This is a genomic window from Xenococcus sp. PCC 7305 (assembly GCF_000332055.1).
Lineage (GTDB): Bacteria > Cyanobacteriota > Cyanobacteriia > Cyanobacteriales > Xenococcaceae > Xenococcus.
In genome coordinates this window covers 1-42,346 of sequence record NZ_ALVZ01000182.1, presented here as the reverse complement: position 1 = coordinate 42,346, position 42,346 = coordinate 1, and the positions used below count along the sequence as shown (strand labels likewise).

The following is a 42,346-nucleotide window of genomic DNA, read 5'->3' as shown; positions in this document are numbered from 1 at the left end:
CAATGGTTTTGTTCTCAAAGGTATTACTGCGGATGATAATTCAGGCACGACCGTAAGTAACGCCGGGGATGTCAATGGGGATGGACTAGCTGACCTGATTATTGGGGCACCTGGAGGTAATGGTGGTACCGGAGAGAGCTATGTAGTATTCGGCAGTAGCAATCCCAGCTCGGCAATCGAATTATCCGCTCTCGATGGCAACAATGGTTTTGTCCTCAAAGGTATTACTGCGGATGATAATTCAGGCAGATCTGTAAGTAGCGCTGGGGATGTCAATGGGGATGGACTAGCTGACTTGATTATTGGGGCAAATAGAGCTAATGGTGGTACTGGAGAGAGCTATGTAGTATTCGGCAGTAGCAATCCCAGCTCGGCAATCGAATTATCTGCCCTCGATGGCAGCAATGGTTTTGTCCTTAACGGCATTGATCCTGATGATCGTTCAGGCAGATCTGTAAGTAACGCTGGGGATGTCAATGGGGATGGACTAGCTGACTTGATTATTGGGGCACCTGGAGGCAATGGTGGTACTGGAGAGAGCTATGTAGTATTCGGCAGTAGCAATCCCAGCTCGGCAATCGAATTATCCGCCCTCAATGGCAGCAATGGTTTTGTCCTTAATGGTATTGATATTGGTGATCAATCAGGCAATGTGGTAAGCAATTCCGGAGATCTCAATGGGGATGGACTAGCTGACCTGATTATTGGAGCAAATAGAGCTAATAGTGATGCCGGAGAGAGCTATGTGGTATTCGGCAGCAGCAATCCCAGCTCGGCAATCGAATTATCAGCTCTTGATGGCAGTAATGGTTTTGTTCTCAATGGCATTTCTGCGGGTGATCGTTCAGGCATTTCGGTAAGTAGCGCGTTCGATGTCAATGGGGATGGCACCGCTGATCTGATTATTGGCGCATCTGGAGCCAATAGTAATGCTGGAGAGAGCTATGTGGTGTTTGGCAGAGATTTCAACACTGATGAAGATACTCCCTTCAACACTAGCAGCGTCCTGTTTAACGATACTGATGCCGATGGAGATACCCTTTCTATTACTAGTATTGATACTAGTTCCACCCTCGGTCTGGTACTCAATAATGGGGATGGCACCTTTAACTACGACCCCGATGGCCGTTTTGATTCCCTAACTGATGGAGAAACTGCCACCGATACCTTTACCTATACCATCAGCGATGGCACTTCTACCGATACCGCCACAGTAACTATCACGATTAATGGCATTAATGATGCTCCCATTGCCACCGATGACAAATTCAGCACCGATGAAGATACTCCCTTCACGACCGATAATGTCCTTGCCAATGACAGTGACCCCGAAGATGATAGTTTCAGTTTAGAGAGCATAGATACCACATCAACTTTGGGATTGGTTACTGATAATGGCAATGGCACCTTTGACTATGATCCTAATGGTCAATTTGAATTCCTCGAACCAGGAGAATTTGCCACCGATAGCTTTGGCTACAAACTAGTTGATAGTAATGGTGAAATTGCTCATGGCACAGTCAAAATTGTCATTGATGGAGTGGATGATGATAACACCATAGATGATCTGTTCCTTGGTACCGCTAAGGATGATAGCATTTGGGGTTCAGATGGAGATGACACCATAACAGGACTCGATGGCAATGACACTCTCAACGGGGAAGCTGGTAACGACACTCTCGATGGGGGAAATGATGATGATAGTTTGATTGGTGGGCCTGGGGATGATGTGCTTCAAGGAAATTCTGGCCACGATGTCCTTCTTGGTCAAGGGGGCAATGACACTCTCGGGGGTAGTTCTGGTAATGATACTCTCAAAGGTGGAGAAGGCAACGATAGTTTGCGAGGTCTGAATGATAATGACAGTCTAGCTGGAGACAACGGCAATGATACTCTCAAAGGCGGAAATGGTAATGATATTATCGCAGGAGGCAATGATAATGACAGCTTACACGGCGATGCAGGCAGTGATACTCTCGAAGGTGGGGCTGGGAATGATACTCTGTTAGGTCAAGATGAAGCAGATCTCTTGTTTGGACAAGAGAATAATGACAGTCTCTTTGGTCAGGATGGTAATGATACTCTCTATGGGGGATCTGGTGATGATACGCTTTTGGGTCAAAACAATGATGATCTCTTGTTTGGTGGTCTTGGTTTTGATAGTTTAGCTGGGGGATTTGGTAATGATCGCTTTGCTTTAGTTTCTGGTGACACTGCTGACCAAGATATTATTACTGATTTCCAGGATGGTTTTGATCGCTTGCTGCTTACTGGTGGCTTAATCTTTGGCAATCTCACAATTAGCCAAAATGGCTCAGATACTGACATTATCGAAAATACTGCTAGTTCTGGTCCTCAAACTTTAGCTACTTTGACTGGAATAGATGCGATAGATATTGATGAAACCGATTTTGTCTAATCCTATTTTCAGTGAGTTAATTCACGATAATTCTATTAGATTCATCATGTTGAACAACATGTTAAAATTAAAAAACTTAATTGGAACGCTGACATGATATCCATTCCCATCACTCTAGATCAGCTTATTGTTACTGTGCAACAATTGCCCCCAGAAGAACGAGCGCAGGTTGCTAGAGCTTTGGTTCAAGTAGATTTGCGTTCAGATCTGGCAGCGTTAATTAAAGAAATGTATGCTCAACCCCCTGTGGATGACATTACGGAAGATGACATCATAGCTGAAATTAAGGCTGTACGTCAGCAATCCCTCAAGGCATGAGGTGTCGAGCTGTTATCGATACAAACATTTGGATTCGCATTTTGTTAAAAGGGCGAGTTACATTGCCTATTTTGGAAGCATTTAATGAGGAAAAATTCCAGTTGGTGGTGAGTCAACCCCTAATAGAAGAACTCCATCTAGTTTGGAATCGCCCTCGATTAAGAGCAAGAATCGAAGCCAGTCAAGCGATGCGTCTGGAAAAACAGTTACAGTATAGAGCAATATGGATTGATTTAGAAACAGTTCCGCCTAATTGTCTAGATCCCAAAGACTTACCCGTGCTCGCTATGGCAATTGATAGTAAGGCAGATGTGATTGTTTCTGGGGATGACGATCTACGGGCTGATGAGGCGTTAAGAACAGCGATGGAAGCTTTTGGGATAAGGTTGCTTGGCGTTAATTCTTTCTTGGAGTATTTGGCTAAAAAGTGTGAATAAGGTGAAATATTTGTCTTACTAAATTGAACTATTTCACCAAGAGCGATCGCATTTTGTAACGCATTTAAAAGCGATCGCGCCTACTTATTCATAACAAACATAAACTCTAGCTTGTTAATTTCCTGATAACTGATAACTGATAACTGATTTTTTCTTGACGCTTTTTAAATTTTTTTGAAGACTTAAATCTTAATGGAATGAAAAAGCTCTGGGGAAGAAAAGTTAGCGTTTGAGCGCTATTGCTGTTTGATCCCAGAATCCTCGTATCTTTAGGTCGGGGAGTATGTCAATTATGGTGCTTGCAACTGAATAAACTTATCCTCTGGAACATAACTGCGATACTTCCCATGATCGCCAAAGATAGCTAAAACTTCCAAAGAAGTATCCGGCTCTATGTGCAAATCTCCCCAGGGAACAGAAATTTCTAAGCATTTATCGTACATCACATCCGCTCGACAAGCTCGAATATGCCAACGGCATTCTGCTTCCGCTTCTTCTAGCCAAACAGATTCAGTAAGTAAGTTAATACAGAGATGATGATGGAAATAATAATCTAAAGGAGATTCTTGAGGAATCTCTCCCAAAGGAACTGGGCTATTGTACATTTGAATACCCGGATAGTACCAAAGCAAATGTAATTCCCCAGGAATATCGGTTCCCAACTCGGAACCAGCCTTGAAGTCTAAACGAAAATAAAAATTGAGATGATCCCAACCATAGAAAATCTTTTGCACCACACTGCTGCGATGCATGGTTCCCCTCGCGCCACCAATCTCGATCATGCCTGCGCGATCCCAATCCTGTTCATCCCCGATGCCATCGATAATGGGATGGATAAAACCCTGGGGAAAGCGATCGCCTTTTTTGTCATGTCGTTCAACGGCTTTTTCCAGTTCGGGGGGAATCGGCTCATTCAAAGCTTGATAAATGGCACAAAGATGTTCACGGAATAAACTGTCAAACATCTCATCATGACTGGAAGAATGACCTTCGCCGAACCACCAAAACCAATCGGAACCCTCAGCCGCATATAGGGCTTCCCAAACTTCAGGATTATTCTCCTCCGTTGCTTCAGGATGTCTGGCTACGGTTTCTCTCGCGGCTGACAACAAATCCCAAGCACGATTTTTCACCGAATCGCCAATCCAAGTGGTGAAATTGCCATCTACCCAAGAGCCGCTATGTAATTTTGCTGTAGGAATAGTTTCTTTGGGCGGAAACTTGGTAATAAATTCATCTACAGTAACTAATTGAATATCATCGTCTTTGCTCAGTTTTTGGTAGAGGGAATCCAAAAATGGCAGACCATCTTTTTGATAATATTCCCAACAGTTTTCCCCATCAAGGGCGATCGTTACTAGCCAAGGCTCTTCTAGAGAAGCATCGGGATTTGTTTGTTGATAGGCCAAGCTACGAGATATTGCTTCTAAATGTCCAATCAAATCAGCAGCAGCATGACGAGGATTCATATTGCCATAGGTAAAGCCGATCAAATCAGATAGGCGGTGATCTCGGAACACGATCGCCAAATCCCCATCAGGAGTTTCGAGCCGATAGGGACGATACATCAGTTCTGGTTCACAAACATTTCCCGCTTCATCACGATGGAAAAAATGTTGAAGGCTCCAACCCAATACAGCTTCATCAGAGCAGATCCATTTAAATCCTTGCTTTGAAATATAGGGCAAAATCTCAGGACTAACCGATTGTTCCGAAGGCCATAAACCCCTTGGCTCACAGTCAAAGCGATCGCGGTACATATCCCAAGCTTTTTCCAAATGGCGGGGAATATCTTCTTGCCATTGAAAACGGGTTTTCGGCAAGCTCATTTTCGGGACGGCGACTCTTCCGGCATTAGTATCATGGAGCAAGGGCAAAATTGGATGGGTATAGGGAGTGGTGGTAACTTCTAACTGCCCGGCTTTTTGCATCTTTTTATGTTGGGGAATGATGCGGGCAATAATCTCTCTTTGTTTCGCATAGATCTTTTCGCGATCGCCCAAGGTGAAATTCCGACCTCTTTCTAACCAACGCGCAATCTCAGGATCATCCCAGAATATAGGATCAATCCAAGCTAAATTATGCCAAGCGAGCAAATCACTATAATCCTGTCGCGACCAATTTGCTAAACACCAATTATGTCCTGATTCTTGTCTTTGTTGATATAACTCGTTGTAGCGAGGATGGGGTTCTACTAAAGTGTGATAATGACCATCAAAAAAATGCTTAATAATATATTGCTTTTGCTCTGAGGTTAAATTCCCTTCTGGAGTTAATGCCAATTCCAAATAGGGATCGATCGCCTTGCCTGCTGCATAATCTTCCAACTGCAACATCAGTGAGGGCACTAGATTCACTGTCTGGTGTAATTTGGGATAGCGTTCTAAGATTAAAATCAAATCCAAATAATCTTTTGTCCCATGAAGTCTTACCCAAGGCAGGCGATATTGCTCTAAAGAATCTGAGTTTGCTTGACGAGATTTGTATAGGGGCTGATGTTGATGCCAGATAAACGCGACATACAAAGGATGAGACATAAGTGGGTGTGCAGGTAGGTGTTAGGGGTTAGGTGTTAGGGGTTAGGTGTTAGGTGTTAGGTGTTAGGGAAAACCTAAACTGAAGAGACTGGTGATAAGGCAATCACATTATCAACACATTAGCAGCCTACTATTGGTGTTCATTGGTACAGATGCCAAGTTACAATTTGCAACTATTTTTATAATCAGTTAACAGTCTGATCAGTTATCAGTTATCAGTTGAAACCTCTTACCTACTACCTAATGAATTAATGCTACAAAAACTGTTTTCTCCAACGAAAAACTCGCAAGTATGGAATTTTTGGTTAAGTCTCAGTTTGGGTTTTACGCTTTTTTGTGGTTACTTGGCTCTTCGAGAAGGTTTTAGTAGTGCCTGGATTGTGCAAGACGATGCGCGACAGCATGTTTTTTGGATGTTGCGTTATCTAGATCCACAATTGTTTCCCAATGATTTGATTGCCGATTATTTTCAATCCGTAGCTCCTGTTGGCTATACCAGTCTCTATAAGCTAGCAGCCACAGTGGGAATTCATCCGCTGGTGTTCAATAAGCTGCTGCCACCAGTCATTGGTTTGATTGCTAGTTGGTACGGTTTCTTGTTCTGTAAACAGATTTTGCCCCTGCCCTTAGGCTGCTTTATTACTAGTGTCTTGCTCAATCAAGCTCTCTGGATGAAGGATGACATGATCTCTGGGACTCCTAGAGCTTTCGTTTATCCTTTTTTACTAGCCTTTCTCTATTATTTGGCTAAACGTTCTTTAATTCCCTGCGCGATCGCGATCGCCCTTCTCGGCTTGTTTTATCCCCAATGCGTCTTTTTGGCATCGGGAATGCTGGTTCTACAACTATTCACTTGGCAAGGAATGGGTCCCAGATTAATCCGCGATCGCCAGAACTACTATTTTTGTGGTGTTGGCTTAGCAGTCGCTTTTGTCGTGATGCTACCCTATGCGCTCCATGTCTCAGAATTTGGCCCCACAATCACCCGTGCCGAAGCTTTGGCATTACCAGATTTTTATGACAAAGGTCGAGCCAAATTTTTTAAGGCTCATTTCTGGGACTATATTTTCGGCGGCGGTCGAAGTGGCTTGTTCCCGCGTTCCTTGTACTCACCAGAAACTGTAAGGTTGGGATTTTTGTTCCCTATTCTGATGAATTTTCAGGGTAAATTTCCTGTGCTCAAGCAGCTAACCAAGCAAGTTAAGTTATTACTGCATTTGATTATTGTTTCAGTGGTCATGTTTGCCCTAGCTCATGCAGTACTTTTTAAGTTGCATCTTCCCAGTCGCTACACGGGATATAGTTTTCGCATTATTTTGGTGATCGCAGCAGGAATCGTTTTGACCGCAATTTTAGATGTTCTCTGGCGAGAATTGCAACGAGTAACACCTGGAAACGCCATGAATATTTGGATTATAGGCAAAAAGCTCCTTGTTGGTTTATTGGGTTTAGCGATCGCGATCGCGATTTTATTTTATCCCGGCTTAGAAGAGAATTTTCCCAACACCCAATATAGAACTGGCAGTGCCACGGCTTTATACGAATTTTTCCAGCAACAACCCAAGGATATTATGATTGCCTCACTTGTGCGAGAAGCCGATAACCTACCAACTTTTTCCCAGCGTTCGGTTTTAGTTAGTGGAGAATATGCAATTCCCTATCACATGGGTTATTATCGCCTCTTTCGTCAACGAGCAGTTGATTTAATCACAGCTCAGTATAGTAGTGATATCGAACTAGTCAGAGAATTTGTTCGCCAGTACAAGATCAGTTTTTGGCTATTAGAGTCGGCGAGTTTCAATCCCGATGCTGTTCATGGTAATAAATGGCTAAGGCAACATAAACCAGTTACTCAAAATGTAATCGCTAGTTTACGCCAGGGAAATATTCCTGCTTTGATTGCCTATCAAGATCGCTGTAGGGTTTTTTTTGATGGAAACTACACTGTAATTGACGCTAATTGTATATTAGAAGATCTTATGTGAATTACAATTGTCTTCATGCTATTTTAACTCTAAGCTTTCAGCTCCTAGCTTTAGGCTTTCAAACTAGCTATTAGCTAATCGAGAAGCAATCTTAAATTTTTTATGACTTACAATAATAACTCATGGTTATTCTCTCGACGAACAGCAATTAAATTTCTGGCTGGAGTTGCAGGGGGAATGATTTTACATGGCCAAAATCCAGTTGTTGCTCAATCCTCTTCTCAGATGAAAATGACCTTGGGAGGAGTAACTTGGATTGGTTTAACTCCTTTTTACATTGCCCAGGAAAAAGGCTTTTTTGCTGATGAAAATCTTGAGGTTAAGCTACAAATTTTTGGAGCCAATACTGATTATGTTTCAGCGTTTTTAGCAAATCGTATTGATGGTTGTATTTCTTGTGTCACATCAGAAGCTGTCGTCCTCGCAGATAAAGGGAAAGACTACAAAATTGTTTTGGTACAAGATAATTCAGCTGGGGGAGATGGTATTTTAGCTCGCAATAGTATTACTTCTCTGGCTGATTTTAAGGGTAAGAAAGTAGCGGCCGAACAGGGTGGAGTTGGTCATTTTTTCCTGCTGCAAGTGCTCAAAGAGGTGGGATTGACGGGTAATGATATTACTATTATTAATGCCGATGCTTCAACAGCAGCCGCAGCTTATCAAGCGGGCAATGTTGAGATTGCTAGCACCTATGCACCATTTTTGTCCCAAGCCAACGAAGCACAACCCGATGGCAGAATTATTTACGATTCCTCGAAAATGCCCACGGCAATCACCGATTTTTATACTTTTGATAGCAAGTATATTGACGCTAATCCCGAGGCGGTCACTGCATTTGTCAAGGCCATTGTGAAAGCTCTAGATTTTTTGGAAACTAATCGAGACGAAGCGATCGCGATCGCTGCTGGCAAGTTAGAGATTACACCCGAAGCTCTAGCTGCCGATTTGGAAGGTATTGAATTGCCCGATCTAGAGACTAATTTAGAAATGCTAGCAAATCCGAATAGCGATCTTTATATCCTGAAACCACTGAATGCCATGGCAGAATTTTTAGTTTCCCAAGGACAAATTAAAACAGTTCCTGATATGGCATCATTTATCGAGCCGAAATTTATAAGGTGAAGGCAGAGGGCAGAGGGCAGAGGGCAGAAGGCAGAAGGTTCTACGGTGAAATGGGTAATGGTTCAATACTTCTAGTTTAAAGATTGAATTTAAAAACTGAACAGGTTGGGACTTGGGGTTTTAGGGATTTGGGGGATTATAATAGCTAGTGCCGCTGCGCGGAAGTAATAAGTCTTGATACATTAGCTTTTTGCTCTTCGTTGATAAATAGCTTATTTACGCCAACCTCCACTAGATTTCCCTATTTCCCTATTTCCCTACATCCCTATTTCCCTAAGCGAAAATTAATGTTAAATGTTAAATATTAAATGATTAAACCCTCGGTTTTTTGGAGTATTCGTCAGGAATTTCCCGCTTGGCTAAAATTGTTACTTACCATCGTCGCCCTCATTATCCCGTTAACTATTTGGTCTCTACTTAGCTATAACGAATTAGTTAATCCCCAGTTTTTGCCAACTCCCACGGCAGTTTTGGCAGCAGGAATTGAGATGTTTAGAGCAGAAGAGCTGCTGCTTGATATTGTTGCCAGCTCTTCCCGAGTTTTAGCGGGTTTTTTAGTAGCTGCGATCGTGGGTATTCCTTTGGGCATCGCGATGGGGACTTTTGATAGTATGGAAAGTCTGTTCGGCTCTATTGTTGGCGTAGTGCGTTATATGCCGATCGCAGCTTTTATGCCACTAATTGTTCTCTGGGCTGGGTTAGGAGAACTATCCAAGATCTTGATTATTTTTCTGGGGATTGTTTTTTATAATGCGACCATGATTGCCGATGCGGTGAAATTTATTCCTAATGAAATGCTCAATACAGCCTATACTCTGGGAGCAAATCGGTTTCATTTGGTGTTTCGGGTAATTTTCCCTGCGGTTATTCCCAGTGTCATTGATACCCTCAGAGTTAATGTGGCGGCGGCTTGGAATTTTCTGGTAATTTCTGAATTAATTGCAGCTCAAAATGGACTAGGCTTTAAAATCATTTATTCACAGAGATTTTTGAATACAGATAAAGTGCTCTTCTGCATTGTAATTATCGGTCTTATCGGTTTGCTCTTAGATTACAGTTTTAAGCTATTCGCTAAGCTGGCCTTGCCCTGGGCAGAAGAATGATTTCCGTATTATTACCGTTGACAAATTCACAAAAAATAATTTTATTTACATATTTGTCGGATGCCGATTAATAATAAAATAGTTATAGTTACCGAAAAATTGATAGTTGATCACCATATAGTTGAGAATTACAATGAATTTTAATCTTGATTGCGATCGCACAGCCCTACTGATTATAGATTTTCAGGCCGATGTGTTCGATGGTGGAGCATTGCAGATAGTGGGCACCGAAGCAGTTTTACCCAAAGCTAAACAGGTGTTAGCGGCAGCACGAACGATCGGGTTACCAATTATCCATACTCAAGAAGTGCATCGCAAAGAAATGGTGGATTTTGGAAGAGAACTCGATGGTGTAGAACCAGTTCATTGTTTAGAAAACTGGGCAGGGACAGATTTTCATCCCGAACTATATCCCCGTGATGGGGAATATGCGATCGCAAAAAGACGCTACAGTAGCTTTTTTGGCACAGATTTAGAAATTTTGCTCAGAGGGTTAAAGGTAGACACTTTAATAATTATGGGCACCATGACTAATGTTTGTGTGCATTACACCGTTGCAGATGCTCACCAAAAAGATTACAACTTTTATGTCATTGAAGATTGTTGTGCTGGTTCAGATTGGGATGCTCATTGGGCAGCACTAAAAGCTATGAAATATCTACAGCGTAATTCTTTAATTAACAGTCAAATATTTCTGAATCAAACAGGCGTTACTCAGCAGATTGCAGCTGAGATCCAATCGATATCTAGAGCTCATTAAAGATGAAGCCTCCATGTAATAATGTTTATCCTGGTCAGATTATTAGAGAATCGGATTTTGTGCAGCCGAAATTAGAAGTTCTCAATCTTTCCAAAACTTTTGCCAATACTTTTATCAGCAAAAAGCAAGGGAATAAAACTCAGCCACTTTTAGTTTTAGATCGCATTAATCTCAATATTTATCCCAATGAATTTGCTTGTATTGTCGGAGCCTCGGGCTGCGGGAAATCCACTTTGCTCAATATTATTGCTGGTTTATTGCCTGCTTCTGAGGGTCAGGTCATGATCAATGGGCAGGAATTATTGGGCCCTGGTGCTGATCGCGGCATGGTATTTCAGAACTATACTCTGTTTCCCTGGTTAAGCGTTGCTGATAATATTGCCTTTGGCCTTAAGCTCAAAAAAATCCCCCGAGCCCAGCAGAAAGAAATTGTTCGCTATTATCTAGAAATTATTGGTTTAAGTCAATTTGCCCAGGTATATCCCAAACAGCTTTCTGGGGGAATGAAACAACGAGTTGCGATCGCGCGGGCGCTAGCCAATCAACCTGAAATATTGCTGTTGGACGAGCCCTTTGGTGCCTTAGATTCCCAAACAAAAGAGCAAATGCAAGAATTTCTACGCGATTTGTGGGATAAAACCCATATTACCTTGCTGATGATTACCCATGATGTGGAAGAGGCTATCTTTCTCTCTCAAAAAATTTATGTGATGTCAGCCCATCCAGGCAGGATTAAATCGGAAATCTCCATAGAGTTACCTGAGCAACGTCATCTTGATATTAAGCTCACCACAGAGTTTATTGACTATAAACGTCAGGTGATTCAGGCATTACGCTAATTTTAGAGGGTATCTTGCTATTTGAATAAACATCCAGAAGACAATGCATTATTAGAGGCTTGGGCAATTAACTCGACATTTCCCTGCTCATTGACAACCCAGGCAGTGGCCTCGGTGATTGACGAGGCAGGCTCCTCTTCTATTTTGGTGGTTTGAGGAATCTTCCTTGAATTAAGCTCCGCAACTGGTGCTTCCGAGTCTTCAACACCAAGATCTGCAATGACTGTTGTGGTCTCTAGAGGATCAAATGGGCCTTTCCTGATGCCTCCGCGACCAATATAACTAAACTTATTAGCTGAAAAATCTGTACCCAAACTACAGCCTGTGTAAATGGCTTCTTCTCCTGCGAGGGGCGATCGTCTTTGCTGCGTTGTCTCAAGTTTAGAGTTAGTGTCAGGTGTCTTTATTGTAACTATTCCTTCAAGACCCTTAACTTTGGAGCTAGCGGTGATTACATCTTCAGGATTATCTTGAGTCAACAAACTTTGCGTTGTAATTGTAATATTCCCGCCACTACCCAAATTAGCATTTGCACTAATAGTACTTTCATCAAACAAGACTATGTTATCTGCTGTGATATTTATATTTCCTCCATTCCCATCATTGCCTTCACCTTTAAAATCAGCTGTAGCAGAAATAGAAGCTTGATCTCTGAGGATAAGTTCATTGCTATTAATATTAATTGAACCCCCGTTACCAGAAGCAGTTTTAGCAATAATTTGACCATCACCAGTTAAGAGTAATTGTTTTGCATTAATTGTCAGATTTCCCGCATCTTTTTCACCAAAATTACTGACGGAGATTTCACCTCCATCTTCGATAGATAATTGAGGTGTATTAACATTAACTCTGCCACTTTCTCCAACGCTGTCATTTTCTCCTAAATTTGGGTTTGACGAATTTTCAACCCCGGCAGAAGCGAGTAACCCACTATTCAATATTTGTTCTGCATTATTGCTAAAACTGGTGCCAGATATCAATATCGACTCTCTAGCCTCAACATTTATATTTCCTGCCTTACCTGTTCCAAAGCTACGAGAATCTATTCTTGCGCCGTCTTTGACGACTAATTGATCTGTCTCAATATTAATGACTCCCCCTTGCGCTCCCGTCTGACCAACAATAGACAAAACTAGAGAAGGAAAGCTATCATTGAAACCAAATAAGCCTACAGATTTGCTCGCCTTGATTGTAATATTACTTCCCAGCTGACCACTAAAATTATTGGCCGAGATTACTGTCCCATTCCGTATTTCAATATCTTTTGCCGAAACTATTATGTCGCCTCCTAATGTTGTGACTGGAGCATTAGAGGAAGCTAGAGTTTCATTGCTTTCCTGCCCCGATGGCAACAAATCGCCTGTAAATAGACGACTGTCATCTAAATCAATATAGTCATTTGCCGCGAGAGAGACTATCCCGATGTCGCTATCTGTATTTGTAAGCAAAGAGCTGGTAGCAAATATATTTTTCCCTCGCAAGATTATAGTCCCTGATTTTCCACTGGTATTGATGTCAGATTGGGAAATTTGAATATCATTAAAATTATCAACATCCTTATAATCAAATTTCCATCCATTGCTAACAGAAGATAAACCAACTATTCCACCCTGCGCTACGCTGCCAATTTCTACATTCCCAGATGAAGCCCTAATAGATATATTTTTTAGGTCAACATTGCCACCTAGAAAAGCTATTGTCTTTCCAGGAGAAATATTATTTTCAGGAGAAAAATCTAGGGTGATAGGTTCAGTATTATTACTAGAAATGCTTCCTGGAGCATTCCCATATTGCAATCCAATGGGAATATTAACTGTTAATAATGCCGAAGTCTGGTCGAGTTGAGCTCCAAACTTTGTCCCGTTTGCAAAAATAATTGATTCAGCCGTTGTCGTGACAAATGAACCGCCAATATCTAACTGTGTATTCTGACCGAAGATAATGCCAGCAGGATTGAGAATAAATAAACTTGCATTATCATTGACTTTAATTAGCCCGTCTATTAAGGAAGCAGAACCCCCTGTTACACGGGTAAAAATATTTTGAATGTTGCTGTTGTTCTCAAAGTAGGTAACATCTGTATTAGGAGAAAATATCTCGAAGCTATGAAAAAGATTTGTTCCCGATTCTATGCCACCTGTGATCCTATGTTGTCCATCAATTAAATTAACTTGAGTGTCCAGTGTACCATCAGGAACTACTTGAGCAAGAACAGAGTCCCCAGCAAAGCCAAGTAAGTGAACACTTAAAATAGTAGTAGTTAAAGTTTGCTCTACTCTATAAGTTAAAACCCGAGAAGCTAGCATCACTAAGTATATTGAGAATATTTATGTAGCAATGCTAGCCTAGTTTTTTTTAAACTATAACCCTCAAAGTAAATTAAACAAAAAAGAAAGAGCCATTAATCAAATAGCCCTCTCAATATTAATATGATAAATTCTGACTTATTTTAGCTTGTAATCTTAGCCACATAAACATCCATAAAAGAAAACCCAACAGCAGCCTTGTCCTGGTTGAGTAGATTGCTTTATTTGCTCGGTTGTATCGGTAGTTACTGCATTATTTTTAACAACCTCTTCCACTGCATTAGCAGGTAGTAAACTTAAACTAATAACAGCTAATGTCGCCAAAGCATAAGATAAAGTTTTCATAATTATTCCCTTTATTGTTAGTAAATATACTTGCTCAAAACATGAATTAATTAATCATATACGTGCAATCACTTGCTCTTTTTACTTGTCAGCAAATTAAATTATTAATAATTAATTAAGTTCAATAAGTATATAGTAAAGAGATTAAAAAGATATTTCAGTGACCGCAATCACACAAGATCAGAGATCTTGACAATCACTTCACAAAAGCATTCATTTAATCCATATATTGTGCTTAATATTTTTTATCTACTCACATGAACTTCACAGGCTTTAAGTATTAAGGAGCAATTACGGAGAAAATCTTTGTTAGCTATTTCCCGCAACCTTTTCCCTCAATAAATATAGTCGTTGTCTATAGATAATAGTGAAAAGATTAATCAAAATACAGGTAGTTCCCAAGGCACCTAGAATAAAGGTAACTGGAGTGACAACGCCAATCACAAACCAAGTGGCAACATGTAAAAATAATGTCAAAGCAAATGTAATCGCGATCGCAGCAGACAGTCTAATGCTCAGAATTGAGCGATTCAAGAATACCAAGATCATTGTTTGTAGAGTAGTCAATAAATTGGCAGGAACGAGAAAAGCACAGATGGTAATGCAGTTATTACGGGAAAATTCAAAGATAGGTTCTAAATCGAGCACGGTAATTATTGCTATTTTTGGTTTTTAATGAGCTCATACTATCGTTTTTTTGGATAAAATTGTGGTTATGGCATAAAAATACCCTTCCCATTTGAGAAGGGTATATCAGGTAAAAACCAAAGAATAATAATATATCTTTACAAGTCTCCGCCTCTTAATGCTAAAAGGAAAATCACTACAGGGCCAGAAATCATAATTAAAGCCACGCAAGTTAATTGGAAAATTACGTTGAAATCAATATTTCCAAAAGCACTGAAAATACCCGCCATTAAATCCATTTTGTCTCCTGCTATTTACCAAATATTATTAATTAAGAAAGCTAAATGTTATAAGCCATAGTATATGATACCTGGATTTGGGCATTTCTCATCAAAGTTATAAAACTATGTAAAATTTTGTGAAGCAATGATTGACGAACCAATGATCACTGATTGTAAGCTGCCCCCAAGTATAATTCCCCGACTTTAGGATCATGAAGCAAATCAATACCTACTCCTTCAAAGCGATCGCAACCATTTTCCAATACATAACCGCGATCAGACATCTTGAGGGCTTTCTTGGCATTTTGCTCTACTAAAATAATTGCTTTTCCTGTCTCCTTAATGGCTGAGATCTGCTCAAATACACCATTGACCAACATAGGCGACAAAGCAGCAGATGGTTCATCTAAAATCAGTAATTCGGGGTCGAGCATTAAAGCTCTTCCCATCGCTAGCATTTGCCTTTCACCACCAGAAAGAGTGCCTGCCCTTTGACGACTTCTTTGAGCCAATCGAGGAAACATTGCATAAATAGAATCTTTAAGGGTTTTTAAAGACCCATTGCGGATAAATGCCCCCATTTCCAAATTTTCTTCTACTGAAAGAGCGCTGAAAACATTAGCTATCTGAGGAACATAACACATTCCCCGACGAACAATCTGATTAGATTTTAAGCCGGCAATATTTTCTCCTTTAAATGTTATGGTGCCTTGATTGGGGGTTAACAAGCCAAAAATTGTTTTGGCTAAAGTCGATTTTCCAGCGCCATTGGGTCCAATGACTGCCACTAGTTCTCCTGGGGCAATACGAAAATTAAGACCCTGTAGGATATTCAAACCCTGTAGATAGCCAGCATAAACATTATGTACTTCAAGAATATTTTTATTCATATTCAAACGTTAACAATTATAAAATTCCTTAGAATAGAATCATTGAGATAGATAGAGAAACTCGCTACATAATAATCTTTTTGAAGGAATAACCAAAAATCAATAAATAAAATAAATAAGACGAATCATATCTTGGCATAAGTTATATGATTAAACATATATATACTGTGTGTATATGAGGGCGTAGCGATCCGAAGGGTAGTTAATCTATAAAATTTTAAGGAGTAAGTCATGAATCTTAAACATATATCTTCCTTGACAATATTAGGAGTGATGGCGACAGCAGTTTCCCCCGCCATGGCAGAATCGGGAGCGTCCAATGAGGCAAGCTTTGCTTGTATTAATGATAACGGGGTTGCGGTTACTGTTTCCCAACTCGATGGCAATTCTAAACCAATTTTTCATTGGCACAAAGATTTGCTAGCATCCTTAGATGCTAATCCTACAGACCTTTGTCAGGATGCAGCTGTTAGTTTAAATGAATATATGGCAGAAAAATATAATGCCGAAACTGCTAGCTCATCTCAAACTTTGAGTTTTAGAGCAGATCAACTACGGGGCTTACCTACAGTTTGTGCAACTAACGATCCTGAGATTGGCTGTGAAGCTGTTCTATTTACCCTTTCCCCTACCGAGAAGCCTGTGCAAACGGCAAACAGTCTTTTAACCGCGATTTTGAGTAAAGATTTGCAAGAGAACAAAGTGGACACAGATTCTAATGAAAGAGGAGTCCAATCAATTTCCTACTCTATTAGCATTTTGGATCTGATTTTTGGGTCAAAACATTTGAAATAAGCTCAGTAGATCAAGGTCTACCTTGACTATTGAAGTTTTTGTTGGATTTTCTTCATCATTTCAATTGTTGGCTTATAGTCTTTTTTAATAGCCAAGGATTGCTGACAGTTCGTCTTAGCATCTTGATATTGCTGTAATTCAAAAAAAGCACTACATATTTGCGTCCAAGCCAAAAAATAATCCGGCTGAATCGCAAGTACTTTTCTGGTTGCAGCAATTGCCTCCTCATACCGACCTAGTTTGATTAATACTTGACCTTTATTAAACCAACCTCGATAGAATTCTTCATCAACTGCGATCGCTTGGTCATATTCTTGCAAGGCTAGTTCGTATTGCTTGAGGTCAAATCTGGCTAGTCCTTTGCAGTTCCACGCTTCAGCAAAATTTGGGGCTACATTGGTTGCTTGAGCACAGGAGGAAAACTTATCTAAATGTCGGCTCAACTTTCCTTGGGCAAATCCTCTGTTGGTCCAGGCGATCGCAAAATTAGGCTTGATTGAAATGGCTTTGTTATATTCAGCGATCGCTTTCTCATAGTCTCCCGCTTCAGTTAGCTGTTGTCCTCGCTCATAATGACCTAAAGCTTTAACCGCGCCCAAAATATTAGGAATGAAAGCAGCAATGCCTAAGATGGCAAAAATCCCTGTAAACAAAACTATTTTCTTAATCTTTGACGAGCTGCCAGGTGAATGGCTAACATTGGGGTCTATTATGTTCTTTTTTTGCCCAGGAAGTTGTTGAATATCAGCAAGAACTTCACTAGTATTCTGATAGCGTTGGTAAGATGAAATTTTAATCATCTTATTGAGAATTGCCGCCATTTCAAGGCTGCAATTTGCTCGGTCTTGCCAATTTATCTCCCCTGTATCGTAACGAGGTAATTGATCTGGATGGAACCCTGTGATCGCATGAACGGCTGTCATTCCCAAAGCATAAATATCACTATTGAAGTTAGGAACTCCATTTTGCTGTTCTATCGGCATATAACCTGGCGTCCCAATGGCGACAGTCAGTTCCTTTAACTTGGATTGTCCTTCGGTGAGAGTTATATTGGTAATCTCTTTGACTGCCCCAAAATCGATCAAAACTATCTTGCCATCGGATTGGCGAATCAGATTAGAAGGCTTAATGTCACGATGAATGACATTATTTTGATGAACAAAAGTCAAAATACCCAGCACATCTATGAGAAATTGTCGAATATCGGTTTCATTCCAGGGCTTGGGATTGGCGGCAATCTCTTCTTGGCTTAGATCTTTGCCTTCGATAAATTCTTGTACCAAATAAAACTGATCATTCACCTCGAGATGTGCCAAAAGACGAGGGATTTGAGGATGGTTACCTAATTTGTAAAGAAATTTTGCTTCACTATCAAATAATCTCCTAGCAGTTTCTAAGACGAACTCCTCACTTGATTTGGGTTGTAGCTGTTTAACTACACAGAAAGGATCCCCAGGAAGCTGAGTATCTTTGGCGAGATAAGTTTTACAAAAACCTGTCTCTCTCAGGACCTCTTCAACTTGGTAACGTCCTCCTATTTTTTCGTCGTCACGTGGTTTGTCACGTCCTCCTATTGGATCTAGATCAGATTCAGGCATAGGTTATCGAAGTAGAGTTGATTTTACTACTGGTGTGAACAAGCTGACAGATACCAGCAGTATCTTGATGTTACTGCCAAATGAGTATTATCAAAGAATATATCAAAAGGCTTTGAATAAGGCATTAAGTGAACCATTATTATTTTATATTCCAAAAATGATATGGATGCTATTTAGTGGGCAATAGAAAATAGTTGAAAAATCAAATGATCTTATTCCCTATTACCCTAAGTTAACTCAATAGTTTATCTCCATGTTCAAGCGAAGTAACTAACTATAGCATCGGCAAATTCAGAGCATTTTAGTGGTTCGACGGCTGGCTCCATTAGTCTAGCTAAGTCGTAGGTGACTTTGCTATCGGCGATCGCACTGGCCAATCCTTGTTGAATTAAGGTTGCGGCTTCTTGCCAGCCCATAAAGTTCAGCATCATCACCCCGGATAACATTACTGAGCCAGGATTAATTCGATCTAAACCAGCATGTTTGGGAGCAGTTCCGTGGGTAGCCTCAAAAATAGCGCAATTGTCTCCAATATTGGCTCCAGGACTCATGCCCAATCCACCGACAATAGCAGCCGCGGCATCGGAGAGATAATCACCGTTAAGATTCATGGTTGCCAAAATCGAATATTCATCGGGACGAGTTTGAATTTGTTGGAAGATACTGTCGGCAATGCGATCGTTGACCATAACTTTATCTTGCCATTTGCCGTCGCCATGAGTTGCCCAAATCTCATCAATTACAGAGGCTACTTCTTGGCAAATTTGTTTCTGTTTCTCCGGCGTTAGAGCATCATATCCTGGCGAAATTTTCCGCGCATTGGCTTCCAAGCTAATATCTGGGTCAGCTTCTTTATTACTGATAATCCAAGATTCTTTTTCGGTGACACATTGTTCACGAAATTCCGTTGTTGCTAGTTCGTAACCCCAATCACGAAAAGCACCCTCGGTATATTTCATAATATTGCCCTTATGAACTAAAGTAACCTGTTGTTTCTCTTTAGGTAGTCTGAGGGCATTTTCAATGGCTTTTCTTACCAATCTTTGAGATCCAGTTTTACTGATTGGCTTAATTCCAATGCCCGCATCCAGAGGAATCTGTTTGTCCCCATGTTCAGCAGTAGCAGGAATTAATTCTGTATTGAGTAAGTTGATTAATTTTGCCCCAATCGGGTCATCTTTGCGCCATTCAATTCCTAGGTAAATATCTTCAGTATTTTCCCGATAGATAATTACATCCAGTTTTTCGGGATTTTTATGGGGAGAAGGCGTTCCTGGATAATAGCGACTAGGACGAACACAAGCATAGAGATTGAAGATTTGTCTGAGGGCGACATTAAGAGAGCGGATGCCACCGCCGACAGGTGTTGTTAAAGGGCCTTTAATTGCAATTTTATATTCTTCTATGGCCTTGAGCGTATCTTGGGGCAAATACTGAAAAGTACCATATTGCTCGCAAGCTTCATCCCCAGCATAGACTTTAAACCAGTTGATCTTGCGTTTTCCCTCATAGGCTTTAGCTACTGCAGCATCAATAACTTTCTCGGTAGCAGGCCAAATATCTACTCCTGTCCCATCACCACGAATAAAAGGAATAATCGGATCATCAGGCACGATTGGTTTGCCATCTTTGAAGGTGACTTTAGTGCCTGTGGTGGGTACGGTTAGTTTGTCGAACATAAAAAATAAAATCCTGCAAATTTAAGGCGAATCACTATTGTCTCAAAAGATTAGACTCGGTGCAGCAAGAATAATAGCAAAGCACACCAGAAATTTTGTGCTTAAAACTTCCATTTCTCCTCTGGCGCGATCAAATCCTGAATAACTCTTGAACAACATTCCAAATCAAGTACAGTGAGGATTAACCAATCTTCATATAAATAGACTAATATTTATGCAGCATGATCTAGTTCCCTTTGTAGCAGGAATAGCTTGTCTGATCCTCTATCTTGTTTTTTCAGCCTTGACTGAAATGGGTACCAAATTACCGTGGAAAAAATAGCTATTTCCTGTTCCCTATTCCCCATTCCCTGTTCCCCATTCCCCAATCAATGAACATCATAAAAACGAAAATACCCGATATTGTAATTATTGAGCCAAAGGTGTTTGGCGACGATCGCGGATTTTTCATGGAAAGTTTTAATTCTCAAAAATTTGTTGATGCCACAGGATTTACAACTCAGTTTGTCCAGGACAATCACTCGCGATCGCGCAGGAATGTGCTCCGTGGTCTCCATTATCAAATTCAGCAAGCCCAAGGAAAATTAGTCCGCGTAGTAGCAGGAGAAGTTCTTGATGTGGCAGTAGATATCAGAAAAAGCTCCGCTACTTTTGGTCAATGGGTAAGCTGTTTGTTGAGTGCTGAAAACAAAAGACAGTTTTGGGTTCCGCCAGGGTTTGCCCATGGTTTTGTTGTGCTTTCTGAAACAGCGGATTTTCTTTATAAAACCACTGATTATTATGCTCCAGAATATGAACGTTCGATTCTGTGGAATGATCCAGAACTGAATATTGACTGGCAAATCCCAGAAGAACCCATCCTATCTGCCAAAGACAAATCTGCCCCAACCCTCAAAGAAGCCGAAGTCTTTCCCTAACGATTCTAAAATCCTCATCCCTCATCCTTCATCCTTTATCCTTTATCCCTCATCCTTCATCCCTTATTCTTCATCCCTCAAACTCTTTCCCAAGCTTTAGCGATCCAATCTTTTAACCAACGACGTTGTATGACATCGAGAATCAAATCATCTTGCAAAACCTGTTGTTGCACATCTTCTAAGGATTGACCTTTTTTTCTCGCGATGCCAATTACTCCTGCGATCGCAGTAATAATAATATCTTCATTAATGGACTTATCACTGAGGGCTAAAATCTCTTCTGTGGTAGCTGGAATAGTATAATTCATAGTTAAATAACATTTATTGTTCGGATAATATTGATATTTTTTAGTTCAGGACAGGTGTTAGGTTTTAGGTGGTAGGTTTTAGGTTAAAAAATGAAAGAAATCCTCTATATAGAAGTTCCGACCACTGATATTGATGCTGTGCGCAATTGGTTACATCAGACATGGCAACCGCAAAATGTTACCAAGCTCATAACTCCTGACGGAATTCGTCTGCAATTCACTTCCCAATCCGATAGTGAGTTATCGATATTTGTCTGGACAGTGCAACGCACTACCTATCTCAAAATGTTTCAGTGGGGAACCTCAACAATTAAAGGTATTTCTCAAATCAAGAACTCCTTGGTTAAGAATCTCCGAATAGTATTCCCCCCAACCTACCCAGAACCACCAGCAATAAATTTAAATCAACAATCAATTTTTGAAGCATTAGCTCCCTACTATCCTCAGACCGTAAAATATTTCCAGAAATTTCCCAAGGGAGAATATGATCTCAACCGTGTTTATTGGTGGGAAAAACGCTGGCGCGAAGGGGTCAAAAATCCTCAGCAGCCCAAGGAAGTGGTCTTCAAAAATAATGATAAAAAAACCCAACTAGAGCCCCAGAGTCAGCAGAAATACGATCTTATTTATATTGGTGGAGCTTTGGGTGTCATTCATGCAGCGATTATGGCTCAAAAAGGTTATCGCGTTTTACTGGTAGAAAGACTACCTTTTGGTCGCATGAATCGGGAGTGGAATATTTCCCGTGATGAATTTCAGAGTCTGATTAATTTAGGTTTATTTACCCCGGAAGATTTTGAAAATGTCATTGCCGCAGAATATAAGGATGGGTTTAGCAAGTTTTTTGATGCTTACAATCCAGAACATCTTAAAGCACCAGTGTTATATACGCCTAAAGTATTGAATATTGCCATCGACTCAGAAAAACTACTCAAATTCTGTGGGGCAAAATTAGTGCAAGCAGGAGGCGAAATTTGGGATGAAACCGAATTTATTCGCGCTGAGATCTCTGATCAAGAGGTGAGCGTAGAATTAGTCAATTTAAAGAACCAAGAATCGCAACAAGTTACCGGAAGATTGTTGCTGGATGCCATGGGAACAGCTTCCCCCATTGCTTGGCAACTTAATGGCAGCAGAACCTTTGATAGTGTTTGCCCGACAGTCGGAGCCGTGATTGAAAAAGGCTTTGCCCCCGAGGTATGGGATGAACAATATGGAGATGTTTTAAATTCCCACGGTGATATATCTCGGGGCAGACAATTAATTTGGGAATTATTTCCTGCGGGTAATGGAGAATTAACTTTTTATCTTTTCCACTATCATCAAGTTAATCCCGAGAATCCAGGTTCTTTGTTGGAGATGTACGAAGATTTCTTTAATATTCTGCCAGAATATCGTCGTTGCAATATGGAAGAGCTGGTCTGGAAAAAAGCCACTTTTGGTTATATACCTGGTCATTTTAGTACTAGCGATCGCGATCGCAATGTCTCCTTTGACCGTCTCCTCGCGATCGGGGATGCGGCATCTCTCCAGTCACCCTTAATCTTTACTGGTTTTGGCTCCCTAGTCAGAAATTTAGAGCGACTCACGAGCCTACTCGATACAGCCCTCAAACATGATCTGCTAACAGCCCAACATTTGAGCCAGATTCGGGCTTATCAAAGTAATATTTCTGTTACTTGGTTATTTTCCAAGGGCATGATGGTGCCAACTAATAAAATCCTGCCACCTCAGCGGATTAACTCCATGCTTAATACCTTTTTCGGTCTACTAGAGGAGCAAAACCCTGAAATAGCCGATAACTTTATCAAGGATCGTGCTGATTGGGTTACATTTACTAAGCTTGCTTTAATTGCAGCACGGAAAAACCCGGCCTTACTCTGGTGGATTTGGCAAATGGCAGGCAGTAAGGATCTTTTGCGCTGGTTAGGATCTTATTGGGCATTTAGCATTGATGCCGTTCGGAAATCTTTGCTGGGCAGTTGGCTACCTGGTTGGTTAAACAATTCCCAATCTTGGATGGAAGAAAAATATCCGAGTACTTGGCTAAAACTATTGAGCTTGAGTTATCAATTAAAATATTCAGCTGGCAGTAAAAAAATGCCTCATCAATAGTTACTCATCGCCAATATTCGTAATTTCTCGAATTTAGTTGGGAAGAATAAACCATAATGATTGTTTATAGAACCTGAATTTGGTTAATAAAGATAGCGAAATTTCTGTAGGATAGTCATAGAGAGAATAATCGAACCACAATAAAAATGTAAGATTGTTTAAGTTGTTGGTGTTGAATCCAGAAATCTTAGGTCACGAAATTTTTCTTATAATCCTTTTTTCATGAGCAAACCAAAATCTGTGGTCGGTCAATTGTTAGAGTTTTTTCCAGATTGGCGACCACAAATGTACTTTAAATCTTCACTGACTGCCTTGTCTCATGCCATGGAAGATCGAGTATTAGCAGGTTCTGATGCTCCTCTGGTCATTGCGAGTTTTCAAAGAGAACGATTTTATCGTCAAGAAGCCCATCGGTACAGAAGGATTGCCAACAAGAGTGATCAGGTATATGTTTTAGCAGCACCAGAAGCAGACTTTACCAATAATTCTGATATCTACGAGACTATTGCCTTTGAGCCTAGCGATTCTCTAGCTCAAGAATGGCATTTGATCGTTATCGGAAAAAACTATATTAGTTGTCTGGTTTGCGAAGAAAAATCAGCTACCGCACCTCATACCAAAGCTAGCTTAGCAATGGATAGTAGCCGTCGTTTCGAGGGGATTTGGACTTTTGATCCTCATGTCAGCCTCAAAGCGGCAGAGATTTTATTAGAAAAAATTCTGATCTACCGACCGGAATTAGCCAAGAAAATCGCTCAGGCACGTCAAGAGTATTTGTCTTTGATGGTTTTCCCCACAGAATCTTCTTCTTCTTCACCTCAATTAGGGGATTCTATTCACAACAATCCCGATCCCTTTGTACAGAGATTGGTTAGTTATCTCCAAGCGGGCCAATATAAGCTGCTAAAAGCAAATAAATCTTTAGCCATTAAACAACAGCGAGAACAATTGCTCAATTCGGTTACAGACTCCATTAGAAGATCTCTGGATACAGAGGAAATCTTGCAGGTGGCAGTCCAAAAACTGGGAGAAGGATTAGGAGTATGTCGCTGTATTGTTTATCGCTGTAATGAAAAAGCTTCTACCGCTATTATTGATCATGAATTTACTCGTCCAGGTATTAAATCTATTAAAGGAAAAACTTGGCAACTGAAAAACAATCCCCTGGTTGAAGAGGTTGTCGAATTGAGGGCAGCTCTGAGTATTGACAATGCCAGACAAGATAGTCGCTTAGGCCAAAAATCTGACAATCAAGAGTCGGGAAAATATCTGCAAAACTTAGTTAAAACTTGCTCTATTTCTTCTTGGTTATTAGTTCCTGTTCTCTACCAAGACCATCTATTAGGAATGATGGAATTACATCATTGCGAAGCTGAACCAATTATTTGGAAACCCGATGAAGTAGCTTTAGTAGATGCGATCGCAACTCAAGTGGGTGTCGCTCTGATTCAGGCTGAGTCCTATGCTAATCTCGAAGAACTAAATGAGCAGTTAGCTGCCCTGGATCGTACCCGTTCTAATTTGGTAGCGATTACAGGTCATGAACTCCGTACTCCGTTGTCAACGATTCAAGTCTGTCTAGAAAGTCTGGCAACAGAACCCGATATGCCAGAAGAACTACGTCAGGTGATGTTGGATACTGCCCTATCTGATGCTGCGAGAATGAGGAATTTAGTCCAGGATTTTTTGACTCTTTCTCGTCTCGAAAGTGGACGTGTCGAATGGAATCTCGAACCTTTATCGATGAACGAATGTGTTGACCTATCTCTGAGTCATGTGCGATCGCGGGTTCATTCCCAAAAGATTCCTGCGATCGCAAATAAAGTTCCTGACCAATTGCCCCTAGTACAAGCTGATGGAGAATGGTTAGTCGAAGTTCTGGCGAAATTATTAGACAATGCCTGTAAATTTACCCAAGAAGATGGTCGGATCACTATTGAAGTAGCTAAAAATAGTCCCAGTAAACTTGAGGTGACAATATCAGACACTGGCCGAGGAATCGAACCAGGTTCTCTAGAAACTGTTTTTGATCGCTTTTATCAGGAAGAAGGTTCCCTACGCCGCAGTGCTGGGGGAACAGGTTTAGGATTAGCGATTTGCCGACAAATTGTTAATGGTTGGGGCGGTAAAATCTGGGCCGAATCCCCAGGAAAAAATCAGGGTAGCCAATTCCATTTTACGATTCCCGTTTTCGATGATATTTCGCAAAACTCGCTACGACCTCAGAAAACTAAGCGCAAGAGAAGTACCAAAAAAATCACGTCATAAACTTCATAAGTAATAAGTAATAAGTATTGATCTATCGGTTTCTTGCTCTTGGTTGATAGATAGTAGGATGACTAGCTAAAGACAGAGCTCATAGTTTGCTGTCACATTTTGGACATCATCAAGTGATTCTAAAGTCTCAATTAATTTTATTAGCGATCGCTCTTTTTCGGGATCATTAACCTCAATCGTATTATTGGGAATCCAGCGTAACTCGGCTTCTTGTACGGGTAAATGCGATGCTTTCAAAGTTTGATGAAGAATTTCTAAATTAGCAATTTCAGTAAAAACCTCGGCAATCTGAATATTTTCTGCTTCTATAATTTCATAATTATCGGCCCCAGCTTCGGCAGATACTTCGAGCAATGTATCTTCTGAGAATTCGCCTTCCAAGGTAATCACCCCTTTTTGCTCAAACATCCAGCTAACACAACCCGTTTCCCCCAAATTTCCGCCATTTTTGCTAAAAGCAGCTCGAATATCAGCCGCAGCTCGATTTCGATTGTCAGTTAAAGCTTCAATTAGAATAGCGACGCCATCAATCCCGTAACCTTCGTAGCGAATCTCTTCAAAAACGACACCATCTTCTTGATACGTACCAGCCCCTTTTGCTAGAGACCTTTCTATATTATCGTTGGGAATTCCTGCGGCTTTAGCTTTATCAATAGCTGTCCGTAGTTGAAAATTACCTGCTGGGTCGGGAATTCCATTACGAGCTGCGACAATAATAGCACGGGACAATTGAGTAAAAGTTTTACCTTTTTTGGCATCTACTCTGGCTTTTTGTCTTTTAATATTAGCCCATTTACTATGTCCTGCCACAGTTATATTCTCCCTCTATTACTGATAACTATTAAGCAAAAGAAATCGTTGCCCAATCAGATTGACGATAGTAATTTACCATATTATCGAATTTACGTAATTCGCCACTAAGTATATTGATAATTGCTGGTTCTCCATCTAACAATCGATCAGCTATTTGAGAGATAATAATACATAATTGTGATCGGTTCAAATCAGTCGGAATTTGATTAAAATATCCCAAGGTAATATGGGCAGTGAAATCATATTGCTGTTCAATACCCAAGCCCATCAAGCCTTCATTTTGATATAAACAGCGTCTTAGGGCAACAATTGCATCATAGCTTGCTTGATCTTTAGGAGCTAAACAAGCCATAATTGCCCGAGGTCTAATAGATAAACCCCACAACTGCCATTGGACATTATGAAAATTCTGTTCCAAATTCTTATACTGCTGAAAACTATGATTGATTTGCAATCTTAGTTTATCGTCAAACTCAGCATTCTCGGTCACAGCCTGTTGATAACTATCACCCCAAATTAGATCAGCTAAGGTTAGATGAAAACTTTCTGGGGGCAAAGGAATAATCAAATCCGATTCTAATTGTTCTATCAATTGTTGTTGGAGCAATTGAACTTGGGAGTAAAAACCTTGATTCGTTGGATCTTCGTTGCTGGTGGGCGTAATCACACTATAGCCAGGGAAATAAGCTACTTGACCATCGACAAACTTTGGCGATGTCTGAATCGTTTGTAACTGAGTAGAATAGGTGGCAGGAAGGGTAAGCTGAGCAACTCGGTTAATATATGCCTGATAAGTTTCGTTCACTTGATTTAAATTATTTAAAACTAAATTTCCATCGCATTAGGATAAGACTAACCACAAAGCCAATAATGAAGCCAAAAAGATGACTGTAAAAACTGACGTTAGGGATTATGTTATCCAGAATAAATTGTAAGACAACCACAAAAATTACTGTTTGCAAACGTTTTGCCTTCAGAGAAGTCCTATATTCTAGCCAATCTGCTAAGGATGTTGTCAACATCGTGCCAATTGTTCCCATGATAGCCGCAGAGGCCCCCATGAGTACAACTTGAACTTGCCCTGTATAATTGGCTAAAAGAGCAAAAGTGAGCATCGAACCTGTTCCACTCAAAAGATAAACTATTAAATAACGTTCGACACCAATACTCAGTTCCACTATACTACCGATGAAGAAGAGAGCTAACATATTGGAAATTAAGTGAAACCATCCAAAATGCAGAAAATTCGCATTTATTAATCGCCACCATTCTCCCTGTTTAATGTTTTCTGATACTAAAGCACCCAATCTGTAGAGTGTTGGCAAATCTGTACTACCGCCTGATCGCATTTCCAAAATAAATACAACCAGATTGACAAAGATCAGGATAAAAGTTACGTAGGCTCTGGCGACCTTGATTTTGATCATTTTTATAGTTTTCGGCAGATGGAAAAAGGCTATATTGTTCTACATATTTTATCTATTTTCTTTTTGGGGCTAATTGCTCCTGAGGCCAAATCTCAATCAACCCCGATCTGCCGTCAAAATTTTGCTGCTATCGATACTATTGTTAATCGTCCCGAGTTTAGGCGATCGCGTTGGGGAATTGTGATCCAAGATCTAGATTCAGAATGTATTCTCTATAGTGTAGATGCCGAGAAGTATTTTATTCCTGCTTCTAATGCCAAACTTTTAACAACCGCTGCTGCACTGCTCGAATTGGGAGCAGACTTTCGGATTACAACCCCCATTTTAAGTACAGGAGAAGCGCCATTCCTAGAGAGTTTAATCGTTCAAGGCCAAGGCGACCCTAGTATCTCTACCGAAAACCTAGAAGATATTGCTCAACAGTTGCAATCACTGGGAATTACACAAATCGAAAAGTTGCTCATTGACGATAGTTACTTTAATAATTTTCAGCTTAACCCCACCTGGGAATGGTTAGATATTCATAGTTACTATGGCACGGCGGTTAACAGCTTGATCTTAAACGAAAATACTTTTACTCTGACAGTTATACCCCAAGGAATTGGCGAACCAGTAACTTTAAGCTTGTCTGATGAGATTGCTGCTCAACAATGGCAAGTCTTTAATGAAGCTGTCACCACCACGGCAGATCAAGTCTATAATATTGAACTCGATGGGGTTTTAGGCAAACCAATATTAAAAATACTTGGGGGAATTCCTGTAGATCATGGTGCCGATGTTTGGGATTTAGCAATTCTCGATCCAGCCAATTATTTCCTGGAAACTTTTCGTCAGTTATTAAGCCAATCAGGCATTAGAGTGAGTAGTGCAGAAGTGATATCTCAAGAGCGTCAAAACTCCGAAGCCAAATTGCTGACCCAGATAGTATCTCCCCCATTGCCAATTTTATTGGCTGAAATAAACCAAAATAGCAATAATTTATATGCTGAAGCACTCCTGAAAATTTTGGGTAAACAAGTAAATGCTGATAATGATACTGAAGCGGTTAAACTTAGTCTAACTCAATTAGGAATTGATTCTGAACATTATATTTTAAAGGATGGGTCGGGCTTATCTCGTCATAATCTTATTACTCCTGAATTGCTCATCAAGCTTTTGTCGGAAATCTCCAAAATGCCCGAGGGTCAAATTTATCAAGAATCTTTGGCGATCGCTCATGCCAATGGCACGTTAAAAAATCGTTTTCAAAACTCCCCAAAACCCCTGACTCTTCAGGGTAAAACTGGAACCTTAACCGGAGTGAGCACATTGTCAGGATACTTAAAAACAAAAACAGGAGCCAGAATCGTATTCAGTATTTTGGTTAATAATGCCGATCAAAAAAATAGAATATCCCGTCAAGCGATCGACGAGATAATTCTACTAATACAAAATAGTTACTAAAAAACACTAAGCTACTCTTAACTCTGTCAATTCAACTTCTGAAGATAACCGCCAAATATTTTCAATCGAATTAAACTGGAAATTATCTAAAACTTTCTCCAGTTTGCCTTCTGTTTTATGAAGATTGACGTAACTCATAAATGTGCGCTTCTTACTCATTTCTAAACGAGGCTGTAAGGGGTCAAACTCTCTAGGGTGCAAATAGATCATGGCGGGTTTATCTTGCTTATTTAATTGCTTAATTCCCGATTCAATCAACCAGTAAGGGGAAATACGGAAATAACCACCACCTAGTAAGTACATTTTCTTGCCCATAACATCATTACAAGTCACGGGAATTTCCAAAATTTGTCTTCCTTGAGGGGTGGTCACCAATCCAGCTTCTTCCGCAAAATTTTCATAGCCGCCATGATTTCTTTTGAGGGGAAACACCGAAGCATCATAAGTCAACCCAAGGTCTAATAAAACATCTAAAGCCCAGGAACAATCTTGAGTTAAGGAGAATCCTGGAGCGCGATAACCCCTAATTGGTTTGCTCGCAACCCGTGAGAGATATTCTAAAGAAAGGCTAATATCCTGCGCAAATTCATCAGGAGTAAGATGATGAACTAATTGGTGGCTATAACCATGGGTAGCAATCTCATGCCCTTGGTTTTCAATCTCCCTAATTAAATCAGGACAATATTGGGCAACCCATCCTAAAACAAAAAATGTAGCTTTTGCATTGTAGCGATGCAAAAGATTTAATAAAGATAAAGTATTATTTAATACTCTATTTTCTAATTTTATCCAATCTTTAACGGGAATTTCAGAAGGTAATTCCAAAATGTGAAACCAATCTTCCACATCAATGGTCAAAATATTTTCAACGGTTTGATTTTCATTATAATCAGTAACTAATTTCATGGTTAATATCTCAGTGTTGTTTGAAGTTGTTAGGGATAAAAAATGAAACTCTATGATTTATACTATGTTTAGATTTAGAACTTATGCAGTTAAAAAATAATTAAAAATATTTCTAATAAACTCAAGTATATTTCATATTAGTTTCTTTGTGAGTAGGAAAGAAGGGCTATTTCTAATATTAAATAACCTATCCAAAGGGATTTCTGTATAACTTTAGTTTTTCTTGTAGTACGAAATAAAAGAATGGCGGATGTTCTATTAAATATCTTTTCCAAAGTCTTCGAGGCTCACTCAATAGCCTGTAGGGGGTTTCTAGTCCGGCATCGCTAATCCATTTTGGAGCCAAACTTTTATGCCCAGCTTCAAAATCTATTGAAGCCCCAACTGCTAGGAAAATATTAATATTAGTTAAGAATTTTTTATATTTTATAATCCATTTTTCTTGTTTGGGAGCACCTACTCCAACGACTAGAACATTAGCCCCAGAATTATTAATTCGGTCAAGAATATATTCACATTCGGAGTCATCTTTTTCAAAGCCAAAAGAAGGGGAGTAAGTATCAATGACGATATTTCTGCCAACTTTTTGATTAATGTTTTTTTGCGCTCTAGCTGCTACTCCAGGAGCTGCTCCCAGTAAAAAAATCTTGGTATTTTTTTTGTTTTTATGATGCTGGTAAAAAGCTGGAAAAAAACGAGAACCAGAAATTTTTTCCTTCACTGGCTTTCCCAAAAGCTTGAGCATCCAAAATAGAATTTGGCCATCACAAACTCGATAGTTCGACTTCTGATACACCTCATAAAATTCTTGATCCTTTTGCATTTTCATCAAATGATCGACATTAGGGGTAAAAACAACTCCACCGTCCTTTTCTAATTGTCTCAGTAGTTCATTTTGAGATAAGTTGTTAATGGCTATATTTAATATTTTAACCTGTTTCATAATTAAGTTATATATAAGGCTATATTCTAGGCTTTAGAAAAAACCTTGGTTATTTCTTTCCGTATTATTACGTAAGTAAAAATCTTTTAAAGCAACTTTTATGAATCTTAAAGAAAAAAACACTCACCTTCTTGCGGGCTTCATACTTTGGATCTCGGAAAAATCTCTGAATTCAGCTATAGATACGGGCTATATTTGCCAAATTATTGGCTGCAAGCCTTGTCGGCAAATAGTTTAGAAGATTGTGTATCAAGATAATCTATCAATATTTTATAGACTCTTATTAAAAATTAACTCTGACTCCACCGATGCCTATAATCTACTAGGACAATATCTACAATGAACTCTATACAATGGCTAAAATACCTGAGCAGCGATGGCGTATTGCACCATTACAACCCGAAAAATCGCAACAGATAAGTATGAGTACGGGTTTGTTGCCCTTAGTCAGTCAGGTCATGATCAACCGAGGAGTGGTCACCCCAGAGTTAGCAAACATTCATATTAATCCAGAAATTCAAGACTTACCTTCACCTCTAGAAGAATTTTCTGATTTAGCAGTTAGTGTCGAATTATTACAAGATGCGATCGCCTCGGGAGAAAAGATTGCTATCTGTGGGGATTATGATGCTGATGGCATGACTAGCACTGCTCTGCTGTTGCGTGCATTGAGACATTTGGGTGCAGATGTTGATTATGCAATCCCCAGTCGCATGAAGGATGGTTATGGCATTAACCAACGCATTGTGGAAGAATTTGCGTCTACAGGAGTCGGTGTAATTCTCACAGTAGACAATGGAATTGCGGCTTATGAACCTATTTTACGGGCAGTGGAATTGGGTTTGACGGTGATTATTACAGACCATCACGACTTACCAGAGAAGTTGCCAACCGCGGATGCAATTTTAAACCCCAAATTATTAGCTGCAACTTCTCCCTATCGGGGATTGGCGGGAGTGGGAGTTGCCTATATTTTAGCCATTGCCCTTGCCCAAAGTTTAGATAAAATTGCTGGGTTAACTAGTCCAATACTGGAGCTTTTTACCTTGGGTACCGTTGCGGATCTAGCCCCTCTAGTCGGAGTAAATCGTCGCTGGCTCAAGAGAGGTTTGAGTTTGTTGCCCTATTCTCAGCTGGCAGGGATTCAAGCTCTGATGCAAGTAGCAGGCGTTAAAGAAGAACAAAAACAATTGCAACCTGACGATATTGGTTTTAAATTGGGCCCAAGAATCAATGCCATTGGCAGGATTGGTGATCCTCAACTAGTAATTGAATTACTAACAACAGATGATCCGGGAATTGCGCTGGAAAGAGCAATGCAATGTGAACAGATTAATAGTAAACGGCAACAACTTTGTGAACAAATTCAAGAAGAAGCGATCGCATTAGTCGAAACTAAGCCCATTTTATGGCAAAAAATGAGGGTGCTAGTCGTAGTGAATGAAGGTTGGCATCATGGAGTGATTGGGATTGTGGCTTCTCGCTTAGTGGAGCGCTACGGAGTACCGGTATTTATTGGCACCTATGAAGATGAGGCAAAATCTATTATTCGCGGTTCTGCAAGGGGAATTGAAGAGTTTAATATCTTTGAAGCTTTAGATTATTGCCAGGATTTACTCGGAAAATTTGGTGGACATAAAGCAGCAGGAGGCTTTAGTTTTGCAGCTAGTAATTTATCAGCTTTGGAACAGAAATTAAGCGAATTCGCCTATCAATACTTAAAGCCAGAACATCTCAAACCTTTGGTTAAGATCGATGCTCAAGCAAGTTTGCCCCAAGTTGGCAGGGAACTTTATCAAGAAATAGATAGTTTACAACCTTGGGGTATTGGTAATGCTTTTCCTGTGTTTTGGACTCCCAATGTCATTGTCAAACAACAAAGGAAAATTGGCAAAAATCAAGACCATCTTAAATTAGTTTTGCAGGAAACAGATTCTGATACGGAAATCAAGGCGATCGCCTGGCGCTGGGGCGAATATTGCCCTTTGCCCAAAAAATTGGATATTGCCTATAAGCTTCAGGAAAATAATTGGCAAGGCAGCAGTAATATTGAATTAGAACTGATTGGCGTTCGACTTCCTCAAGAATCGGAAGATGGGGGACAACAAAGAAGACCGGAGATACAACATAATAGTGATGAAGTGCAAAAAGCTCGATTTGACTATAAAGGGAAAGTCTATGCTTGTAGTTTGTGGAAATCATTAAACGAATTAAGAATTAAAAATCCCGAAGGAACGGTATTGGCTATTAATAAAGGCGATCGCTTTGGCCTGTTAGGCACCAGTCGAGATGATGCTAAATCGATTGATGTGACCCAACCTCATTACTACCAGCTAATTAAAACTGCTTTGGCCGCATTAGAGAAGAATTAGCCGTGATTTCACCCTCTGCACTCTGCCTCAGTGTATTTTCGGACGAAACTTAATGATTGTTATTCAAATAATCATCAAACCATGACAGATAATCCATAAAATATTACAGCTAATTTATATTATTTTATTGATTGCTATTTTAAAATTTAAAGTAGTTGAATTACTTATTTTAAATTTATTTTATGAGAATGAACAATAATCTATCAAGAGCTGCAAATCTGTTTGCCGTCTTGACTATCTTAATTACTCCTGGTTGGTTAATCAGAGCGATCGCTCAAGAAAACTCTAATCCCTCTTCTAATCCAACATTCAAAGTTACTTTTAAGCCACCGACAGTAGATCAACCAAAAACAAGCAAAGGCGCGGCATCTCGTTGCATCGGACAATGTAACAATGAAAATCAAGCAGAAAATTCTTCTTTGCCCCTTGTTCCTCTAATTCCTGCTTCCACCAAGGGATTAACTGTTTCCTCTCATCCGACTGTACTCGTCTATTTCTCGTCAAACTCTGCTAGTTTAGTTCTTTTTAGCTGGCGAAATGAAGATAGTAGCGATCATTATCAAACTATTTTGCCTCTCAATAATCAATCAGGAGTCATTAGTTTAACTCTTCCTGATGATGCACCGCCATTGGAAGTCGGCAAAAATTATCAGTGGGCATTAGCTATCATACCTAATGGCAAATTGAAACCAGATACTCCGACCATTGAAGGCCAAATTCAGCGAGTAGCCCTAGAAGCAACAACTCGCGATCGCCTGCAAACTGCTAATTCCCTAGAAACTGTGGTTATCTATGGCGAAGCTGGTATTTGGTATGAAACAGTTGCGACTTTAGCCAAACTCAGAAAAGCAGCCCCAGACGATCACAATTTGGCATCTAATTGGCAAAACTTGTTGGCTTCTGTTGGACTGGAAAAAATAGCGCAAATCCCCTCTGATTCTAGCGATTTTCACTTAAAATGACTTTAAAGTTAGTAATATATTTTTTTGCGATCAGCCAAGACTAGCGCTGCGCGATCACAAGTTAAATCAAATCACAAATAAAAGTAATATTAGATTTAGCTAATTGCGATCGCTCAACCCAGATCTGCTACTATCCAAGGGTCAGGACTGGCTAAGCTGAAACATTGCTCGAAAGACATGAATAAACAAGTCAACTCGCAAAAAGAAGTCATAGAAGTTCCCATAGAGATCGCATCGGAAGTCAAACTTTTTGTGAATCTGCTGCAAACTGGGGAAATCGAGGGAGTGGGAGACTTACTCAAGAAGTTAAATGAGAATAATTCATTTGGCTTGACTGTCGATACCCAAAAATGCCAATCGGCATCGAGGACTGAAACCGAGCTAACTAATGATCAGCAAGAGAGTTTCTCCCAACTGAAAATTTTCACTAATAGTCAAGATAAATTTTTTCGCTTGGCTGGTTATGCGGGAACCGGAAAATCATTTCTGATTTGTCATTATATTAAATGGTTGATAAACGAAAAACTAAGTTTTGTAGCAGCTTGTCCGACTAACAAAGCAGCTAAAAATTTAAGAAATTTGGCCGACACCGAAGACTTGGAACTAGAAGTGAAAACAGTTGCCCAATTGCTGGGACAGCAGCCAGAACTTAATGAGGAGTCGGGGAAAGAGGAGTTTAAATCTAAGGGTCATGTTGATTTATCTGGCTATGACATTGTCATCATTGATGAGTTCTCAATGCTCAATAAGGAGAATTTTCGGGAAATAGCTACCCAAGCTCAATCAAGTTTACTAACGAAGGTTGTATTCGTTGGTGATCACGCCCAGCTACCACCTATTAATGAGCATGAGCCGATTGTCGCCAGTTCTGAACTCATTGATCACAATAGCACCTTAACCGAAGTCATTCGTTATGATGGTGATTTGGCTCGGGTGGCAGAAACGATCAGAAGTGATCCTCGATACTCACGAATTATTTATGCTTTCACTACGACACGAGATCAATCAATACTTTGTACTTCTCCATCGGAATGGCGAGAAAGGGCTATCAGTTTATTTGAATCGGCAGAGTACCAAAAAAATCCAGATTATGTTAGGTATTTAGCCTGGAGAAACAGAACAGTTGAATCTTTAAATAAATTTGTGCGTGCTCGATTATGGGGAGAAGATGTCCAACCCTATTTACCGGGAGATCGCTTAATAGCGAGAAAGCCACTCTTTCGCCCAAGACCCGGTGCTAAGGGTAAAAATAAGTGGCGCATCTTAATTAATAGCTCCGAAGAATGTCAAGTTATCGAGACTGGTCAACTATCTGAGTTGACTTTTCAGCAACAAACATATCAGTATTGGCGAGTTAGAGTGAAACCTGAAGAAGCTCAACCTCAGACTTTATTGATTCTCCATGAAGATAGTCAGAAGCTCCATCGTGAACAGGTGAAAACTTTTGCTAGTAGTAAGCAATGGTATTACTATTTTGATCTTTCGCGGATGTTTGATGATGTGGGCTATGCCTATGCTCTGACAACTCATAAAGCCCAAGGCAGCAGTATTGAACATGTGTTTTTGGACGTTCAGGATATGATAGGGTGTAGCGATCGCCAAAAACTTCTCTATACAGCTTTGACTCGTGCTAAAAAGCAAGTATTTATTTCACAATAACTCTAAATTATCATGCTAGATATTGCTAAATTAGCAGGGCAACTTCCTGGAATTAGTCAGCATTTGCAGAAAGAAGCTTTAGCTTCTCGTCATCGAATTGAACAAGCAGAGATTATCCAACAGCAAGCTTGTATTAAGCAGCAACAATTGATCGAGAATTTGGATAATTGGCGCGATCGCTTACTATTTGCCGTTGCAACTCCGGTTGAACCGTTAGATAGTTGCATTGATATTCCTGCACCACCCTATAGTCATAGCGTTTTTGCCAGTGATGGTTCTCAGATTTCTCCTTCCCATCACGAAATAGTTTATTGTTATTTGATTAATGTCGGCCGGGTGATGTTGCATTACGGGCAAAGTTTACATCCGTTACTAGATAGTTTGCCAGAAGTTTTTTATCAAGAAAAAGATCTCTATATTTCTAAACAATGGGGCATTCGTTTGGATGAATGGATGGGTTATCGTCGGGCTGTCTCGGAAGCAGAAATCTTGGCTGAGATGGCTTGTCAGTGGGTTTTGCCCCCAGGTTCCCATACAAATATCCCTAACCTAGCAATGGTTGACGGTTCGTTAATTTACTGGTTTCTTTATGATTTACCCCTAGATGCCAGGGAGCAAATTTTAACGCCGATTTTAGCTTCCTGGGAACAACTAAAAACAACCAAAATTCCTTTTATGGGTTATGTCAGTGCTTCTCGGAGCGTTGAAGGCATTAATTTTCTGCGATTACAAAGCTGTCCTTATGAAAGTCCTAATTGTGTTGTCAACTGTAGTGATTTAGAAAAATATCCTTGTCAGAAAATAGATCCCCTACGAGATGCTACTTTCTGGTCCCATCGTTTGCAACCCGGGCAAAGAAGTCCCCTATACCGCAGTGGTTTAAAGGTTCTCGAACTTTATGACGAGTCGCAACGAATTTATTTCTGTTATGTTCATGTTGGTTCAGAAGTTGCCCGCGTTGAAATTCCTGCTTGGGTAGCTGAAGATAGTACATTATTAAACCAATCCCTGAGCATTATGTTAGGTCAAGTTCATAAAGGTTATGGTTATCCGGTTGCTTTGGCAGAATCCCATAATCAAGCTGTGGTGAGAGGTAGCGATCGCGCTCGTTTTTTTGCCCTTCTCGAACAACAGTTAGTACGAACTGGTATCAAAAATGTGGGAATTTCCTATAAAGAGGCCAGAAAGCGGGGCAGTGTCGCTTGAATGAAGTTAGAGGGCAGAGGGCAGAGGGCAGAAGGTGGGAAGAAAAATTCAGGAACATATTGAGAAGATAATCAGTCTGGAATTGAGCTTGGATTACTACATGATTTGTCAAGTAAATTTTGTCGAAATCATATCTATAAAGTAGAACTGTAAAGAATAAATTATGTCTTGTCGTCAAGACTGATTGCAGAATCTAATTTTGAGTCGTATTAGTAAATAATTATTTAGATATATGAAACTGAGAAACAAGCTAGCAACCGCAGCTATCAGCACTATTCTTTTGGGAGGCGGCTTATCTTTGAACTCCCAAGCGATCGCCCAAGTTGGAGAACAGGAAATTGATCAGACTCAAGTAATTGCGGTTGCTGTTACGGGTGGAAGATTTAACAATCTGGTTCTGATAGAGCAAATTCCCGGAAAACAAACTTGCTGGAGTGAAAGTGGCTCTCAACCCACTATTATTGAGCCTCTATGGACAACCTTCGATTTTACGGGTAGTTGCCGTCGTGCAACAGATAGTAATGGTTATTCTGTCCGTCTTGATGGACAAGATACTAGTCAGGATTACAGTTTAGATTTAACTGATAGGGGAGAGGAAATCCAACTAGTTGCTGTTAGTCGGAAAGACCGTTCTCGAACCGTCATTGGTACAACCTTCGGCAAAACTGAAGGTCAGTTTCTCAAAATTTTTCTTAATCCCGGTTGGCAGTTTGCCAAGAAAACTTATGAGGGCAAAACCTTAGGTCATTTTTTCTTTAGTGGAGATACCGCCGCGATCGCCGCTGCCGGAGACACTCCCCCCACTCCTCCTCCCGCAGTTGCTAAAGCTAGTTTTAATGATACTGCTCTGGATATTTATAAAGATGAAATTGAACAGGCTGTTGCTCTCGGTTTTATTGCGGGTTTTAAAGATGATACCTTTCGTCCGGAAGCACCGTTGACCAGAGAACAATTAGTCTCGATGGTAATTGGAGCATTAAGTACTGTTAGTGATCTGCAAATTCAGACTCCTGATGTAGCGACTACTCAGTCCTATCCTGATGTTGCTCGCGATCGCTGGAGTGCAGCCAAAATTCAATGGGCCCAGGAAAATCAAATTGTCAAAGGTTATGAAGATGGATCTTTTAGACCAGAACAACCCGTAACCAGGGCAGAATTGATGGCAGTTCTAGAAGGTGCGGCTAAATTTGTCAATACAGCAAGGGGTCAATCTACTGAACTAAACTTACCGTCATCACCAACTGTTTTTGATGATATTTCTGGGCATTGGGCAGAAACTAAAGTTCAGACTATGTCTGGCTTTTGCCAAGTTGCCTCTGCTTATAACGAGGTCGGAAGTTCTTTTTATCCCAATAATCCTTCTGGTCGTAATTATGCAGCAGCAGCAACTTTGAGAATGCATAATTGTATTTCTGTTAAGCCTTCCGTCTAATAAATTTTGCTCAGATGTAGCTAAGAATTATCACTAGTGGGGGTGAATAGCCATTTGCCCCTACAATTGAATACATACTCTATATGGGATAATATGCTTGCTTTCTACCCCAATACTAAAAATCCCCACTCCTAAATAGAGCATGATTCCTAGAAGATACGAGAGATTGAAACAAGTTTTAAGTAAAAGACAACCTGATTTGACAGTTGTAACAGAGGATGTTCACAAACCCCATAATTTATCAGCAATCATCCGTACCTGTGATGCCGTTGGGGTGTTTGCGGTTCATGGGGTAAATAGTAATAGTAAAGTTCCCACCTATTCTCAAGTCGCGCAGGGCAGTGAAAAATGGGTACAACTGCATACCCATAATCATATTAAGACAGCGATCGCAGACCTTCAAGATTCCAATTTCAAAATTTATGCTGCTCATCTCAGCCCAGAGGCCATAGATTATCGCGACATTGATTACACTCTTCCCACTGCGATTCTTTTGGGCGCAGAAAAACATGGGGTTAGTGAGCTCGCTGCTGAGTTAGTAGATGGACATATTATTATCCCGATGATGGGCATGGTGCAATCTCTCAATGTGTCTGTGGCAGCTGCCGTGATTTTGTTTGAAGCACAACGCCAAAGATTAGCTGCCCAAATGTACGATCGCGTTAATCTAGATCCTGAAACCTTTAATCATGTTCTTTTTGAATGGGGCTATCCTGAACTCGCGGCCATGTACCAACGGCAGGGGAAGGCTTATCCGGCTTTAGATGAATATGGCAATATTAGGAATTAAAAATTGACGCTTGCGGAGCTCTACCCGAAGAGTCCCGACCCCGCGCCGACCGAGCAAGGGAACGCGCGAGTTTGACCATTAAATATTTCATTTTTGGTGGGGATTGATTTATGAAACAAGATGCATTTTTGATCCAAACCAGACCTATTTAGCATTGACCAATTTGACTCATCTGTTTCTTAGCATTCCACTAGGTTAATTATGACAAGTAGATATTCTCCCTAATTCCCTATTTCCCCAATTCCCATCGCTTATCAAACCTATCAGAGCTTTTTTGGAAAACTACTGGGAGAGTTTTAATATTCAAAATTCGAGTATTGTCTCATCTTGAGAATATTAAAAAATACTTACAACAAAGGTTGTAGATAAGGTTTTGTGGTGTCATTAAAACATTCAAACTAAGTAAAAATTATAACTATCATGAACGATCGCAGACAGGAATCCTATGCTGTTCGCCTAGAGGCGGCAGAGCTAGCCAGAAGTCGCCAACATCCCGAACAAAAAGCTAATGGGGAAGAACAAAAATATGCTGGCGACAAGTATTTTATGTCTTTTACTAAAGGCTTACCTCACAATCCAGATACTGGATTATTGCAAGATCCCCAAGACTTTGTGGAGTATCGACGGGCGATAGATGAAGGTTTTATCGATCCCTTTTCTGATCGAGTGCGTCATGGTGCGAAATATAAGGTCGAGGGAAATGAAGTCGTAAAAGAAACTAACTGTGACCTAATCAAAGATTTTCGGCAATGGGAAGCCCCAACAGCAGGAGTAGTATTTGAACTACAAGGCCCCGATGCCCAAGCTGTTACGATGGCTCCCGCACCACCATTACTGGGTGCAGATGGTGAGGCTAATCCAGAGCTGGTATGCGAAATGGCCGAGGTCTATGAATTAGCGATTCTGCGAGATACGCCTTTCAATGATTTTGAAAAAGATAGTGGCAATACTGACATCACAGCTTCTCTTGGTCGTCTTAATAATCTTTCTTACATTAGCAATCAAACTGGAAGACCTCGGAAAGTAGGAGCTGGTGGGCAACTCGATTTACAAACTGTATTTCGTGGTTCCTCTCCAGGAGTAGAAGTTGGCCCTTATCTTTCTCAATTTTTGTTGATTGGAAATACAGATTTAAATGGTGGTGGCAAGGTTGCAGAAGGAAAAATCACCTATGGTGTTTTAGCCATCGATCAAAAAGTTCCTATTGCCGAACCAAGAAAAGATTTTATGACTGACATAACAACTTATGTCAAAGTTCAGCGTGGGATTAAGCCAAATGAAAATATCCCGCAAGAGAATCAAACCTATGTAGATAGCAATGGGGATGTTACTTCAGATCGACCGGCACGTCGCTTTATTTATACTCCTCGCGATTTGGCAACCTATGTTCATTTTGACGCTCTATATGAAGCTTATCTCAATGCTTGCATTATTCTTTTAGGAATGAAAACACCATTTGATCCTGGATTTGATCATCTTTCTGGGGTTGGAGTGGCAGCAGGGAATATTAAAACTCGTCGCAATGCTGGTGGGTTTGCTCTTTATGGCGGCCCCCATATCCTTAACCTAGTAACAGAAGTCGCTACAAGAGCTTTAAAAGCGGTTCGTTTTCAGAAGTTTAATAATCATATTCGTTTACGTCCAGAAGCATTAGCAGCACGAATTGAACTTGTGCGAGCGCCCTCGGCTGATGTTGCAGCTTTGACTCCACCTGCTCTAACGGCAAATATAGACAAATTCAAGACTGAGTTGGGTGCTACGTTAACGGCGATCGCAAATGGTCAAGGTAATGGAACTCACTTTCTGCCAATGGCATTCTCTGAAGGTTCCCCGATGCACCCAGCTTATGGTGCAGGTCATGCTACGGTAGCGGGGGCTTGTGTCACTATTCTCAAAGCATTTTTCGACACTAGTGCTGTATTAGCTATTAAAGATGGAAAAGTTGCATTCAAGCGTTTTGAAACTGATGATGATCCAATCGCTTTTCGTGCGCCCACTATTCCAGAAGGGCAAGTTGTGCCAACGCTAGCAGATCCTTCAATGCCAATAGAACTTGATGCTGGAATACCTGTTCCAGACAAACCAAACCAATTCCTAACCCTTGAAGGTGAATTGAACAAATTAGCCGCCAATATCTCCATTGGTCGTGATATGGCAGGAGTTCACTATTTTAGTGACTACTACGATAGTCTTCGCATGGGAGAAAAAATTGCGATCGGTATTCTCGAAGAACAAGCCTTGACCTATTCAACAGATCCTTTTGTCTTATCTGTTCCTACTTTCGATGGTGATGTTGTGAGGATTGGTCGCCGATGAGTCGTTTACGCCACTATCCCCCAAGGATAAAACCACCCCTGCGGGGACGATTAGCCGCTGTTGCTTCCTTGCAGCAGAAAAAACGCAAACATTCGATTCGTAAACTCAGAGCTACATCTGGAAGTCTCAATAATGAAAATTATCATGACACCATCTCTGATGATGTTTGTATTATTGATCCACTAGAGCCCAATCCGTCTTCAAAACCTTGGTCATGGTTTGTGGTATTAATGCTATTGGTAATATTATCGCTTTTGATTAATATTTTATTCTAGTGAATTATAACAGTTTGTTCCTCATTTAGTATTAAAATAAGGCGTTGCTGAATCCAGATATGAATTCGTTTCGCGCAAAGGCGCAAAGACGCAAAGAAAGAAGCAAAGAAGATTAGTCCAAAATTCTTTCATGTTTTAAATCAG

General features: G+C 40.3%; 35 protein-coding genes. 21 read left to right on the top strand and 14 right to left on the bottom strand.

Going from position 1 to position 42,346, the window contains the following annotated elements; genetic code table 11:
- The 3 genes from XEN7305_RS13735 to XEN7305_RS13725 all read left to right on the top strand — a co-directional run.
- Positions 1-2,419 (top strand): Ig-like domain-containing protein (locus XEN7305_RS13735; RefSeq protein ID WP_006510052.1); only part of this gene is annotated, 2,419 nt, incomplete at its 5' end.
- Between the two features lie 93 nt (positions 2,420-2,512).
- The gene (locus XEN7305_RS13730) at positions 2,513-2,737 is read left to right on the top strand and encodes a hypothetical protein (protein ID WP_006510051.1); all 225 of its coding nucleotides are present in this window, start codon (positions 2,513-2,515) and stop codon (positions 2,735-2,737) included.
- Positions 2,734-3,174 carry a putative toxin-antitoxin system toxin component, PIN family gene (locus tag XEN7305_RS13725; protein ID WP_006510050.1) on the top strand — a complete coding sequence of 147 codons (441 nt, stop codon included), beginning with the start codon at positions 2,734-2,736 and terminating at the stop codon, positions 3,172-3,174. Before XEN7305_RS13730 ends, XEN7305_RS13725 begins: the two co-directional genes overlap by 4 nt.
- A gap of 290 nt (positions 3,175-3,464) precedes the next feature.
- On the opposite strand, the gene XEN7305_RS13720 is transcribed toward XEN7305_RS13725, so the two are convergent.
- On the bottom strand, positions 3,465-5,711 hold the full coding sequence (locus XEN7305_RS13720) for an alpha-amylase/alpha-mannosidase (protein WP_006510049.1): 2,247 nt from the start codon (positions 5,709-5,711) through the stop codon (positions 3,465-3,467).
- A 251-nt stretch (positions 5,712-5,962) separates the two neighbouring features.
- Between XEN7305_RS13720 and XEN7305_RS13715 the strand changes: the two genes are divergently transcribed.
- The 5 genes from XEN7305_RS13715 to XEN7305_RS13695 all read left to right on the top strand — a co-directional run bounded on the left by XEN7305_RS13715 (position 5,963) and on the right by XEN7305_RS13695 (position 11,520).
- Complete coding sequence (locus tag XEN7305_RS13715) at positions 5,963-7,696, top strand: hypothetical protein (protein ID WP_006510048.1); 1,734 nt, start codon at positions 5,963-5,965, stop codon at positions 7,694-7,696.
- 102 nt (positions 7,697-7,798) lie between these two features.
- Entirely contained in the window at positions 7,799-8,818 is a 1,020-nt protein-coding gene (locus XEN7305_RS13710; RefSeq protein WP_006510047.1) for an ABC transporter substrate-binding protein, read from the top strand.
- Positions 8,819-9,126: 308 nt separating this feature from the next.
- Complete coding sequence (locus tag XEN7305_RS13705) at positions 9,127-9,921, top strand: ABC transporter permease (RefSeq protein ID WP_006510046.1); 795 nt, start codon at positions 9,127-9,129, stop codon at positions 9,919-9,921.
- A 133-nt stretch (positions 9,922-10,054) separates the two neighbouring features.
- Positions 10,055-10,681, top strand: a complete 627-nt coding sequence (locus tag XEN7305_RS13700) for a cysteine hydrolase family protein (protein WP_006510045.1) — start codon at positions 10,055-10,057, stop codon at positions 10,679-10,681.
- A 2-nt stretch (positions 10,682-10,683) separates the two neighbouring features.
- Entirely contained in the window at positions 10,684-11,520 is an 837-nt protein-coding gene (locus XEN7305_RS13695) for an ABC transporter ATP-binding protein (protein ID WP_006510044.1), read from the top strand.
- Between the two features lie 17 nt (positions 11,521-11,537).
- Here the strand turns inward: XEN7305_RS13695 and XEN7305_RS13690 are convergent, their stop codons facing one another.
- From XEN7305_RS13690 to XEN7305_RS13670, 5 genes are all read right to left on the bottom strand, one after another.
- Positions 11,538-13,826, bottom strand: coding sequence for a filamentous hemagglutinin N-terminal domain-containing protein (locus tag XEN7305_RS13690; protein ID WP_006510043.1), 2,289 nt, complete (start codon positions 13,824-13,826; stop codon positions 11,538-11,540).
- A gap of 156 nt (positions 13,827-13,982) precedes the next feature.
- Positions 13,983-14,171 (bottom strand): hypothetical protein, encoded by a 189-nt coding sequence (locus XEN7305_RS13685; RefSeq protein WP_006510042.1) that lies wholly within the window; start codon positions 14,169-14,171, stop codon positions 13,983-13,985.
- Positions 14,172-14,480: 309 nt separating this feature from the next.
- The gene (locus XEN7305_RS13680; protein WP_006510041.1) at positions 14,481-14,819 is read right to left on the bottom strand and encodes a hypothetical protein; all 339 of its coding nucleotides are present in this window, start codon (positions 14,817-14,819) and stop codon (positions 14,481-14,483) included.
- Positions 14,820-14,956: 137 nt separating this feature from the next.
- Entirely contained in the window at positions 14,957-15,097 is a 141-nt protein-coding gene (gene psb30, locus XEN7305_RS13675; protein WP_006510040.1) for a photosystem II reaction center protein Ycf12/Psb30, read from the bottom strand.
- Between the two features lie 146 nt (positions 15,098-15,243).
- A complete protein-coding gene (locus XEN7305_RS13670; protein ID WP_006510039.1) occupies positions 15,244-15,969 on the bottom strand; it encodes an ABC transporter ATP-binding protein in 726 nt (241 codons plus the stop codon).
- Between the two features lie 231 nt (positions 15,970-16,200).
- Between XEN7305_RS13670 and XEN7305_RS13665 the strand changes: the two genes are divergently transcribed.
- Positions 16,201-16,764 (top strand): COP23 domain-containing protein, encoded by a 564-nt coding sequence (locus XEN7305_RS13665; protein WP_006510038.1) that lies wholly within the window; start codon positions 16,201-16,203, stop codon positions 16,762-16,764.
- Between the two features lie 26 nt (positions 16,765-16,790).
- Here XEN7305_RS13665 and XEN7305_RS13660 read toward each other — a convergent pair whose 3' ends face one another.
- Together XEN7305_RS13660 and XEN7305_RS13655 are read right to left on the bottom strand one after the other, a co-directional pair.
- Complete coding sequence (locus XEN7305_RS13660; RefSeq protein WP_006510037.1) at positions 16,791-18,362, bottom strand: tetratricopeptide repeat protein; 1,572 nt, start codon at positions 18,360-18,362, stop codon at positions 16,791-16,793.
- 257 nt (positions 18,363-18,619) lie between these two features.
- On the bottom strand, positions 18,620-20,041 hold the full coding sequence (locus XEN7305_RS13655) for an NADP-dependent isocitrate dehydrogenase (protein WP_006510036.1): 1,422 nt from the start codon (positions 20,039-20,041) through the stop codon (positions 18,620-18,622).
- Between the two features lie 371 nt (positions 20,042-20,412).
- Here XEN7305_RS13655 and rfbC point away from each other — a divergent pair, with 371 nt between their 5' ends.
- Complete coding sequence (gene rfbC, locus XEN7305_RS13650) at positions 20,413-20,958, top strand: dTDP-4-dehydrorhamnose 3,5-epimerase (RefSeq protein ID WP_006510035.1); 546 nt, start codon at positions 20,413-20,415, stop codon at positions 20,956-20,958.
- A 77-nt stretch (positions 20,959-21,035) separates the two neighbouring features.
- On the opposite strand, the gene XEN7305_RS13645 is transcribed toward rfbC, so the two are convergent.
- Complete coding sequence (locus tag XEN7305_RS13645; protein WP_006510034.1) at positions 21,036-21,266, bottom strand: hypothetical protein; 231 nt, start codon at positions 21,264-21,266, stop codon at positions 21,036-21,038.
- Between the two features lie 90 nt (positions 21,267-21,356).
- On the opposite strand from XEN7305_RS13645, the gene XEN7305_RS13640 reads away from it, so the two are divergent.
- Both XEN7305_RS13640 and XEN7305_RS13635 read left to right on the top strand, forming a co-directional pair.
- The gene (locus XEN7305_RS13640) at positions 21,357-23,381 is read left to right on the top strand and encodes an NAD(P)/FAD-dependent oxidoreductase (RefSeq protein ID WP_006510033.1); all 2,025 of its coding nucleotides are present in this window, start codon (positions 21,357-21,359) and stop codon (positions 23,379-23,381) included.
- Positions 23,382-23,603: 222 nt separating this feature from the next.
- A complete protein-coding gene (locus XEN7305_RS13635) occupies positions 23,604-25,649 on the top strand; it encodes a DICT sensory domain-containing protein (RefSeq protein WP_006510032.1) in 2,046 nt (681 codons plus the stop codon).
- Positions 25,650-25,724: 75 nt separating this feature from the next.
- On the opposite strand, the gene XEN7305_RS13630 is transcribed toward XEN7305_RS13635, so the two are convergent.
- Genes XEN7305_RS13630 through XEN7305_RS13620 form a run of 3 tightly spaced genes read right to left on the bottom strand, consistent with a single transcriptional unit; the run spans position 25,725 to position 27,898 of the window.
- Positions 25,725-26,468, bottom strand: coding sequence for a YebC/PmpR family DNA-binding transcriptional regulator (locus tag XEN7305_RS13630; protein ID WP_006510031.1), 744 nt, complete (start codon positions 26,466-26,468; stop codon positions 25,725-25,727).
- Between the two features lie 31 nt (positions 26,469-26,499).
- Positions 26,500-27,276 (bottom strand): DUF1868 domain-containing protein, encoded by a 777-nt coding sequence (locus XEN7305_RS13625; RefSeq protein WP_006510030.1) that lies wholly within the window; start codon positions 27,274-27,276, stop codon positions 26,500-26,502.
- Between the two features lie 10 nt (positions 27,277-27,286).
- Positions 27,287-27,898, bottom strand: coding sequence for a rhomboid family intramembrane serine protease (locus XEN7305_RS13620; RefSeq protein WP_006510029.1), 612 nt, complete (start codon positions 27,896-27,898; stop codon positions 27,287-27,289).
- Between the two features lie 18 nt (positions 27,899-27,916).
- Here XEN7305_RS13620 and dacB point away from each other — a divergent pair, with 18 nt between their 5' ends.
- Positions 27,917-29,341, top strand: coding sequence for a D-alanyl-D-alanine carboxypeptidase/D-alanyl-D-alanine-endopeptidase (dacB, locus tag XEN7305_RS13615; protein ID WP_006510028.1), 1,425 nt, complete (start codon positions 27,917-27,919; stop codon positions 29,339-29,341).
- Between the two features lie 6 nt (positions 29,342-29,347).
- Here dacB and XEN7305_RS13610 read toward each other — a convergent pair whose 3' ends face one another.
- Both XEN7305_RS13610 and XEN7305_RS13605 read right to left on the bottom strand, forming a co-directional pair.
- On the bottom strand, positions 29,348-30,247 hold the full coding sequence (locus XEN7305_RS13610; protein WP_006510027.1) for an XrtA system polysaccharide deacetylase: 900 nt from the start codon (positions 30,245-30,247) through the stop codon (positions 29,348-29,350).
- Positions 30,248-30,434: 187 nt separating this feature from the next.
- On the bottom strand, positions 30,435-31,190 hold the full coding sequence (locus tag XEN7305_RS13605; protein WP_006510026.1) for a WecB/TagA/CpsF family glycosyltransferase: 756 nt from the start codon (positions 31,188-31,190) through the stop codon (positions 30,435-30,437).
- Positions 31,191-31,543: 353 nt separating this feature from the next.
- Here XEN7305_RS13605 and recJ point away from each other — a divergent pair, with 353 nt between their 5' ends.
- The 8 genes from recJ to XEN7305_RS13565 all read left to right on the top strand — a co-directional run bounded on the left by recJ (position 31,544) and on the right by XEN7305_RS13565 (position 42,202).
- Positions 31,544-33,562: a single-stranded-DNA-specific exonuclease RecJ gene (recJ, locus tag XEN7305_RS13600; RefSeq protein ID WP_006510025.1), complete on the top strand. Its 2,019-nt coding sequence runs from the start codon at positions 31,544-31,546 to the stop codon at positions 33,560-33,562.
- A gap of 188 nt (positions 33,563-33,750) precedes the next feature.
- A complete protein-coding gene (locus tag XEN7305_RS13595; RefSeq protein ID WP_040897821.1) occupies positions 33,751-34,524 on the top strand; it encodes a DUF928 domain-containing protein in 774 nt (257 codons plus the stop codon).
- A gap of 177 nt (positions 34,525-34,701) precedes the next feature.
- On the top strand, positions 34,702-36,183 hold the full coding sequence (locus XEN7305_RS26680) for an ATP-dependent RecD-like DNA helicase (protein WP_006510023.1): 1,482 nt from the start codon (positions 34,702-34,704) through the stop codon (positions 36,181-36,183).
- 12 nt (positions 36,184-36,195) lie between these two features.
- On the top strand, positions 36,196-37,389 hold the full coding sequence (locus XEN7305_RS13585; RefSeq protein WP_006510022.1) for a DNA double-strand break repair nuclease NurA: 1,194 nt from the start codon (positions 36,196-36,198) through the stop codon (positions 37,387-37,389).
- A 232-nt stretch (positions 37,390-37,621) separates the two neighbouring features.
- Complete coding sequence (locus XEN7305_RS13580; protein ID WP_006510021.1) at positions 37,622-38,821, top strand: DUF3747 domain-containing protein; 1,200 nt, start codon at positions 37,622-37,624, stop codon at positions 38,819-38,821.
- 142 nt (positions 38,822-38,963) lie between these two features.
- The gene (gene trmH / locus XEN7305_RS13575) at positions 38,964-39,611 is read left to right on the top strand and encodes a tRNA (guanosine(18)-2'-O)-methyltransferase TrmH (RefSeq protein WP_006510020.1); all 648 of its coding nucleotides are present in this window, start codon (positions 38,964-38,966) and stop codon (positions 39,609-39,611) included.
- Positions 39,612-40,031: 420 nt separating this feature from the next.
- Positions 40,032-41,927, top strand: coding sequence for a vanadium-dependent haloperoxidase (locus XEN7305_RS13570; protein ID WP_006510019.1), 1,896 nt, complete (start codon positions 40,032-40,034; stop codon positions 41,925-41,927).
- Positions 41,924-42,202, top strand: a complete 279-nt coding sequence (locus tag XEN7305_RS13565) for a hypothetical protein (RefSeq protein WP_006510018.1) — start codon at positions 41,924-41,926, stop codon at positions 42,200-42,202. The genes XEN7305_RS13570 and XEN7305_RS13565 overlap by 4 nt, the downstream gene beginning before the upstream one ends.
- Positions 42,203-42,346: the final 144 nt, after the last annotated feature.

Excerpts from the sequence above, each read along its gene's own strand:
- rfbC (WP_006510035.1), top strand. The coding sequence starts at position 20,413 with ATGAACATCATAAAAACGAAAATACCCGATATTGTAATTATTGAGCCA.
- XEN7305_RS13565 (WP_006510018.1), top strand. The coding sequence starts at position 41,924 with ATGAGTCGTTTACGCCACTATCCCCCAAGGATAAAACCACCCCTGCGG.
- XEN7305_RS13655 (WP_006510036.1), bottom strand. The coding sequence starts at position 20,041 with ATGTTCGACAAACTAACCGTACCCACCACAGGCACTAAAGTCACCTTC.
- XEN7305_RS13705 (WP_006510046.1), top strand. The coding sequence starts at position 9,127 with ATGATTAAACCCTCGGTTTTTTGGAGTATTCGTCAGGAATTTCCCGCT.
- XEN7305_RS13710 (WP_006510047.1), top strand. The coding sequence starts at position 7,799 with ATGACTTACAATAATAACTCATGGTTATTCTCTCGACGAACAGCAATT.
- XEN7305_RS13725 (WP_006510050.1), top strand. The coding sequence starts at position 2,734 with ATGAGGTGTCGAGCTGTTATCGATACAAACATTTGGATTCGCATTTTG.
- XEN7305_RS13715 (WP_006510048.1), top strand. The coding sequence starts at position 5,963 with ATGCTACAAAAACTGTTTTCTCCAACGAAAAACTCGCAAGTATGGAAT.
- XEN7305_RS13730 (WP_006510051.1), top strand. The coding sequence starts at position 2,513 with ATGATATCCATTCCCATCACTCTAGATCAGCTTATTGTTACTGTGCAA.
- XEN7305_RS13620 (WP_006510029.1), bottom strand. The coding sequence starts at position 27,898 with ATGATCAAAATCAAGGTCGCCAGAGCCTACGTAACTTTTATCCTGATC.
- XEN7305_RS13605 (WP_006510026.1), bottom strand. The coding sequence starts at position 31,190 with ATGAAACAGGTTAAAATATTAAATATAGCCATTAACAACTTATCTCAA.
- XEN7305_RS13700 (WP_006510045.1), top strand. The coding sequence starts at position 10,055 with ATGAATTTTAATCTTGATTGCGATCGCACAGCCCTACTGATTATAGAT.
- XEN7305_RS13645 (WP_006510034.1), bottom strand. The coding sequence starts at position 21,266 with ATGAATTATACTATTCCAGCTACCACAGAAGAGATTTTAGCCCTCAGT.
- XEN7305_RS26680 (WP_006510023.1), top strand. The coding sequence starts at position 34,702 with ATGAATAAACAAGTCAACTCGCAAAAAGAAGTCATAGAAGTTCCCATA.
- XEN7305_RS13570 (WP_006510019.1), top strand. The coding sequence starts at position 40,032 with ATGAACGATCGCAGACAGGAATCCTATGCTGTTCGCCTAGAGGCGGCA.
- XEN7305_RS13595 (WP_040897821.1), top strand. The coding sequence starts at position 33,751 with ATGAACAATAATCTATCAAGAGCTGCAAATCTGTTTGCCGTCTTGACT.
- recJ (WP_006510025.1), top strand. The coding sequence starts at position 31,544 with ATGGCTAAAATACCTGAGCAGCGATGGCGTATTGCACCATTACAACCC.
- XEN7305_RS13610 (WP_006510027.1), bottom strand. The coding sequence starts at position 30,247 with ATGAAATTAGTTACTGATTATAATGAAAATCAAACCGTTGAAAATATT.
- trmH (WP_006510020.1), top strand. The coding sequence starts at position 38,964 with ATGATTCCTAGAAGATACGAGAGATTGAAACAAGTTTTAAGTAAAAGA.
- XEN7305_RS13635 (WP_006510032.1), top strand. The coding sequence starts at position 23,604 with ATGAGCAAACCAAAATCTGTGGTCGGTCAATTGTTAGAGTTTTTTCCA.
- XEN7305_RS13665 (WP_006510038.1), top strand. The coding sequence starts at position 16,201 with ATGAATCTTAAACATATATCTTCCTTGACAATATTAGGAGTGATGGCG.
- XEN7305_RS13690 (WP_006510043.1), bottom strand. The coding sequence starts at position 13,826 with ATGCTAGCTTCTCGGGTTTTAACTTATAGAGTAGAGCAAACTTTAACT.
- XEN7305_RS13580 (WP_006510021.1), top strand. The coding sequence starts at position 37,622 with ATGAAACTGAGAAACAAGCTAGCAACCGCAGCTATCAGCACTATTCTT.
- XEN7305_RS13670 (WP_006510039.1), bottom strand. The coding sequence starts at position 15,969 with ATGAATAAAAATATTCTTGAAGTACATAATGTTTATGCTGGCTATCTA.
- psb30 (WP_006510040.1), bottom strand. The coding sequence starts at position 15,097 with ATGGATTTAATGGCGGGTATTTTCAGTGCTTTTGGAAATATTGATTTC.
- XEN7305_RS13695 (WP_006510044.1), top strand. The coding sequence starts at position 10,684 with ATGAAGCCTCCATGTAATAATGTTTATCCTGGTCAGATTATTAGAGAA.
- XEN7305_RS13720 (WP_006510049.1), bottom strand. The coding sequence starts at position 5,711 with ATGTCTCATCCTTTGTATGTCGCGTTTATCTGGCATCAACATCAGCCC.
- dacB (WP_006510028.1), top strand. The coding sequence starts at position 27,917 with ATGGAAAAAGGCTATATTGTTCTACATATTTTATCTATTTTCTTTTTG.
- XEN7305_RS13640 (WP_006510033.1), top strand. The coding sequence starts at position 21,357 with ATGAAAGAAATCCTCTATATAGAAGTTCCGACCACTGATATTGATGCT.
- XEN7305_RS13685 (WP_006510042.1), bottom strand. The coding sequence starts at position 14,171 with ATGAAAACTTTATCTTATGCTTTGGCGACATTAGCTGTTATTAGTTTA.
- XEN7305_RS13585 (WP_006510022.1), top strand. The coding sequence starts at position 36,196 with ATGCTAGATATTGCTAAATTAGCAGGGCAACTTCCTGGAATTAGTCAG.
- XEN7305_RS13660 (WP_006510037.1), bottom strand. The coding sequence starts at position 18,362 with ATGCCTGAATCTGATCTAGATCCAATAGGAGGACGTGACAAACCACGT.